This is a genomic window from Kitasatospora sp. NPDC004745 (assembly GCF_042873275.1).
Lineage (GTDB): Bacteria > Actinomycetota > Actinomycetes > Streptomycetales > Streptomycetaceae > Kitasatospora.
Genome location: NZ_JBIALK010000028.1, coordinates 57,401 through 99,951 on the forward strand (window position 1 = coordinate 57,401; position 42,551 = coordinate 99,951).

Consider the following 42,551-nt stretch of genomic DNA (forward strand, 5'->3'; position numbering starts at 1 on the left):
GAGCCGGCCGGTGAAGGGGTCGCCGCCGTTGGCCGCGGCGAGGATCGGGGTGGGGGTGCCGGTCGGGCCGGGGGCGAGCCAGCGCTGCATCGGCTCGATCAGGGCGGCACCGGCGGTCAGCGCGAGCGAGGTGCCGAGGAAGCCCCGGCGGTTGAGCATCAGGTCGCTGCGGGAGTAGTCGCTGATCAGCTGGACGGTCTGCGGCGCGCTCCACGGCAGGTCGACGCCGCCGCCCACGGTGGAGACCGGGATCGCCGCGCGCAGGCCGAGGTCCTCGATGGAGACCACCGAGCCGAAGCGCTCGGAGAAGAGCTCCGACATGATCTTGGGGATGGGCTCCCGGGGCTGCTCGCCGTCGAGCCAGCGGCGCACCCGCGAGGTGTCGGTGGACACGTGGTGGGCGCCGATCTGCCGGGCCCGGCGGTTGACCTGGCGGGCCAGCTCGCCCTTGGACCATCCGCTGCGGGCGAACCACGTGGTCAGCTTCTCGTTGGGTTGCTTCTCTGCCATGGGAACGTCCCCATCCCGCCCGGCCCCTGCCGGGGCCCCGATCGTGACGCCCGACGGTTGCGGGCTCTTGCCAGGCGTGCCGTGCCTGAGGTGGTGCCGTACCGTGCCGTCGCACTGGTGTGCCATCGTCGCGGACGAGTCGTCAGATCCCCAACTCCCGTTCCCCGAGGGCCTGGAGTCGACTCGACGACCACGTCCGTGTGCTGAACGTAATGCCCCGCCCGGCACCCGCGGGAGCGACCCTGGCGAAACGCCACCTTTCGCCACCCCCAGGAGTGAACCGAAGCAAGGACCCACACGCTTCACTGGATGGACCGACGGTCCGGCATATGCGGGCCGCCAAGTCCTCCGGCGAAACCCGGTGGTACCGGCAATCCACAGCGGCCACGGGCGAGTTCGCCGACCGCACCGGTCGGCACCCGCCCCGCGCACCCGACGATCCTGCACCGGTGCCGCCCGCCACAAGGCGGCGCCCGAGGCGCACCACCGCAACAGGCGCGCACCGCGCGCTGCGCGCCGCCACCGCACAACGCGTCACGCAACGGACAATCAACACAAAGTCACGATCCCGTAACCATCGGCAACCAGAACCTGTTGGGGGAGGCATGGACAACCTGTTCGGCGAACTTCGACTGGGACACCTGCGGTTGACGCCGCTGGGCGCGCGCCGCCGCACCAAGGTCACCGCGTCCCAGGCCGCCGCGGAGTACACCGGCCGCTGGGGCTGGACGGTCGCCACCGGCGCCCCGGCCGACTCCGCCACCGCCCCGACCCGCTGTCCCTGCGGCTCCGCACGCTGCGCCGCACCCGGTCTGCACCCCGTGCCGGGCACCGCGGGCCGGGCCCGCGCCGCCGGCGCCGAGGGCTCGGTGCTGTTCCCCACCGGCCGCGCCTTCGACGTCCTGGACGTCCCCGAGCAGGCCGGCCTGCAGGCGCTGGTCCGGCTGGAACGCATGGGCACCCAGGTCGGCCCGGTGCTCGCCGCGCCCACCGGTCGACTGCAGTTCCTGGTCGCCGCCGGCACCGCCCGTCGGCTGCCGGACCTGCTCTACCGGATGGGCTGGGACGACGCCGCCCTCGACCTCACCTGCCACGGCGAGGGCAGCTACGTGGCCGCCCCGCCCACCGTGCTCGGCACGCTCGGCCCGGTCCGCTGGCTGCGCCGCCCCACCCGCGACAACGCCGGCTGCCCGCCGGAGGCCCGGCTGCTGCTCGGCACCCTCGCCTACGCCTGCCACCGCGGCCGCGAGCGCACCGCCGAACCCGCCTGGCTGGCGTCCTAGCCCGCACGCCCCCGCCTGGGCTCCCGGCCTCCGCCGCACCTGGCCGGGCACGCGAAAGGGCCCGCCCCCCGTCGGGAGCGGACCCTTCGTGCACGGGGCGTTCAGTCCCCGATCAGCGCGTCCACGAACGCGCCCGGCTCGAACGGCGCCAGGTCGTCCGCGCCCTCGCCCAGACCCACCAGCTTGACCGGCACGCCCAGCTCGCGCTGGACCGCGACCACGATGCCGCCCTTGGCGGTGCCGTCCAGCTTGGTCAGCACGATGCCGGTGATCTCGACCACCTCGGCGAAGACCCGGGCCTGGATCAGGCCGTTCTGGCCGGTGGTGGCGTCCAGCACCAGCAGCACCTCGTCCACCGGGCCGTGCTTCTCGACGACCCGCTTGACCTTGCCCAGCTCGTCCATCAGGCCGGTCTTGGTGTGCAGCCGGCCGGCGGTGTCCACCAGCACGGTGTCGGCGCCCTCGGCGATGCCCTCCTTGACGGCGTCGAAGGCGATGGAGGCCGGGTCGCCGCCCTCCGGGCCGCGCACGGTGCGGGCACCGACCCGCTCGCCCCAGGTCTGCAGCTGGTCGGCGGCCGCGGCACGGAAGGTGTCGGCCGCGCCGAGCACCACCTTGCGGCCGTCGGCGACCAGGACGCGCGCCAGCTTGCCGGTGGTGGTGGTCTTGCCGACGCCGTTGACGCCGACCACCAGGACCACGGCCGGTCCGTCCTCGTGCTTGGTGGAGCGGACGGTGCGGTCGAGGTCCCTGCCGACCAGCTCGACGAGCTCCTCGCGCAGCAGCGCGCGCAGCTCGTCGGGCGTGCGGGTGCCGAGCACCTTCACCCGGGTGCGCAGCCGCTCGACCAGCTCCTGGGTGGGGGCGACGCCGACGTCGGCGGTGAGCAGGGTCTCCTCGATCTCCTCCCAGGTGTCCTCGTCCAGGTGCTCGCGGGAGAGCAGCGTGAGCAGGCCCTTCCCGAGCGAGTTCTGCGAGCGGGAGAGCCGGGAGCGCAGCCGGACCAGCCGGCCCGCGGTGGGCTCGGGGACCTCGACGGCCGGGGGCGCCTCGGCCTCGGCCGCCTCGACCTCGATCTCGGCGGGGGCCTCTGCCGTCCCGGCCTCGGTGGTCCCGGCCTCGGGAAGGGGGAGTTCCACCTCCTCGACGGTGCGGCGGGGCTCCTCGGTGGGCGGCGCGGACTCGTCGCCGACCTGGGGCTCCGCCGGGGTGGGCTTCGGCGCCGTGATGACCGGCGCCTGCGACTTCGGGGGGAGCTGCTGGCGTCGTCTGCCGGAAACGACGAGGCCCGCGATCGCGCCGACGGCGATCACGGCGATGACTACGGCAAGGATCACGTATTCCATATCCGCTCCAGTATCCGTGACCGGAGCGCGGATGGACCGCAGCCGGACTACGCCGATGCGGTGGGGGCGGCGGCGACGGACCCGTGCCGTTCCCCGGCCCGGCGGCGCGCGGGCACTCCCCCGCGCAGCCGCTGGCTGATCACCTGCGAGATGCCGTCGCCCTTCATGGTCACGCCGTAGAGGGCGTCCGCCGACTCCATGGTGAGCTTCTGGTGGGTGATCACGATCAGCTGGGAGGACTCCCGCAGCTCCTCCATGATCCCGACGAGCCGGCGCAGGTTGGTCTCGTCCAGCGCCGCCTCCACCTCGTCCATCACGTAGAACGGGCTGGGCCGCGCCTTGAAGATCGACACCAGCAGCGCCACGGCGGTGAGCGAGCGCTCACCGCCGGAGAGCAGTGACAGCCGCTTGACCTTCTTGCCCGGCGGGCGGGCCTCGACCTCGACGCCGGTGGTGAGCATGTCGTCGGGGTCGGTCAGCACCAGCCGCCCCTCCCCGCCGGGGAACAGTCGGGCGAAGACGCCTTCGAACTGTGCCGCGGTGTCGTGGTAGGCCGAGGTGAACAGCTGTTCGACCCGGTCGTCGACCTCCCGGACGATGTCCAGCAGGTCGCGCCGGCTGCGCTTGAGGTCGTCCAGCTGCTCGCCCAGGAAGCGGTGGCGCTCCTCCAGCGCCGTGAACTCCTCCAGCGCCAGCGGGTTGACCTTGCCGAGCTGCTGGTAGGCCTTCTCGGCGACCCTCAGTCGCTTCTCCTGCTCGGCCCGGTCGTACGGGCGCGGCGCGCCGGGCTCCCCGCCGTCCCCGCCGTCCCGGCCCTCCTCGGCGGCGTCCGCGGCGGACGGCGGCACCGGCTGGTCCGGGCCGTACGAGGCGAGCAGCTCACCGCCGTCGATGCCGAACTCCTCCAGCGCACGGGCCTCCAGCTGCTCGATCCGCAGCCGCTTCTCGGCCCGCAGCACCTCGTCGCGGTGGCCGGCGTCGACCAGCTTGTCCAGTTCCTCCTTGAGGCCGCGGCCCTGCTCGCGGTGCGCGCGCAGTTCGCTCTCGCGCTCGGCGCGCTCCTGTTCGACGGCCGCCCGCCCGGCGTCCGCGCGGGTCAGCGACACCTCCAGGCAGGCCAGCAGCTGCCGGGCGCCCGCCGCGACGGCGTTCGCCACGCCCGCGTCGTGCTCGGCGCGCCGGAGGCGCTCGGCGGCCCGGTCCCGCGCCTCGCGCTCGGCTCGGGCGGCCCGGTCCAGCTGGTCGGCCCGGCCGGCGAGCGCGCGGACCCGCTCCTCGTGGGTGCGCACCGCGAGCCTGGCCTCCAGTTCGGTCTGCCGGGCCGCGGAGGCGCCGTCGGCCAGCCGCTGCTGCTCGGCCCGGTCCGGCTCCTCCTCCCCGGCCTCCGCCGTGCCTTCCGCCGCGGCCAGGCGTTCGGCCGACTCCTCGGCGGCGGACAGCAGTTCGGCGAGGCCCCGGTCGGCCCGCGCGGCGGCGGCCGAGAGCCGCTCGGCCTCACCGGCGGCGGCCCGGGCCTGACCGCCGAGGCGGCCCAGCGCACCGGCGACCCGGGCGCGTTCCCGCTCCGCCTGACGCCGCCGTTCCGCGAGCTGCTCGACGACCGCGACCGACTCCCGGCGCAGTTCGGTGAGTTCGGCCAGGCGGGCGGCCGACTCGGCGCAGCGGGCGGCCAGTTCGTCGATCGCCCGGGCGGTCTCGTCCACCGCGGCCCGGGTCTCCAGCAGGCTCGGCGCACCACCGGATCCGCCGTGCGCGTGGCCGCTGCCGAGCCGGTCGCCGTCGGCGGTGACGGCGGTCAGCCCGGGGTGGTCGGTGACCAGTCGCAGCGCCTCGTCGAGGGTGTCGACGACCGCCACGCCGGCCAGCAGGCTCCGGGCGGCGCCCGTCAGGTCGGCCGGGCCGTCGAGGAGTTCCGCCGCCCAGCGGGCCCCGGCGGGCGGCTCGACCGGTGCGGCCCCGGGCTCGGGTGCGCCGGCGATCAGCAGGGCGGCCCGGCCGGCGTCCTCGGTGCGTAGCAGCCGCAGCGCCGCGGCGGCGGTGCCGGGCGAGTCGACGGCCACCGCGTCGGCCGCCGCCCCGAGCGCCGCCGCGACGGGCACCTCGTGGCCGGGGGCGATCCGCAGCAGCCCGGCCGCCGGGCCGAGCAGCCCGGCCAGCCGGTCCCCCGCGTCGAGCAGCGCGCCGGTGCCGTCCTTGCGGCGCAGTCCGAGCGAGAGCGCCTCGTGCCGGGCGGTGAGCGCGGCGCGTTCGCGCTCAGCGGCACCGGCCGTCTCCCGGGCGGCGGCGAGGTCGTGTTCGACGGCGGCGAGCCGGTCCCGGGCCTGCCGGTGGGCGTCCTCGACCCGGTCGTCCTCGCCCGCCGACCCGTCCACCTGCTGCTGGAGTTCGTCGAGTTCGGCCCGGGCGGCCGCGGCGCGCAGCAGCGCCTCGTCCCTGGCCTCGGCGAGCCGGCCGGTCTCGGCCTCGGCGGAGGCGGCCCGGGAGCGGGCGGCCGCGGCCTGGCCCTGCAGCCGGGCCAGGCCCTCGCGGCGGTCCGCGATGGCCCGGGCGGCGTCCCGCAGCCGGCGTTCCTCGGCGGCCAGGGCGCGTTCCAGCTCCCCCTTGTGCTCGACCGCCTCGGCGAGCGCGTACTGCGCCTCCTCCAGGGCCTCGGCGAGCGCGGCCTCCTCCTCGCGGACCCGTTCGGCCTCCCGTTCCAGCTCCTCCGGGTCGCGTCCGCGCCGTTCCTCGGTCCGCCCGCCGGCGGCGGCGTGCCGGGCCCGGGCCTCGGCCAGGCCGACGGTGCCGCGGGTGCGCTCGGCGAGCGCGGACAGCCGGTACCAGGTCTGCCGGGCGGCCTCCAGGCCCGGTCCGAGCTGTTGGACCTGCGCCTCCAGGACGGCCTCGCGCTGCACCGCCCGGGCGAGTTCCTGCTCGACGGTGGTGCGGCGCAGCCGCAGCGCCAGTTCGTCGGCGATCTCGGCCTCGACGGCCCGGCGGAGGGTGAGCAGGTCGTCGGCGAGCAGTCGCAGCCGGGCGTCCCGCAGGTCGGCCTGGATGCCGGCGGCGCGGCGGGCGATCCTGGCCTGCCGGCCGAGCGGCCCGAGCTGGCGGCGCAGTTCGGCCACCAGGTCCTGGACGCGGTTGAGGTTGGCCTGCATCGCGTCCAGCTTCCGCAGCGCCTTCTCCTTGCGCTTGCGGTGCTTGAGGACGCCGGCCGCCTCCTCGATGAAGGCGCGGCGGCCCATCGGGTCGGCGTGCAGGACGGAGTCGAGCTGGCCCTGGCCGACGATCACGTGCATCTCGCGGCCGATGCCGGAGTCGGAGAGCAGCTCCTGGATGTCCAGCAGCCGGCAGGTCTCGCCGTTGAGGGCGTACTCGCTGCCGCCGTTGCGGAACATGGTCCGGGTGATGGTCACCTCGGCGTACTCGATCGGCAGGGCGCCGTCGGTGTTGTCGATGGTGAGGCTGACCTCGGCCCGGCCGAGCGGGGCGCGCCCGCTGGTCCCGGCGAAGATGACGTCCTCCATCTTGCCGCCGCGCAGCGACTTGGCGCCCTGTTCGCCCATCACCCAGGACAGCGCGTCGACCACGTTCGACTTGCCGGAGCCGTTCGGGCCCACGACGCAGGTGATGCCGGGCTCGAAGCGCAGGGTGGTGCTGGAGGCGAAGGACTTGAACCCGCGCAGCGTCAGACTCTTCAGGTGCACGCGGCCGGTCTCCTCATCGCTCGCGGGGGCCCAGCGGCGACTGTAACCCCGGCGGGCGGTGCGCCCCGGGCCCGGACACGACGAAGGGACGCCACAACCGGGCGTCCCTTGCATGCAGCGTCCCTTTCGGGGCGGCTCAGTGCACAGCGGCGTCGATCTGCGAGGACCGTGCGGGACTCAGGTGAGAGCCGGCTCCCGCTGATCCAGATCGATGCTGTTGAGCAGCGAGTGCTCGTCAGCGACAGCGGTGAGAGCGTCGTTCTCAGCCTGCATCCGAAGGAGCTCGGACTCCAGGTCCTGGACGCGCTGCTGAAGCCGTCGCATCTCGGAGAGCATTCGCGGGTCGGGGCCGCCGACGTACCCGAGAAGCGCCTTTGCCATGATGAATGGTCCTCCACGCTGAGTGACCGAACCGGAACGGTATGGGTCTAGGGGGAAGGGGGACGCACGCGCGGCGCGCCACCGGCAGTGCTGGCTGGACACCACGGCACAACCGTCGTGAGCTGGGCTCACGAGGGCATGCGCCTACCGGATAAACGCGGTCGTGTGCGCGGGCTTCAAGCGTCTCACCAAAGACGGAAAGGGTCAACACGATCACCGCACGCTACCGCGCCCCTGTCACCTGCCTGGCGGTGTCGTCACGCCTAGGGGGGCTCGGGCCGGGTCCACCACCTGCTCGTGGATCATCGTTCGATGCGGAGTCAACCACGAGTCTGCCCGAATGGCAACCGTATGACACCGGCAGTTGCGGATCATTTCCGGGCGGCCCCCGCGGGGCCCGGCTCAGCGGATCTCGAAGCCCTCGTAACCGGTGCCGACGGCCGTCCAGATCTCGGTGACGCCGCTGACGCTCCCGGGCGTGTCGGGGCCGCGGAGCAGGGCGAGCAGCAGTTCGCAGTCGGTGGCCAGGCCCTCGGCGACCACCTGGACCCGGCCGTCGCCGAGGTTGCTCGCGTAGCCGGTCAGCCCGACCTCCAGCGCCCGCGCCCTGGTCCACCAGCGGAAGCCGACCTCCTGGACCTTCCCCCGGACCCAGGCGGTCACCCGGACCGGTTCATCACTGTGGGCGTCGCGACCGTGCATGCCCCGACCCTAACCCGGGGCGGTCGCCGTGGCCCGGGCGGTCGCCGCGGCCGGCCCGGACGCGCCGCGGCCCCGCCGGGGAGCCGGCGGGGCCGCGGGGACGGGGCGTCCGGGGCAGCGGGTCAGCGCGTCACCAGTCGCCGCCGCCGAAGTCGCCCCCGCCACCGAAGTCGCCCCCGCCGAAGCCGCCCCCGCTGTCGCTGAAGCCACCGCTGAAGTCCGAGGCGTTGAAGTCGGCGCCGGTGTAGTCACCGCCCTCGTACTGGTCCTGGTAACCGTGGTCGCCCATCGGGGCCGCGGCGTAGGCCGGGGAGCTGATCATCGAGCCGAGCGCGGTGCCGACCAGCAGGCCCGGCAGCAGGCCGCCGCCGAAGCCCCCGAAGTAGCCGCCCGCCCAGGGGCCGTACGCCGGGCCGGCGTTCCAGTACGGCTGGGGGCCGTGGTCGGTGTCGACGGTGCGGACGGCCGGGTCGAGGCCGGCGGCCAGCCGGTCGGCGTCGGCCTGGCAGACCGGGACGGTGCGGGCGGCGCCGCCGGCCGGGGCCCAGTCGACGTCCTTGACGGACGGGCCGTGGCGCGGGTCCATGAAGCACGGCGGGCGGCGCTCGGGTAGCGGGCGGGCGTCCCGCCGGGCGGCCAGGGTGGCGAGGGCGAACCGGCCGTCCTCCAGCGCCTCGGTGACCGGCCTGACGTCGTCGGGCCGCTTGGCCTCGTCCATCAGGCGCTTGGCCTTCTCGTACGAGTCCAGGGCGTGGGTGTAGTCGGCGCGCTGGGTGTCGTCGGCGTCGGCCGCGCCCGGGCTGAAGTCCAGGCGGTCCAGCTCCTCGCCGAAGGCGGTGATGTCCTCGTCGACGACCCGGCGGAGCTGCTCCAGCTCGGCGCGGGCCTGCTCCTCCTTGCGCTTCTTGGCACGGCGGAAGAGGAGGAAGACACCGGCGCCGGCGAGGGCGAGCAGCGCGACCGGGATGACGACCCAGGCGATCGAGGTGCTGCTGTTGACCCCGCTGCCCTTGGCCTGCGGGGCGGCGGTGTCGACGAAGTCGTTCAGGGTGGCGTCGATGTCGCCGCCGTGGGAGCGGAAGGCCGCGCCGGCGATCCGCTCGGCGCTGCCGTTCGCCATCGCGCCGCGGTCCGCGTGGGCGGCGAACTGGTCGCCGCGCCAGATCGCGTAGGCGCCGTCGATGCCGACCTTGGTGCGCAGGTCCTTGAAGACGGTCTGGGCACCGTAGGCCTGGCTGGCCGGGACGACCGCGACGAAGATCGGCTTGTCGGCCTTCTTGATCTTCTCGGTCAGGGCGTCCGCCTGGCTCTGGCTGAAGCGGCCGGTCATCGCCGGGTCGACGTAGACCTTGCCCTGCTTCAGGGTGGAGGCGGCGTCGTCCAGCCCGCCGGCGGCCGAGGCCGCCGGAGCCAGCAGGAGCAACAGCCCGAGCAGCGCCGCCACCAGGGCAAGCGGCCCGGCGCCCCGGGAACGTCGTGCAAGGGTTCTCATGTCCCCGACGCTACCGTGACCGGCGCCGGAGGACGGCATACCCTTCGCATACTGGTGACTGCGGGGTTCCCCGCCGACCGCCGGGGCCGCGCCCCTCCTCGGGGATGATGTTTCCCCCACTCGCCCCTGACGCCGGTGGCCTGCGGGAACCGCGGCGGGCGCCCGGTCGTACGTCCCGGCGGGCCGGGGGTTCCGGGGGCGTGCCGACCGTACCGCGCGGGCGGGCATAGTGGACCCGGACCGCTGGTCCCATTACCCGTTCTTGACCCATCTCCCGATCGGAGCACCCGGTGATCATCGGCCTCGTCACCGCCGTGGCGGCATCCGCCTGCTACGGCACCGGCTCGGTCCTGCAGGCCGTCGGATCCCGCCGTTCCGCCCGCGAGGAGGCCGCCAAGGGCGCCACCACCGGCACCACCGAGCACGGCGGGCCGAGCCTCTCCTCGACCGCGAAGGCCGCCGTCACCTGGGAGTTCATCCTCGGCACGGTACTGGACTTCATCGGCTTCGGGCTGGGCGCGCTGGCCGCCCGGCTGCTGCCGCTCTTCCTCTCCCAGACCATCATCAGCGCCAACCTGGTGATCACCGCGGTGCTGAGCATCAAGCTGCTCGGCATCCGGCTCAAGCAGCTGGAGTGGGCGTCGATCGGCGTGCTCTGCTCGGCGCTGGTGCTGCTGGCGGTCTCGGCCGGCCCGGAGGGCGGCCACCACGCGGCGATGTCCTTCCACTGGTGGCTGCTGCTGATCACCACCGTGCTGCTGGTCGGCGGCAGCCTGCTGGTGCGCCGGATGGGCGCCAAGGGCGCGATCGTCGCCGGTCTGCTCTCCGGCCTGGGCTTCGGCGCGCTCGGCGTCGGCGTGCGCATCCTGAACGGCGTCGACCCGTTCGACCTCGCCTCGCTGCTCTCCGACCCCGCGCTGTACGCGATCCTGATCGGCGGCATCGGCGGCATGTACGTGCACACGGTGGCGCTGCAGATCGGCTCGGTGAACGGTGCCACGGCCGCGCTGGTGGTCGGCGAGACGGTGCTGCCCGGCGCGGTCGGGGTGATCTGGCTCGGCGACTCCTCCAAGCCCGGTCTGGGCTGGCTCGGCGTGGTCGGCTTCCTGCTGGCGGTGGTCTCCGCGGTCGGCGTCGCCTACTTCGGCCAGGACACCCACGGCGCACCGGACGAACCGGCCGAGGACCGGCCGGCCCTCGCCGAGCACTGACGGGCACCGACGGGCGGTGGGCTCCGACGGGCGCCGACGGGCTGCGGGCACCGGCGAGCGACGGGCACCGACAGGCGCGCGGCCCGCGGATCCGGTCGGCACCGGGTCCGCGGGCCGCGCCCGGAGCCTCAGCCCCCGCTGCGGACCCGCGGCACCCGCTGGCAGCGGGGGCAGAAGTAGCTGGACCGGTTCATCCAGGCGGCCCGCCGCATCGGGGTGCCGCAGCGGCGGCACGGTTCGTCCTCGCGGCCGTAGGCGTCGAGGTCCCGGGAGAAGTAGCCGCTCTCGCCGTTCACGTTGACGTACAGGCTGTCGAAGCTGGTGCCGCCGACGGCGAGCGCCGCCGTCATCACCGCGCGGGCGTTGGCCAGCAGTTCGGCGGCCTGCGCCCGGGTGAGCGTCGCGGTCGGGCGGTCGTAGTGCAGCCGGGAGCGCCAGAGCGCCTCGTCGGCGTAGATGTTGCCGACCCCGCTGATCAGCGTCTGGTCGAGCAGCGCCCGCTTCACGGTGGTGCGCCTGGCCCGCAGCGCGGCCACGAAGACGGCGTCGTCGAAGCGCTCGTCGAGCGGGTCGCGGGCGATGTGCGCGATGGAGAGTGGGGTGCCCTCCGGGTCCCCCTCCTCGGCCTCCTCGACGGCGAGGCCGCCGAAGGTCCGCTGGTCGACGAAGCGCAGCTCGCGCCCGCCGTCGGTGAACCGCAGCCGCACCCGCAGGTGCGTCTCGTCGGGCACCGAGGGCTCCTGGACGAGGAGTTGGCCGCTCATCCCGAGGTGGCCGATCAGCGAGAACCCGGTGCCGGTGCCGCCCAGCGGCAGCCACAGGTACTTGCCGCGGCGCTGCGCGGCGCCGAGGACGGTGCCGGTCAGCCGGGCGGCGAAGTCGGCCGCGCCGGCGGGCTGTCGGCGCACCGCGCGCGGGTGCAGCACCTGGACGTCGGCGACGGTGCGCCCGGCGACCCAGTTCGCCAGACCGCGGCGGACGACTTCGACCTCGGGGAGTTCGGGCACGGGAACAGGCCTCCTGCGGCAGACGACGGCAGGAGGAAGGCTACTGCGGACTCACGCGCCGGCGGGCAGCCGGTCGGCGTACTTCTCCTTGATCGCGCGCCAGGCGCTCTCGGCGGCCTTCTGCTCGGCTTCCTTCTTCGAGCGGCCGACGCCGCTGCCGAAGTCCTCGCCGGCGACCCGGGCCGCGGCGGTGAAGGTCTTCTCGTGGTCCGGTCCGGACTCCATGACCACGTACTCGGGGACTCCGATGCCCACCGAGGCGGTGAGCTCCTGGAGGCTGGTCTTCCAGTCCAGGCCCGCGCCCAGCTGTGAGGACTCCTCGATCAGCGGGTCGAACAGGCGGTGAACGAACTCGGTGGCGGCGTCCAGCCCCTGGTCCAGGTAGACGGCGCCGATCACGGCCTCGACGGTGTCGGCGAGGATCGACGACTTGTCGCGGCCGCCGGTGCCCTCCTCGCCCTTGCCGAGCCGGATGAACGCACCGAGGTCGAGGCCCCGGCCGACGTCCGCGAGCGCGCGGGAGTTGACCACCGCGGCGCGGAGCTTGGCGAGCGTGCCCTCGGGGACGTCCGGGTGGACGCGGTAGAGGGTGTCGGTCACCACCAGGCCCAGCACCGAGTCGCCGAGGAACTCGAGGCGCTCGTTGGTGGGCAGGCCACCGTTCTCGTACGCGTACGAGCGGTGGGTCAGGGCGCGTACCAGAAGGGCGCGCTCGAGCGTGTACCCGAGGCGCCCTTCCAGGACGTCGTATTCGGTCGAAGCCGGCCCGCCGGCCCTGCCACCGCTCGAAGAGGAACCCTTCGGGGCGGTGGACGCCTTGCGGGTGGAGTTACCGTCCGACATCGATCCGTGCACCCCGCCGATCAGACCGAGAGGACCTGGCGACGGTTGTACGTGCCGCAGCTCGGGCACGCGATGTGGCCGAGCTTCGGCTCGTGGCAGCGGTCGCACGCCACGAGGGCCGGAACGACGGCCTTCCAGTTGGACCGGCGGTGGCGCGTGTTGCTGCGCGACATCTTCCGCTTCGGAACAGCCACGGCTACTTCTCCTGGTTCTCGGCGAGACCCTCACGGGTGTCGCTGTTCTTGATCCCGTCACCCTCGTCGCCGGGGGCGGCGGAGAGTCCCTGCAGAGCCGCCCACCTGGGGTCGGCGGCGTCGTGGTGGTGCGCCGGGTCGTCGCTCAGGCGCGCTCCGCACTCGGAGCACAGGCCCAGGCAGTCTTCCTGGCACACCGGCTGCAGCGGCAGTGCGAGCACCACCGCGTCACGCAGCACCGGCTGGAGGTCGAAGAAGTCGCCCTCCAGACGGTAAGTCTCTTCTTCCGAGTCCTCTTCGAGGTCCTCGGCCCCGGCGGTCCGGGCGCGGTGGCGCTCGTCGGACTCCGGGTAGTAGTACAGCTCCTGGAAGTCCACGTCGATGTCGTCGTCGACGGGCTCCAGGCACCGGACGCACTCGCCCTCGACGTGGGCCTCGGCGGTGCCGGTCACCAGCACGCCCTCGACCACCGACTCCAGGCGGAGCTCCAGCCGGATCTCGCTCTTCTCGGGGACTCCGATCACGTCGATGATGCCCAGGCCCTCGGGGGCCTCCAGGGTGCGGGACACCTTGCGCAGCGAGCCCGGGCGACGTCCCAGTTCGTGCGTGTCGAACACGAGGGGGTCGCGGTGGTCGAGGCGGTTCAAGGTGTCCTGACTTCCATGGGATTCATCGATTGCGGTGCCTACGCACCGACGGTGCGCGGGCAAGCCGAGAGTCCGACACGAGATGGCCGGAGTGGTCAGCCTACCGGAGTCTCCCGCCAGGCCCAACTTCGGTCCCGTCAGGGACGCCCGCCGGGCCCGGCCGGAACCGGCTCAGCGGCCGCCCAGCTCCCGGAGCCGGGTCATGTCGATCATGCTGGTGTCGAAGAAGCTGGTCTCGTCCAGTCCCGGCTGCTGCTGCGGCACGGCCGGCGGGGCGGCGGGCTGCTGCGGGTAGGCGTAGCCGTCGTACTGCTGGGCGCCGTAGCCCTGTTGCTGCTGGGGATAGCCGTAGTCGCCGTGCTGCTGGTTCTGGTAGTCCGGCTGCTGCTGGTAGCCGCCCGCGGCGCCCTGCTGCTGGTGCCCCCACTGGGTGCCGTACGGGTCGCCCTGGCCGGCCGGGTCGAAGCCGCCGCCGTACACCTCGGCGTACTGCCCGCCCTGCTGCTGGGCGGCGGCGTACTGGTCGGCGCCGGGGGCCTGCCAGCCGGCCGCGGCCGGGGTCTGCTCCGGCCAGGTCTGCTGCTGCGGCACGTCCTCGCGGTACCAGGCGATGTCGTCGCCCTCCGCCTCGGAGAAGCCCGCGGCGACGGCCTCGGCCCGCTCCTTGGCCTGCTGGGCCTCGTCGGCGGCGGCCAGGTAGGCGCCGAGCTCGTCGATCGGCCGCTTGCCGAGCAGCTTGTCGCGGCCCTTGCCGACGGCCTCCAGGGTGGCGCTGAGGACGTTCTCCAGGGTGGCGAGCTTCACGTCGACGTACTCGTCGACCTCGGGGCTCGGGCTGATCCGCTGCGGCTGGAACTCCTCGCCGTCGCTCTCGCCGTCGAACTCCGTCTCGAAGACGCTGGAGTCGCCGCGCAGCTTGGTGCGGCCGCGGCCGACGGCGCCGAGCGTCTTGGTCAGCACGACCTCGAAGTTGGCCAGCTTGCTGTCCACGTAGTCGTCGGCCTCGACGCGCTTGGTCTCGACCTCGTTGCGGGCCTCCGCGAGGATCCGGTCGGCCTCGGCCTGCGCCCGGCGGACCACCTCGGTGTCGGAGATCAGCGAGCCGCGCTCGGCGTGCGCGCCCTGGATGATCCGGTCGGCCTCGGCCTGCGCGCCGGCGACCACCTGCTCGTGGTCGGCCATCACCGACTGGGCCTGGGCGAGTTCGGCGGGCAGCGCCGCCTTGAGGTCGTTGAGCAGGCCGATCAGCTCGGCCCGGTTCACCACGCAGGAGGCCGACATGGGCATCGAGCGGGCGCCCTCGACGGCCGCGACGATCTCGTCGACCTTGTTCTGCACGTCCACGGGGCTTCGTCTTTCCGTGTGCCGCCGACGGTCCGGCGGAGGCAGGCCCGGCGCGGTGGACCTCACCGCAGGGCAGGACTACAGACTGTACGGCCACCGCGCTGCGAGGACACAACGCCCGGGCGGAACCGGCCGCGGGAGGCGGAGGACAAGTCGTGACGAACCGGCAGAAACGGACGGTTCCTCCGATCCCGCCGGCCACCCAGACCGCCGACGGCCCTCCCGCGGCCCGTCCGCTACTGCTGTGCGCGGCGCTCCGCGATCCGCTCGACCAGCCGCCGGTGCACCGTCTCCGGCAGCAGGTGCGAGACGTCGCCGCCGTAGGAGGCGACCTCCTTGACCAGCGTCGAGGACAGGAAGCTGTACGTCGGCGAGGTCGGCACGAACAGGGTCTCCACCCCGGTCAGGCCGTGGTTCATCTGCGCCATCTGCAGCTCGTAGTCGAAGTCGCTGACCGCGCGCAGGCCCTTGATGATCGCGGGGATCCCGCGCTCGCGGCAGAAGTCCACCAGCAGGCCGTGGTGCGACTCGACCACCACGTTCCCGAACTGCGCGGTGACCTCCTCGATCAGGCCGATCCGCTCCTCGACGGTGAACATGCCCTGCTTGTTCCGGTTGATCAGGACCGCGACATGCACCACGTCGTACAGCTTCGAGGCCCGCTCGATGATGTCGAGGTGACCGTTGGTGATCGGGTCGAACGATCCGGGACAGACGGCGCGGCGCATGGCGTGTGTGCTCCCTCGTGGGGTGACGGCTGCTCGGCGGGCCTCGGCCCGCTACTCGTGCTGGCGGGCCTCGGCGGCGGCGCGACCGTACCAGAGCGTGCCCTCGCCGTAGCGGCGGGAGCGCAACACCTCGAAGCCCTCGGGCCAGCCGAACTCTCCGCCGCGGGTGCTGCGCTCCACGGTGACGAGTGCGTCCTCCGCGAGCCAGCCCCCGGCCAGGAGTGTGATCAGCATCTCGCGCAGCTCCTCGTCCGTCACGGCGTACGGCGGATCGAGGAACACCAGGTCGTACGGGGTCTCCGGGGCCGGGCCCTCGACCACCTTCTCCGCGCGGGCGGACCTCACCTCGGCGCCCGGCAGGCCGATCGTGCGGACGTTCTCCCGGATCACCCGGACCGCCTGGCCGTCCGCCTCGACCAGCAGGACGTGGTCGGCGCCGCGCGACAGCGCCTCCAGGCCGACCGCGCCGGATCCGCCGAACAGGTCGAGCATCCGGGCCCCGTGCAGGGTGCCGCGCAGCGCCTCCAGGGTGGAGAACATCGCCTCGCGGGCCTTGTCGGAGGTCGGGCGGGTGCCCCGGCCTGGCGGTACGGCCAGTCGGCGGCCCCCGGCCGCCCCGGCGATCACGCGGGTCATGGTGGTGGGAGGTCCTTTCGTCGCTGCCCGACCACGCTATCCCGCCCCGGCCCGCGGGGCCCCACCGGTGGATCGGCGGGGCCCCGCGGGCCGGACCGGCGTCAGCTCGCCTCGGAGCCCGCCGACTGGGCCGGGACGGCCGCGCCGAGCAGCGCCGGCGAGGCGTAGCGGGACCAGGACAGGCAGCCGTCGGGCGGGCAGAACTCGGGGCGGCGCGGGTCGTGGCCGAGCTCGCGCAGCTTGGTGCGGACGGAGTCGGGCGTGCGGCCGAAGCGGGCGGCGATCCGGGCGACGGTCTCGCCGTCGTGGAAGCGCCGGACCAGCTCCTCCTCGTGCTGCGGCACCCAGGGGGCGCCGTGGCCGGGGTACAGCTCGCGCAGCACGTCGCGGTCGGGGATGGGCTCGGAGACGTCGGCGACGATCGCCAGCGCCCGCAGCGCGCGGTTGAGCGCGATCCGCAGCGAGGCGACGTCCTCGACCGGCAGGCGGAGCTTGCCCGAGGCCAGCGGCTGGGCGGCCGCCCCCTCGCGCCAGCCGGTCAGGGTGAGGGTGACCTCGCGGTCGTCGTCGCTGGCGAGTTCGATCCGGAAGACCTTGTCACCGAGCGGGAGCTCGTTGAGATGACGGAATGCCATGGCAGGACCCCCAAGTGTCGCGCCAGGTACGCACCTTGAGGGTGCGTCCTGAACACCTTCATTCTCTCCCGGGGGTCTGACAATTCCGGGGCCGGCGGCGGCCGCTCAGCCCTTCTCCATGTAGGCCGCGCGGTCCTCGTCGAGCAGGCTCTCCAGCGCGGTGCGCAGCTCCGGGTGGGCGGTGAGGTCCGGGTCCTCGGCGACCAGCCGGGTGGCCTCCGTCCGGGCGGTCAGGATGACCTCCTCGTCCTCCAGCACCGAGAGCACCTTGAGCGAGGACTTCACCCCGGACTGCGCCTGGCCCAGCACGTCGCCCTCGCGGCGCTGTTCGAGGTCGATCCGGGACAGCTCGAAGCCGTCCAGGGTGCCGGCCACCGCGTCCAGCCGGGAGCGGGCGGCGCTGCCCGCAGGCATGTCGCTGACCAGCAGGCACAGGCCGGGCGCGCTGCCGCGGCCGACCCGGCCGCGCAGCTGGTGGAGCTGCGAGACGCCGAAGCGGTCGGCGTCCATGATGACCATCGCGGTGGAGTTGGGCACGTTGACGCCGACCTCGATGACGGTGGTGGCCACCAGGACGTCCACCTCGCCGGCCGCGAACCGGCGCATCACGTCGTCCTTGGCCTCCGGGGCGAGCCGGCCGTGCAGGATCTCCACCCGCAGGCCGCCGAGCGGGCCGGTGGCCAGCTTCCCGGCCGTCTCCACCACCGAGAGCGGGGGCCGCCGTTCGTCGCTCGCGGCCCCGGCGACCTCCTCGAAGTCCTCCTCGGCCGCCCTGCGCCGCTTCTTCGGTTCGGCGGCGGGCTCCTCGTCCCCGATCCGGGGGCAGACCACGTACGCCTGGTGGCCCTTGGCGACCTCCTCGCGGACGCGCTCCCAGGCCCGGGTGAGGAAGTTGGGCTTCTCCAGGGCGGGGACGACGTGGGTGGAGATCGGTGAGCGGCCGGCTGGCAGCTGGTCGAGGACGGAGGTCTCCAAGTCCCCGAAGACCGTCATCGCGACGGTGCGCGGGATCGGCGTGGCGGTCATCACCAGCAGGTGAGGCGGCTGGTCACCCTTGGCGCGCAGCGCGTCCCGCTGCTCGACGCCGAAGCGGTGCTGCTCGTCGACCACGACCAGGCCGAGGTCCTGGAACTGGACCTTGTCCTCGATCAGCGCGTGGGTGCCGATGGCGATGCCGGCGTCGCCGCAGGCCATGTCGAGCAGCGCCTGGCGGCGGGCCGGGACGCCCATCGAGCCGGTCAGCAGCACCACCCGGGTGCCGAGGTCGGAGCCGCCGAGCATGCCGCCCTCGGCGAGGTCGCCCATCATCTCGACGATCGAGCGGTGGTGCTGCTGGGCGAGCACCTCGGTGGGGGCGAGCAGGACGGCCTGGCCGCCCGCGTCGACCACGGCGAGCATGGCGCGCAGCGCGACCAGCGTCTTGCCCGAGCCGACCTCGCCCTGGAGCAGCCGGTGCATGGGGTGCTCGGTCGCCAGGTCGGCGGCGATCTCGGCGGACACCTTCTGCTGGCCCTCGGTGAGGGTGAAGGGCAGCCGGGCGTCGAAGGCGTCCAGCAGGCCGCCCTCGCGGGCCCGGCGCGGAACGGCGGGCAGCGCGGACTCGGCGGCCCGGCGCCGGGCCAGGGCGACCTGGAGCACGAAGGCCTCGTCCCAGCGCAGCCGGCTCTGGGCGCGCTCGCGGTCGGCCTGGCCGCGCGGGCGGTGGATCAGCTCCAGCGCCTCGGGCAGCGGGATCAGCTCGTGCCGCTCGCGCAGTTCGGCGGGCAGCGGCTCGCCGACGTCGGCGAGGTGCTTGGTGAGCGCCGTCTCGATGCAGATCGACAGCTTCCAGCTGGGCATCTGCGCGCTGGCGCCGTACACCGGGATGAGCCGGCCGGCGAACTGCTTCGCCGCGTCCGACCCGGCGTCCTCGTCGAGCAGCTGGTAGTCCGGGGAGACCAGCTGCCGGCTGCGGTTGAAGACGCCGACCTTGCCCGCGAACAGGCCCTGGGCGCCGGCCCTGAGCTCCTTCTGGCGCCAGCCCTGGTTGAAGAAGACCAGCGAGAGCCGGCTGCGGCCGTCGGTGACGACGACCTCCAGCCGGTCGCCCTTGCGCCCGCGGAACGGGATCAGGGTGACCTTCTCGATCCGGGCCAGCACGGTGACGTGCTCGTCGATCTCCAGCTCGTCCAGGCTGGTGAGCTGGCCGCGCTCGACGTAGCGGCGCGGGTAGTGGTGCAGCAGGTCCCCGACCGTGCGCAGCTTCAGGCTGTCGGCCAGCACCTTCGCGGTGCGGTCGCCGACGAGCTTGGTCAGTGGTTCATCGAGAGCGCCCATCAGGCCCTTGTTTACACCACGGGGCCGACAGTCCGGGCCTTCCGGCGGCCGACCCGCGCCGACCCGGGCGGCGGGTTCACTCGACGCCGATGAGCAGCGGCGCGGACTCCTGGCCGCCGTGGAAGACCACCGCGTCCACCTCCGGCCGCCGGTGCCGGGCGTGCGCGACGAGGCGCTCGGCGAGCGCCTCGTCGGCGCCGTCGCCGAGCACCAGGGTGACGAGTTCGCCGCCCGCGCCGAGCATCCGGTCCAGCACGCTCGTCCCGACCTCGTCCAGGCCCGTGCCGATCACCGCCACGTCGCCGTCGATCAGGCCGAGCACGTCCCCGGCCTGGCAGACCCCGGCCATCGTCCAGGACTCCCCCTCGGCGACGGCGAGTTCGGCGTACCGGGTGGCGCCGGCCGCGGAGGTCATGGCGACCACGTCCTCGTCGAAGCGGCGGCCCGCCTCGTGCACCGCGAGCGCCGCCAGCCCCTGCACCGGCGAGCGGGTGGGCAGCACGGCGATCCGCACGCCCTCCTCGCGCAGCTGGTCGGCGGCGGCCCCGGCGGCGGCCCGCAGTTCGGGGTCGTTGAGCAGCAGGACGACCTCGCGGGCGGCCGAGCGGCGGACGGCCGCGGCGAGTTCGGCGCTGGCCGGCGGGCGGTCCGGGTCGGCGTGCAGCACCAGGGCGCCGGCCTGCTCGCACAGCTCGGCGAGCCCCGTGCCGGAGACCACGGAGAGCACCGCGCGGGCGCGCTCCTCGCGTTCGCCGCGCTCGGCGGCGCGGCCGGCCCGGGCGGCGGCCTCGGCGAAGTGGGTGATCCGGATCTGGTGCGGCCGCCCGGCCCGCACCCCGGCCTCGACGGCGGCGCCCGCGTCGTCCACGTGGACGTGCACGTTCCACAGGCCGTCGCCGCCGCCGATCACCAGCGAGTCGCCGAGGCCGCCGAGCCGCTCGCGCAGCGCGGGCAGGGCCTCGTCGGCCGCGTCCAGCAGGTAGATGACCTCGAAGGCGGGGTGGCCGGGGCCGGGCGGTCGCACGTGCACCTCGCAGCTGTCGACCGCCCGGACGTCGTCGCGCAGCGCGACCGGGCCCATCGGCTGCTGGCCGGCGACGGCGTCGGCGAGCGCCCCGAGGACGGCCACCAGTCCGCGCCCGCCCGCGTCCACGACGCCGTTCTCGGCCAGCACGGCGAGCTGTTCCGGGGTGTGCCGCAGGGCGTCCCGGGCGGCCCGGTGGGCGGTGTCGGCGACCTGCGCGAGCCCGTCCCCGGCCCGGACGGCCTCCCGGGCCGCGACCCGGGCGACGGTCAGCAGGGTGCCCTCGACGGGCTCCGCGACGGCCTGGTAGGCGGAGTCGGCGGCCCGCTGCAGGGCGGCCCGCAGCTGGTCGGCGCCGCCGCCCTCGGCGAGCGTCTCGGCGGTGCCGCGCAGCCACTGGGCGAGGATCACCCCGGAGTTGCCGCGGGCGCCGACCAGCGCGCCGCGGGCCATCGCCCGCACCGTGTCGGCCAGGCCCGGGGCGGGCCCGTCGGCGGGGTCGGTGAAGCGGCTCTCCACCTCGGCGGCGGCGGACTCGACGGTGAGGTAGAGGTTGGTGCCGGTGTCCCCGTCCGGGACGGGGTACACGTTGAGCGCGTCGATCTCCTCCCGGGCCTGGCCGAGCGCGCGCAGGGCGAGCTGGCACCAGGTGCGCACGGCCGGGGCGTCGAGCGTGTGCAGCACCGGGTCTCCTCCGGATCGGACGCCGCGACGGCCTGCGGGGCAGCAGCACAGCCAGGGCTGCGGCGAGGGGTGATACCGGCAGGTTATCGGGGGCCGGGGAGGGCCGGCGGGACGGCCGACCGGGGCGATCACCCGGCCGGTCATGGTAGTTTCGTTGAACGGGAGCAAGCGTTGTATGCTCTTCCGGTTGCCTGGAACAATCCGGGCGCACCCCTCGGCCCGGTCCGGTTCACGCGAGTGTTCCGCTGGTTCACAGGGGTTGTCGAACGTAAATGATCTGAAGTCTTGGAGTGACTCCTGTGGCTGCCAACTGCGACGTCTGCGGCAAGGGGCCGGGCTTCGGCAACAGCATCTCCCACTCGCACCGCCGTACCCCCCGTCGTTGGAACCCCAACATCCAGACGGTGCGCGCTGTGATTGGGCGGACGCCGAAGCGGCTCAACGTCTGCACCTCGTGCATCAAGGCCGGTAAGGTCTCGCGCTGACGCGCAGACCGGCATGCCGGTCCTCCAGTGAAGCCGGTCCATCCTCGGATGGACCGGCTTCACTGTTTTCCGCCCGGGGCCTCCCCCGCGGGGGGGGGGGGGGGGGGGGCGCCCCCCCCCCCCCCCCCCCCCCCCCCCCCCCCCGGGGCGGCGGCGCGGCCCCCCCCCCCCCCCCCCCCCCCCCCCCCCCCCCCCCCCCGCCTCGGTTGCCGGGGATTCTGTTTTGCCCGCCGGGGCCCCCCCCGGGGGGGGGGGGCCCCGCGGCCCCCCCCACCGCCGTGGTCAGCGCCAGCGCCAGGCGTGGTCGACCGGGCCGATCCCCGCGCCGAGCGCGAAGCCCCCGGCGATCGCGCCGGTGATGTACTCCTTGGCCGAGCCGACCGCCTCGGGCAGCGGCTGCCCCTTGGCCAGTCCGGCGGCGATCGCGCTGGCCAGCGTGCAGCCGGTGCCGTGGGTGTGCCGGTTGTCGTAGCGCGGCGCCCGGTACCAGTGCTCCTCGCCGGGGCCGCCGTAGAGCAGGTCGGCGGCCTCGCCCTCCAGGTGGCCGCCCTTGACCAGCACCCAGCGCGGCCCGAGGTCGAGCAGGGCCCTGGCGGCGTCCAGCATCCCGGCCTCGTCGTCGACGGTCCGGCCGGTGAGCTGCGTCACCTCGTGCAGGTTGGGGGTGGCCAGGGTGGCGACCGGCAGCAGCCGCTCGCGGACGGTGGCGACGGCCTCGGCGGCCAGCAGGGCGTCCCCGTGCTTGGAGACGCCGACCGGGTCGACCACCACCGGGGCGTCCACCCCGGCGAGCAGGTCGGAGACGGTCTCGACGAGTTCGATCGAGGCGAGCATGCCGGTCTTCACGGCCTGGACCCCGATGTCGTCGACCACGCTGCGGAACTGGGCCCGGACGGCCTCGGCGGGCAGTTCCCAGTAGCCCTGGACGCCGAGCGAGTTCTGCGCGGTGACGGCGGTGATCACGCTCATGCCGTGGACGCCGAGGGCGAGCATCGCCTTGAGGTCGGCCTGGATGCCGGCGCCGCCGCCGGAGTCGGAGCCGGCGACGGTGAGGACGCGGGGCGGGGCGCCGGAGGGGCCGTGCGGAGCGGGTCGACCGGGGGCGGGGGCGGGAGACGGGAGGGCCATGGGGCCAACCTACCTCCGGCGGTTCAGAGCACGGCCTCGGATTCCGCCCAGCGGTCCTCCGGCACCGTCTTGAGCCTGGTCACCGCGGCGGCGATCGGGACCAGCTCGATCCCGGTCCGGCGCAGCGCGGTGAAGTGCCCGAACGCGCCCTTGTGGACGGCCTCGACCGCGTGCCAGCCGAAGCGGGAGGCGAGCACCCGGTCCCGCGCGGTCGGGGTGCCGCCGCGCTGGGTGTGCCCGAGGATGACCGGCCGGGCCTCCTTGCCGAGCAGGTCCTCCAGCTCGTGGGCGAGCCGGTTGCCGATCCCGCCGAAGGTCCGGTGCCCGAACTGGTCGACGTCGCCGTGGTCGAAGCGCATGGTGCCGGGCTGCGGGGCGGCACCCTCGGCGACGGCGATGATGGCGAACTTCTTGCCGCGGGCGAACCGGTCCTCGACCATCCGGGCCACCGCCTCGATGTCGAAGGGCTTCTCCGGGATGAGGATGCCGTGCGCGCCGGCGGCCATGCCCGCGGTGAGGGTGATCCAGCCGGTGTGCCGGCCCATCAACTCGACGACCATGACGCGCTGGTGGGACTCCGCGGTGGTCTTCAGCCGGTCGATCGCCTCGGTCGCCACGTGCACCGCGGTGTCGAAGCCGAAGGTGACGTCGGTGGCGTCGATGTCGTTGTCGATGGTCTTGGGCACCCCCACGACCGGCAGCCCGGCGTCGCTGAACAGCCGGGCCGCGGTCAGCGTCCCCTCGCCGCCGATCGCGATCAGCGCGTCGATGCCGATGTCCCGGGCCAGCGTGCGGGCGTTGTCGACCGCCCAGGCGATCCGGTCCCGCTGGACCCGGGCGGAGCCCAGGATGGTGCCGCCGAGGGTGAGCAGACCGGTGACGTCGTCGTGCGAGACCGGCCGGGTGCGCCCCTCGATGAGACCGAGGAAGCCGTCCTCGATGCCGACGATCTCGTCCCCGTGCACGTCCGTCCCGCGGTGCACCACGGAGCGGATCACCGCGTTCAGGCCGGGGCAGTCGCCGCCGCTGGTCAGTACCCCGATGCGCATGGTTGACGTGCTCCCGCTCGCAGTGGCTCGGACCACCCGCGCCGGACGGCGGGCGGGCCCGGTAGTCGCAAGACTCTCGGTAGTCGGAAGACTACGCAATACCCCCCGGCGAAGCCCGTCCGCCGCACGTCCGGCGCGCGATCCAGTGCACCGGTGTCCGGACGCCATCCCCCGTGCGCCGTAGGAGAGTCGGCGCGGGCGTCCGGCGCCGTCCGTCACTCGGCGAAGTGGTCCCAGCCGCCGACCCGGTCCCAGGGCGCGCCGTCCACCGTCACCCGGCCGCTGCGGCTGCCCCGGGGGCGGCCGGTCACCTCGCCCACCACCCGCCAGCGGGCGGGGAGTTGGACCCCGCGCGGGAAGGTCGCCACGATCGCGTGGTCCTCGCCGCCGGACAGCACCCAGACCAGCGGGTCCACGCCGACGGCCTGGCCGATGTCGGCCATCTGCGCCGGGACGTCGAAGTCGGCGGCCTTGAGGTCGATGTCCACCTCGCTGGCGCGGGCCACGTGGCCGAGGTCGGCGACCAGTCCGTCGCTCACGTCGATCATCGAGGTCGCGCCCAACTCGGCGGCGGCCGGGCCCGCGTGGTACGGCGGCTCGGGCCGGCGGTGCGCCTCGACGAAGGCCCGCGGGGAGCGGAAGCCGCGCTGCAGCACGGTCAGCCCGGCGGCCGACCAGCCGAGCCAGCCGGTCACCGCGACCACGTCGCCGACCTGAGCACCGGAGCGCGTCACCGCCGCGCGCCCCTGCAGGTCGCCGAGCGCCGTGATCGCCAGGGTGACGGTGTCGCCGCGCACCACGTCGCCGCCGACCACCGTCGCCCCGGCGACCTGGCACTCGTCGCGCAGCCCGTCCATCAGCTCGGTGGCCCAGGTGGTCGGCAGGTCCGCGGGGGCCACCAGGCCGAGCAGTATCGCGGTCGGCACCGCGCCCATCGCGGCCACGTCGGCGAGGTTCTGGGCGGCGGCCTTGCGGCCCACGTCGTAGGCGGTGGACCAGTCCCGGCGGAAGTGCCGGTTCTCGATCAGGACGTCCGTGGTGGCCACCACCCGGCCGTCCGGCGCCTTCACCACCGCGGCGTCGTCACCCGGGCCGAGGTCGACCGCGTCGGTGAGCGGCACCCGGGCGGTGAGCTCCCTGATGAGACCGAACTCGCCGAGCTCGCCCACGGTCCCCTGCATCTGCCGTCCTCTCGCGTTTCCCTCAGAACTGGTCCCCGTCGCGCTCCCCCGCGCGCAGCGTACGCCCTTCGGGGGTGTCGGGGTCTCCCCTCCCCGGCCCACCGCGCGGTAGCGTGGTGATCAGACTGCCGGTGAGCCCGGTCCCACCCGACGCCTGACCGGGCGATCACGGCGGCGATCCCCGTAACCGGCCGCCGGGAGGCCCCCGTGGTACAGGCATACATCCTGATCCAGACCGAGGTCGGCAAGGCCACCGCAGTGGCCGAGTCGATCTCCAAGATTCCCGGCGTGCTCCAGGCCGAGGACGTCACCGGACCGTACGACGTGATCGTCCGGGCCGAGGCCGACACCGTGGACGACCTGGGCCGCCTGGTGGTGGCCAAGGTCCAGCAGGTCGAGGGCATCACCCGCACCCTGACCTGTCCGGTGGTCCACCTGTAAGCCCCGGCTACCATCGGCGGGTGGCCACAGAACTCCGCATCACCCGGGCGCTGGCGGCGCTGCCCGCGCCGCTCCGCTGGCTGGCCCTGCCGCTCGCGCTGACCTGCACGCTCGTGGTGCTGCTGGGGAGTTGGAGCTCCCCCGACGAGAGCGTGGCGGTGCCCAGCCCGGGCGGCCGGGCGGCCGGGTACTGCCGTGCGCTCGCCGCGGCGCTGCCGCAGGAGCTGCTCGGCCACCCCCGGAAGGACCCGTCCCCCGCGTCCCCGTACGTGGCGGCGTGGGGCGGCTCGCCGCGCACCGTGCTGCGCTGCGGCGTCGACCGCCCCGAACAGCTGGACGGCGAGCACGCCAAGGACTGGTCACCGACCGTGGACGACGTCACCTGGTGGTCGCAGCGGCTCTCCGACGGCGGCTACCGCTTCGTGACGACGATGCGCGCCGCCTACGTCGAGGTGACCGTCCCGGCCGGTGCCGCGCAGAACCCCTTCGACCCGGCCGCCGCCGTCACCCCCGCGGTGAAGGCCACCGTCCCGGGCTGACCGGTACGCCGCGGAGGGTGGGCCTGGACTCCTCCCGGCCCACCCTCCGTCGTCGCGGTCGGGCCGCTACCGCAGACCGGTGGAACGGTCCAGCGCGGCGCGGAGCAGCCGGTCGATCAGCTCGGGGTAGGACACCCCGGTGGCCTCCCACATCTTCGGGAAGGCCGAGATCGGGGTGAAGCCGGGCATCGTGTTGACCTCGTTGATCATCCAGGTGCCGTCCTCCAGCAGGAAGAAGTCCACCCGGGCCAGGCCCTCGCAGCCCAGCGCCTCGAACGCGGCCAGCGCCTGGCGGCGGATCTCGGCGGTCTCCTCGGCGCCGAGCTCCGCCGGGATGCGCACCTCGGAGGAGTCGATGTACTTGGCCTCGAAGTCGTAGAACTCGTAGCCGCCGCCGACCATGATCTCGCCGGGCACGCTGGCCCGCGGGCCGTCCTCGAACTCCAGGACGCCGCACTCGATCTCGCGGCCGGTCACACCGGCCTCGATGATCAGCTTGGGGTCGTGGCGGCGGGCCTCCTCGATCGCGGCGTCGAGGTCGGCCAGGTCCTTGACCTTGGTGATGCCCATGCTGGAACCGGCCCGGCACGGCTTCACGAACAGCGGCAGGCCCAGCTCGGCGGCCCGCTCGCGCACCGCGGCGCGGCCCTGCTCGCTCTCCCACTCGCGCGGCCGGACGACGGTGTACCGGCCGACGCCCAGGCCGTGCGAGGCCAGGACCCGCTTGGTGAACTCCTTGTCCATGCCGACCGCGCTGGCGAGCACGCCGTTGCCGACGTACGGCACGCCGGAGAGCTCCAGCAGGCCCTGCAGGGTGCCGTCCTCGCCCCAGGGGCCGTGCAGCAGCGGGAAGACGACGTCGACCTCGCCGAGGGCCTTGGGGGCGCTCCCCGGCTCGCTCAGGACGACCTCGCGGTCGCCCGGGGCGATCGGCAGCGCGACCTGGCCGGCCACGGACTCGGCGACGTGCGCCACGTCCGGCAGCACGCCGTCGGTGATGGCCATCCGGGCGGGCTCGTCGCTGGCCAGCGCCCAGCGGCCCTCGTGCGTGATGCCGATCGGCAGCACGTCGTACGTGTCGCGGTCGATCGCCCTGAGCACGCTGCCCGCGGTGGAGACCGAGATGGCGTGCTCGGAGCTGCGGCCGCCGAAGACCAGCGCGACGCGCGGCTTCGCAGCGGACGGGTTCGGGGAGGTCTGTTCGATGCTCATATCGCGATTGAGACTACCGTGCGACGTGTTTCCGGGACGTCAGCCGCCCCGGGAACGGTGCCGCCCGCCCTCCCCGGCACCGCCTCAGCGCCGTTCGGCCTTCGCCGAGCGGGACATCAGGGCCTGCAGCGCCTCCTGGGTGGGCCGGCCGTTGTGCACCACGTCCACCACCGCCTCGACGATCGGCATGTCGACCCCGTTGCGCCGGGCCAGGTCGAGCACCGACTCGCAGGACTTGACGCCCTCCGCGGTCTGCCGGGTGGCCGCGATGGTCTCCGCGAGCGACATGCCCCGGCCCAGGTTCATGCCGAAGGTGTTGTTGCGCGACAGCGGGGACGAGCAGGTCGCGACCAGGTCGCCCATCCCGGCGAGCCCGGCGAAGGTGTGCGGGTCGGCGCCGAGCACCTCGCCGAGCCGGGTGGTCTCGGCCAGCCCCCGGGTGATCAGCGTCGCCTTGGTGTTGTCGCCGAGGCCCATGCCGGCGGCCATGCCGACCGCCAGGCCGATGACGTTCTTGACCGCCCCGCCGAGCTCGCAGCCCACCACGTCGGTGTTGGTGTACGGGCGGAAGTACGGCGTGTGGCAGGCCGCCTGGAGCCGCTTGGCGACCGCCTCGTCGACGCAGGCCACCACACTGGCGGCCGGCTGCCGGTTGGCGATCTCCTTCGCCAGGTTGGGCCCGCTGACCACCGCTACCCGCTCCGGTCCGACCTTGGCGACCTCGGCGATGACCTCGCTCATCCGCTTGGCGGTGCCGAGTTCGATGCCCTTCATGAGGCTGACCAGGACGGTCTGCGGCTCGATCAGGGACGCCCAGCCGGCCAGGTTGTCGCGCACCGTCTGCGAGGGCACCGCGAGCACCGCGAAGTCGGCCCCGGCCAGCGCCGCGGCGGCGTCGACGGTGGCCGTGATGGACGACGGCAGCCGGACGCCGGGCAGGTAGTCCGGGTTCTCGTGGGTGGTGTGGATCGCGTCCACCAGCTCCCAGCGGCGGCCCCAGAGCGTCACCTCGCAGCCCGCGTCCGCCAGCACCATCGCGAAGGCGGTCCCCCAGGACCCCGTCCCGAACACTGCGACCCGGGTCACCGGCCGGCCTCCTCGACGCCGTCGCCGCCCTTGGCGCGCCGGCGCTCGGCCACGGCCGCGGCGGCCCGCTGCCGGGCGGCCTTGCGCATGTCGAAGCGCTCGGCGGGCGGCTCCTCGCCGCGGATGCCGGCCAGCACCTCGGTGATCGCCGCCATGATGTCCTCGGTGGCGTCGTTGAGCACCTGGGCGGTCAGCTCCTGGCCCTGGTAGCGGCTCAGGTCCACCGGGGGCCCGGCGGCCACCGTGACCCGGTGCCGCGGGAAGAGGTTGAACCTGCCCTTCCCGTAGCCGGCCCGGCCGTACGGCGGGATGATCTCGTGCGCGCCCCAGTGCGCGACCGGGATGACCGGCGCCCCGGTCATCAGCGCGACCCGGGCGACGCCGCTCTTGCCGGTCATCGGCCACAGGTCCGGGTCCCGGGTGAGCGTTCCCTCCGGGTAGAACTGCACGCACTGGCCGTTGTCGACGGCGTCGATGGCGGCCCGGAACGCCTGCGCGGCGTCGGTGGACTCGCGGAACACCGGAATCTGGCCGGTCTTGCGCAGCATGAATCCGATGAAGGGAATCGAGAACAGCGAGGACTTGCCGAGAATGCGCGGCGGACGCCCGCTGTTGTACTGCCAGTGCGCGTAGATCACCGGGTCGATGATCGAATTGTGGTTCACCGCGGCGATGAAGCCGCCTTCCTTCGGAAGGTGCTCCCAGCCCCGCCAGTCGGGCTTCACCAGGGCGGTCGTCACCGGCTTCACCAGCACGGCCGCGAAGCGGTACCAGATGCCGTAGTCGGCGTTGCCGAACTTGGCGTACGAGCGGCGGGCCACCCCGGCTCCTCCTCTTTCCGTGCGGCACGTGGGGTGCCGCGGTCATGGCCTCCCGGTGCCGCGCACCGGTGTGGACCGGCGCCCGGGCCGCGGGCGCGGACCAGTGTCGCCCGGCTGCTCACCGGCTGTCGAGCGACCGCGCCAACGCGCCCGGCAGGCGTGATCAAACGCACGTCCGCACAGCTCGGACGGCCTGGCGAGGGCTCCGGGACCGGCGTCACAATGACGCCGATGACCCAGGACACCGTACGCCCCAGCGGGCCCGTCGCGCCCGCCGCACCCGCCGCACCCGCCGCCGGCTGGTCGCTCGTACTGCCGCTCAAGCCGCTCGCGCTGGCGAAGAGCCGACTGGCCCCGTACGCCGGAGTGCACCGGGCGGTCCTCGCACTGTCCTTCGCGCTCGACACCGTCACCGCCGCGCTGGCCACCCCGGGCGTCGCCCACGTCCTGGTGGTCACCCGGGACGCCTCGGCCGGCGCCCGGCTGGCGGCGCTCGGCGCACGGGTGGTCGCCGACGAACCCGGCGGCGGCCTCAACGCGGCGCTGGCGCACGGCGCCTCCGCCGCCCGGTCGCTCGCCCCGCGCTCGCCGCTGGCCGTCCTCTCGGCGGACCTGCCGGCCCTGCGCCCGGCCGAACTGGCCCGGGTCCTGGGGGCGGTGCCGCCCGACGGCCGGGCCTTCCTGCCGGATTCCCCCGGCTTCGGCACCACCCTGCTGGCCTGCACCCCCGGCCGTCCGCTCGCCCCCGCCTTCGGGGACGGCTCCCGGGCCCGGCACGCGGCCGGCGGGGCGCTCGAACTGCGCCTGGCGGGCGTGGAGTCGGTGCGCCGCGACGTGGACACCGGCACGGACCTGGGCGAGGCCGCGGCACTCGGCCTCGGCCCGCACACCGGCCCGCTCTTCGCCCGCCTGGGGCACGCCCCGGGGCCGGGCCTGCCGGCGGCTCCCGCCTGACGGCGACCGGCGGGCGCGCCGATCGACGGACAAGCCCCGGGACTGTCGGTGCCGCTCGATATGCTGCTGGCATGCAGGCCACCGCGTTCACCTTCGACCCCGCCACCCGGGCCGGCTCCGTGCTGCTCGACGACGGGACCCCGGTGCCGTTCGACGCGGCCGCCTTCGACGCCGGCGGCCTGCGGCTGCTGCGCCCCGGCCAGCGGGTGCGGATCCGCACCGAGGGCGACGGCGGCACCCGCCGGGTGGTCTTCCTGACGCTCCAGACCTTCCCGGACCCAACCGACGGCTGAGCGGCCCCGCCGACCCGCGGCCCGGCCGACGGCCGCCCCGGATTGCCGACTGAGCGCCCGGAAACCGAGAGAGCCGCGGCGACCCGTTCCCCGTGCGTCACGGAGGGGGGTGCCGCGGCTCAGGGCCGAAGGCCGGAGGCCGTCCGGGGACCGCCGGGCGGGACTACTTGGCAGTGGTCTTGCGCGCGGTGGTCTTGCGGGTGGCGGTCTTCTTCGCCGGAGCCGTCTTCTTGGCCGTGGCGGTGGCCTTCTTGGCGGCGGCGGTGGTGGTGGTCTTCTTGGCGGCGGCCGTGGTGGTCGCCTTCTTGGCGGCGGTGGCGGCCGACTTCTTGGTCGCGGCCGCGGAGGTCTTCTTCGCGGCGGCGGTGGTCGCCTTCTTGGTGGCGGTCGCCTTCTTCGCCGCGGCGGCCGTCGTCTTGGCGGCGGTGGCCGTGGTCTTCTTGGCGGCGGCCGTGGTGGTCGCCTTCTTCGCGGCGGCCTTCTTGGTCGCGGCCGGAGCGGCGGCGGTCTTCGCGGCGGTGGTCTTCGCGGCCGTGGCGGCACGCTTGGTGGCCGCGCGCTTGGCGGCCGGGGTGGCTGCGACGCCGCTCTTGCCCGGGGTGAGGGAGCCCTTGGGGGCCTTCTTCACCGAGGGGCCTTCCTTCGGCAGCTTCTTGCTGCCGCTGACCAGGTCCTTGAAGCCCTGGCCGGGACGGAAGCGGGGCACCGAGGTCTTCTTGACCTTGACCTTCTCGCCGGTCTGCGGGTTGCGGGCGAAGCGCGCGGAGCGCTCCACCTTCTCGAAGGTGCCGAACCCGGTGACCGAGACACGGTCACCAGCCACAACGGCGCGGACCATGGTGTCGAGCACTGCGTCGACGGCCTCTGCGGCAGCCTTGCGACCGCCCAGCTGCTCGGCCACCGCTTCGACAAGCTGAGCCTTGTTCACGTCTTCCCCTTCGGAAACGGGCGCCGGATGATTCCATCCGTTCTTTTCGCACGTTAGGTATGTATCTGCGGACTTTCAATTACCAAACGCGCGAATCACCCTAGTGTCGCAATGGATTTGCGCGTCGGCGACCTCAGGCGACGGGCGGGCGCCCCTCGTCGAGGTCATGTACAAAGCGACTCAACCGCCTTGCCGCCTCCGGAAGATCGTGCTTGGCGGTCTCGGTGACGATGAGGAGTTGACGGGTGAGAGCGGTCTTTGCATCGGCAGACACGTTCAGCGCATGCACGCGGGCGTGAGCTTGCTTCAACCGCTCGGCCACAAGCGCGTAGAGCGCTGCGACTTCCTGGTCGTCCGGCCCCTCAGCTGGTGCGGAGGTGACGTCCGGCCGATCGTCAATTCGGCGTTCGGATCCCCGGCCCACGGACTCCGGGGCCGCGGGTTCGCCGCCCGCGTACGGAGGTTCATGGTGCCGGTGCATGTACTGATTGTGCCATCTACCCGCAGTTGTACTTGCGCGGGGCCCTCTCCGGCAAAGCCAAATGGGCAATCCGGGGCGGGCCCCGGCGGTAACTCGTGCTCCGGAACGGCGGATGGCCCGCCCCCCCGAAGGGGAGACGGGCCATCCGGCGGATCGTCAGAATGCTTGTTCTGAGGGGATCTCAGGCCACCGGCAGAGTACGGGGCTTGAAGGCGGGACGGGTGGTCTCGAAGGCCGCGATGTCGGCCTCGTTCTGCAGCGTGATGCTGATGTCGTCCAGCCCGTTGAGCAGCCGCCACCGGACGTTGTCGTCCAGTTCGAAGGAGGCCGTGACGCCTTCGGCGCGCACTTCGCGGGCCTCCAGGTCGACGGTGATCTCGGCCGAATGGTCACTCTCCGTGAGCGCCCAGAGCTGTTCCACGGTCTCCTGCGGGAGGACCACCGTCAGCAGGCCGTTCTTCAGGGAGTTGCCCCGGAAGATGTCGGCGAAGCGGGACGAGATGACCGCGTGGAAGCCGTAGTTCTGCAGCGCCCAGACGGCGTGCTCGCGGGAGGAGCCGGTGCCGAACTCGGGGCCGGCCACCAGCACGGTGGCCCCCTGGCGCTCGGGCCGGTTGAGGATGAACGACTCGTCCTTGCGCCAGGCCTCGAACAGGCCGTCCTCGAAGCCGGAGCGGGTGACCTTCTTCAGCCAGTGCGCCGGGATGATCTGGTCGGTGTCCACGTTGGAGCGGCGCAGCGGGACGGCCCGGCCGGTGTGGGTGGTGAACTTCTCCATGGTTCTCAGGCCTCCACAGCCACGGTGCTGGTCAGGTCGGAAGGGGCGGCCAGGCGGCCCAGGACGGCGGTCGCCGCGGCGACCTGCGGGGAGACCAGGTGGGTGCGGCCGCCCTTGCCCTGCCGGCCCTCGAAGTTGCGGTTCGAGGTGGAGGCGCAGCGCTCGCCGGGGGCGAGCTGGTCGGGGTTCATGCCCAGGCACATCGAGCAGCCCGCGTGCCGCCACTCGGCGCCGGCCGCGGTGAACACCTTGTCCAGGCCCTCCTCGACGGCCTGCAGGGCGACCCGGACGGAGCCGGGGACGACCAGCATCCGCACCCCGTCCGCGATCCGGCGGCCCTCCAGCACGGCGGCGGCGGCGCGCAGGTCCTCGATCCGCCCGTTGGTGCAGGAGCCCACGAAGACCGCGTCGACCTTGACCTCGCGCAGCGGGGTGCCGGCCTCCAGGCCCATGTAGGCCAGGGCGTTCTCGGCGGCCGTCCGCTCCTGCGGGTCGGCGAAGGAGGCCGGGTCCGGTACCCGGGAGCCCAGTGGGGCGCCCTGGCCGGGGTTGGTGCCCCAGGTGACGAACGGGGTCAGCTCGGCGGCGTCGATGAAGATCTCGTGGTCGAAGACCGCGTCCTCGTCGGTGCCCAGGGTCTCCCAGTACGCGACGGCCGCGTCCCAGTCCTCGCCCTGCGGGGCGTGCGGACGGTCCTTGAGGTAGGCGAAGGTGGTCTCGTCCGGGGCGATCATGCCGGCCCGGGCGCCCGCCTCGATCGACATGTTGCAGATGGTCATCCGGGCTTCCATGGACAGGCCCCGGATCGCCGAACCGCGGTACTCCAGGACGTACCCCTGGCCGCCGCCGGTGCCGATCCTGGCGATGACGGCCAGGATCAGGTCCTTGGCGGTGACGCCCTCGGGCAGCTCGCCCTCGACGGTGATCGCCATCGTCCGGAACGGTGCCAGCGGCAGGGTCTGGGTCGCCAGCACGTGCTCGACCTGGCTGGTGCCGATGCCGAACGCCAGCGCGCCGAAGGCGCCGTGGGTGGAGGTGTGGGAGTCGCCGCAGACCACGGTCATGCCGGGCTGGGTCAGGCCCAGCTGGGGGCCGACCACGTGCACGACGCCCTGCTCGACGTCGCCGAGCGAGTGGATCCGGACGCCGAACTCGGCGGCGTTGCGGCGCAGGGTCTCCAGCTGGACCTTCGAGACCGGGTCGGCGATGGGCTTGTCGATGTCGAGGGTGGGGGTGTTGTGGTCCTCGGTCGCGATCGTCAGATCGGTGCGGCGGACCTTCCGCCCGGCCAGCCGCAGCCCGTCGAAGGCCTGCGGGCTGGTCACTTCGTGGAGCAGGTGCAGGTCGATGAAGAGCAGGTCGGGCTCCCCCTCCGCGCGCCGCACGACGTGGTCGTCCCAGACCTTCTCTGCGAGTGTCCGTCCCATCGGATTCCCTCCAGCCGGCCGCGTTGCCGGCCTTCTCGTGTCGTCGAGGTCGAAGTTGCCGCCACCCTGTAGGGGGCACGGTCCGCGCGACCTGCACGCCGGATCGCTGTCCACGATGCGGACACCTTGGTGAGGCCGCATCCTGGATGTCTCCCGGGCTGCTGCATCCAGAGTGGCGCTTTTCCCGGAAGATTGAACTTGCGTCTCGCGGACTGAGACTGCAGTCTTAGGGCATGGACAACTCTAGCGGCGTCGGCGTTCTCGACAAGGCCGCTCTGGTGCTCAGCGCACTGGAGTCGGGCCCCGCCACGTTGGCGGGGCTGGTCGCCGCCACCGGTCTGGCGCGCCCCACGGCCCACAGACTCGCCGTCGCACTCGAACACCACCGTCTGGTCACCAGGGACATGCAGGGGCGCTTCATCCTCGGCCCCCGTCTCTCCGAACTCTCCGCCGCGGCGGGCGAGGACCGGCTGCTCGCCACCGCGGGCCCGGTCCTGACCCACCTGCGCGACGTCACGGGCGAGAGCGCACAGCTCTACCGCCGCCAGGGCGAGATGCGGATCTGCGTAGCCGCCGCCGAGCGGCTCTCCGGCCTGCGGGACACCGTCCCGGTCGGCAGCACCCTGCCGATGAAGGCCGGCTCGGCCGCCCAGGTCCTGCTGGCCTGGGAGGAGCCCGAGCGGCTGCACCGCGGCCTCCAGGGCGCTCGCTTCACCGCCACCGCCCTCAGCGGCGTCCGGCGGCGCGGCTGGGCCCAGTCGATCGGCGAGCGGGAGCCGGGCGTCGCGTCCGTCTCCGCTCCCGTGCGCGGCCCCTCCAACCGGGTGGTGGCCGCCGTCTCGGTCTCCGGCCCGATCGAGCGGCTGACCCGCCACCCGGGCCGGCTGCACGCCCAGGCCATCATCGAGGCCGCGAACCGGCTGACCGAGGCCCTCCGCCGCAGCTGATCACCCCGGAACACCGGGAAGGGCCCCGCTCGTGGAGCGGGGCCCTTCGGCCGTTCCGGGCCCCGCGGGGAATTGCGGAACCCCGTCCGGAGCGGAGCCCCGTCCGGAAATGCAAAAAGACCCCGGGAACCGGGGCCTTCCTTTTCTGGCTGGGGTACCAGGACTCGAACCTAGACTAAATGAACCAGAATCACTCGTGCTGCCAATTACACCATACCCCAACACAAAGCAAGGGCCGATGGGGTGACCCACCGGCTTCCTGCTCTGAAGTACCCCCGACCGGATTCGAACCGGCGCTACTGCCGTGAGAGGGCAGCGTGCTAGGCCGCTACACAACGGGGGCTTCCTGGCGATCCCTTGCGGGATCCGTACCCCCGACCGGATTCGAACCGGCGCTACTGCCGTGAGAGGGCAGCGTGCTAGGCCGCTACACAACGGGGGCTTTCCAGGTGATCCCTTGCGGGATCCGTACCCCCGACCGGATTCGAACCGGCGCTACTGCCGTGAGAGGGCAGCGTGCTAGGCCGCTACACAACGGGGGCTTGATCTTCATTTGTACTGCGGTACTTGCGTACTGCGCTGGGGTACCAGGACTCGAACCTAGACTAAATGAACCAGAATCACTCGTGCTGCCAATTACACCATACCCCACCAGAGTTGAACCCTCGTCGGGATCTTCTCAGGCGTTGCGCCTCTCGTTCGGTCCCGGCCGGGGGGCTTTCGCTCCCTCGTCCGTTCCCTCCCGGGCGGCGCAGAAAGAACATTACCCGACGTCTGCCCTGGCTCCAAAATCGATAACCCCAGGCAGCCGCCGGGCGGCCGTCCGGTGACGTCCGGGTACGCCGCGGGCCCGGCACGAAGCCGGGCCCGCGACCTGCTCCACGACCCGCTCAGGCGGCCGGGAGCGCCTCCAGGGCGGCGTTCAGCCGGCGCAGCGTCTCGGGGCGCCCGAGCAGCTCCATCGACTCGAACAGCGGCGGGGAGACGCGGCGGCCGGTGACGGCCACCCGCAGCGGGGTGAACGCGAACTTGGGCTTGATGCCCAGCCCGTCCACCAGCGCCTCGCGCAGCGCGGCCTGGATCGGCTCCGGGCTGAAGTCGCCGAGCGCCTCCAGCGCCTTGACGCTGGCCTCCAGCACCGGGCGGGAGTCGGCGGTCAGCGCCTTGGCGGCGTCGTCCGGGTCGACGGTGAAGTCGGCCGGGTCGACGAACAGGAAGCCGGCCATGTTCACGATCTCGCTCAGCACGACCATCCGCTCCTGGGTGAGCGGCGCGATCTTCGCGAGCAGGTCCAGCTGCTCGGCCGTCGGCTCGGCCGGCAGCAGGCCGGGGGCCTGCAGGTACGGCACCAGGCGGCGGACGAAGTCCTCCGGGGCCAGCCGGCGGACGTGCTCGGCGTTGATCGCCTCGCACTTCTTCAGGTCGAAGCGGGCCGGGTTGGCGTTCACCTTGGCGATGTCGAAGGCGGCGACCAGCTCGTCCACGCCGAAGAGGTCCCGGTCCTCGGCCAGCGACCAGCCCAGCAGGGACAGGTAGTTGAGCAGGCCCTCGGGGATGAAGCCGCGCTCGCGGTACAGGTTGAGCGAGGCCTGCGGGTCGCGCTTGGAGAGCTTCTTGTTGCCCTCGCCCATGACGTACGGCAGGTGGCCGAAGCGCGGGGTGCCGCCGTCGCCGACGCCGATCTCGGCGAGCGCGGCGTACAGCGCGATCTGCCGCGGGGTGGAGGACAGCAGGTCCTCGCCGCGCAGCACGTGGGTGATGCCCATCAGGGCGTCGTCCACCGGGTTGACCAGGGTGTACAGCGGCGCGCCGTTGGCCCGGACGATGCCGTAGTCCGGCACGTTCTCCGGCTCGAAGGTGAGCGTGCCGCGCACCAGGTCGTCGAAGCTGATGGTGCGGTCGGGCATCCGGAAGCGCAGGATCGGCTCGCGCTTCTCCAGCTTGTAGACCGCGACCTGCTCGTCGGTCAGGTCGCGGCAGTGGCCGTCGTAGCCGGAGGGCTTGCCGGCCGCACGGGCGGCCTCGCGGCGGGCGTCCAGCTCCTCGGTGCTGCAGTAGCAGTGGTACGCGTGGCCGGCCTCGTGCAGGCGGCGGGCGACGTCGGCGTAGATGTCCATCCGCTGGGACTGGCGGTACGGCTCGTGCGGGCCGCCGATCTCCGGGCCCTCGTCCCAGTCGAAGCCCAGCCAGCGCATGGCGTCCAGCAGCTGCTCGTACGACTCCTCGGAGTCGCGGGCCGAGTCGGTGTCCTCGATCCGGAAGACCAGCGTGCCGCCGTTGTGGCGGGCGAAGGCCCAGTTGAAGAGGGCGGTGCGGACCAGGCCCACGTGCGGGTTCCCGGTCGGGGACGGACAGAAGCGAACCCGGACGGCCGGGTTTGAGTTAGCCACGCTTGATCACCTTGTTGGTGAGAGTGCCGATGCCTTCGATGGAGACGGCGACCTCGTCGCCGACGTTGAGCGGGCCCACCCCTGCGGGCGTGCCGGTGAGGATGACGTCGCCGGGCAGCAGCGTCATGGCCTCGGAGACGTGGACGATCAGCTCGGCGACCGAGCGGACCATCTGGGAGGTGCGGCCGGCCTGCCGGAGCTCGCCGTTGACCGTGCAGGTGACGGCCAGGTCGGCCGGGTCCACGTCGGTCTCGATCCACGGGCCCAGCGGGCAGGAGGTGTCGAAGCCCTTGGCCCGGGCCCACTGGCCCTCGCGCTGCTGGACGTCCCGCGCGGTGACGTCGTTGGCGCAGGTGTAGCCGAGGATCACCTCGGGCACCCGGTCCAGCGGCACCTCGCGGCACATCCGGCCGATCACCACGGCGAGTTCGGCCTCGTGGTGGACGTCCGAGGAGAACGGCGGGTACGCGATGTTCTCGGTCGGGCCGATCACCGAGGTCGACGGCTTGAAGAAGGTGAGCGGGAGGTCCGGGACGTCGTGGCCCAGCTCGGCCGCGTGCGCCGCGTAGTTGCGGCCGACGGCCACGATCTTGTTGGGGAGCATCGGGCTGAGCAGCCGGACGTCCTGGAAGCGGTAGCTCTCGCCGGTGGGCTGGGGCTGGCCGAACGGGTGGCCGGCCAGCGCGTGGACGACCAGCGAGTCGGGCTGGGAGGGATCGCCCTCCACGACGCCGAAGGAGACGCTGCCGGCGGCAGGGCTCCCTTCCCGGACGGAAAACCTGGCAATGCGCACGGCTGGGCTACCCCTCGCTTCGTCGGCCGCCCGGGGCGCGCCCGGGCGCTGGTGGGCGCCCCGCCCGTGGTGGGCGCGGTCCCGTCAATCGTCGTCCAGGCTATCGCGCGCGGCCCCGGCGGACCGCTTTGCCCCTGTTCAGCCCGGTCGGGGCGGAAGCCGCGGGTGCGGCCCCGGGAAGCGCGAACGGGCGCCGCGGCCGCCCCCGGAGGGTGGCCGCGGCGCCCGGTCCCGGCGCGGTCCGGTCAGTCCTGCGGGACGGCGACGACCGGGGCGACCATCAGCTGGGTGCGGCGCGGGTTGGCCGTGCTGGTCGGCAGCTCGGTGGCGTACGTGACGACGTCCTCGGGCTTGCGGGCGCCCGGGATCGCGGCGAAGTCCGCGACCGAGGCCAGCGTCGTGCGGCGCGGGTTCGCCGTGGAGCCGCAGGACAGCGTGGACTGGGTGGCCTTCTTCTTCGCCAGGGACATCGAGAGCACCTCGTGGTAGCGGCCGGGGATCGCGGCGGATCGGCACCGGCCTGAGTGATTCCGATTGATTCGGAGGGGTTCTGGGCAGGCTGATCGGGGCCGTGCTCCGGAGACAGCCCAGGTTACGAGATCTCATTCCACAGGCACCGTGACCAAAGCTATACATACGGCTGTGATTTTGCTCACAAATTCATGAGCAAAATGCAGATATCCGACATATCGCCGCATCGGAATTTCCCGACATACGGCAGATTCCGGGCATTCCGGAAGGTCTGTGACTCTTTTCGATCTAGGGCTCGCTTGGCATGTATCCGGCGAGTGTCCGAAAAAGGCGGTATTCCGGTCCGGTTACCGCACAGTCAGTGAGACCGCGCACGCGGTCGGTAGCGCCGGGAGGTGTGCCCTGGCGGCCCTTGTTGGGATTCCCCGGCTGTGCTGGAATGCCACGGACCGTGGGTAGGGAGAAGTCCACCCCGGTGACCCGCTCACCCGGACCGGCCGGGGAGCGGATGGAAACTCGACACCGTCCAGGCCGCGGCGACGCGGTGGGACGCCCGGTCCAGAGGTTGCGACGCCAGTGCAGGGACGTTTCAAAAGGGGTAGCGGCGCCGCGGGAAACCCGGAGTCGCGTGAGCCTGTGGCAGCCCCCCAGCAGGCGGCGGCCCCCGGCGGCCCGGCCGAGCCGGTGGCGCCCGAGGCCCCCGGCCGCCCGGACGGCGACGGCCAGGAGCGCAAGTCCACCCGGGACAAACTCCGGACGACCCTGACCAGGCGCCGCGCCACCGGTCTGAGCCGGCTCGCGATGCGCAACTGGCGCATCCGGACCCGACTGATCGCGCTGCTCGCCCTCCCCGTCCTGGTCTCCCTCGTCCTCGGTGGCCTGCGGATCCAGACCTCGATGGAGGCCTCGCAGCAACTCGCCCAGATGGCCAACCTCTCCGACCTGGCCAAGAAGGCGACCAACCTCGCGGACGCGCTGCAGAAGGAACGCGACATCAGCGCGGGCCCGATCACCGCGCGCCCCAACGACCCGCTCGACGACGACATCGTCACCGCCCGCAAGGAGACGGACGACCTCAGCCGCACCTTCACCGCGTCCTCGGACAAGTTCGAGAACCTCGAGCTCTCCGGCGGCAAGGCGCTGCTCTTCCAGATCCGCAAGGACCTGAACTCGATCTCCGACGCGCGCAACACGCCGTACCAGAACAACCAGAACATCCAGTCGACGATCACCGCCTACGACGTGATCATCCGCGACCTGCTCTCCATCACCCAGGACATCGCGCTCGCGTCGAACAACAAGGACCTGGTCGTCGCGACCCGTGCGCTCCAGCAGTTCTCGCTCGCCAAGAACGCCACCTCGCAGCAGCGCGCCCTGATCAGCGCCGCGCTCGCCAACCCCAAGGGCCCCGACCTCAGCCTGAGCGACGAGTCCTTCGGCATCCGCCTGCGCGCCTCCTACGACAACGCGCTCACCAGCTTCAACAACATCTACACCGCGCACGACCTGGACAACCTGCGCGGCCAGCTCAGCTACAACTCGGTGGTCGCCGACGCCGACCGCTACGCGCGCTCGATCCTCCAGCAGAGCGGTATCCACCAGACCGACCCGGTGACCTACAAGGACTGGTACGAGAAGGCCAGCGCCAAGATCACCGCCGAGCGCCGGATCGAGTCCAAGCTCATCGAGGACCTCGACGGAAAGGCCCAGGACCTGCAGTCCCAGGCCGACACCGAGGCCATCATCATCGGTGCCGCCGTCGCCCTCGTGCTGCTCGTCGCCCTCGGTGGCGCCGGTCTGATCGCCCGCTCGATGGTGCGCTCGCTGACCCGCCTGCAGGCCGCGGCCGAGGACGTCGCCGAGCGCCGCCTGCCCGAGCTGGTCAAGACCCTCTCCGAGAGCGACCCGCACGACGTCGACACCACGGTCGAGCCGGTCGCCGTCGACTCGACCGACGAGATCGGCCACGTGGCGCACGCGTTCGACATGGTGCACAGCGAGGCCGTCCGCCTCGCCGCCGAGCAGGCCCTCCTGCGAGGCAACATCAACGCGATGTTCACCAACCTCTCCCGCCGCAGCCAGGGCCTCATCCAGCGCCAGCTGTCGCTCATCTCCGAGCTGGAGAGCCGCGAGGCGGACCCGGACCAGCTGGCCAACCTCTTCAAGCTGGACCACCTCGCGACCCGTATGCGCCGCAACGGCGAAAACCTCCTCGTCCTCGCCGGTGAGGACCCGGGCCGCCGCTGGACCAGGCCCGTCCCGCTGGTCGACGTGCTCCGCGCCGCCGCCTCCGAGGTGGAGCAGTACGAGCGCATCGAGCTCGCCACCGTGCCGTCGGCCGAGGTCGCCGGCCGCGTCGTCAACGACCTCGTCCACCTCCTCGCCGAGCTGCTCGAGAACGCCACCTCGTTCTCCAGCCCGCAGACCCGCGTCCGGGTCACCGGCCACGCGCTGCCCGACGGCCGCGTGCTGGTCGAGATCCACGACACCGGCATCGGCCTGAGCCCCGACGACCTCGCGGACATCAACGAGCGCCTCGCCAACCCGCCGACGGTGGACGTCTCCGTCTCCCGCCGCATGGGCCTCTTCGTGGTCGGCCGCCTGTCCCTGCGACACGGCATCCGCATCCAGCTGCGCCCCAGCGACTCCGGTGGCACCACCGCGCTCGTCATGCTCCCGGTGGACGTCACCACCTCCGCCGACCGCCGCGGCGCCGCCCGCCCCGGCTCCGCGCAGGCCAAGCAGCAGCGCGGGGTCGCCCCGACGCCGCGCCAGCAGCGCCAGGTGCCGCCCGGCCAGGGCGGCCCGGCCGCGCTCGGCCAGGGCCAGGCCGGCGCCCCGCAGGGCGGCCGTCCGCAGCTCGGTCAGGGCGGTCCGGCCGCGCCGGGTGGCCCCGGTGCGCCGGCCGGCCCGGGTGCGCCCGGCGGCCGCGCGGGCGGTCTGCCGACCCGCCAGGCCGGTCAGTCGCTGCGCGAGAACCCGATCCCGCAGGGCAAGGGGCAGCAGCCCCAGCAGGCCCCGCAGGGCGGCCTGCCGCAGCGCGGCGCCAACCGCCAGGGCCCGGGCCAGCAGGCCCCGCAGTCCCAGCAGGCCCCGCAGGGCGGCCTGCCGCAGCGCGGCGGCAACGGCCAGGGCCCGGCCCAGGGCGGCCCCGGCGGCCTGCCCCGCCGCGGCCAGCAGCCGCCCGCCCAGGGCCGCCCCGGCCAGGAGCGTCCGCGCCCGAACGGCGAATTCGAGGGCGCTCCGGGCCCCCGCACCGGCGAGCAGCCGCAGCACGGCCGGCCGGGTCGGCCGGGTGCGCCGCAGCAGGGCGCCCGCCCGGGCAACCGTCCGCAGGACGGGCTGCCGCAGCGCCGGCCGGTCCCGCAGGGCCAGGGCGGTCCGCAGGGTCAGCCCGGTCCGCAGGGTCAGGGCCAGCCCGGCCAGGGCCAGCCCGGTCCGCAGGGCCCGGGTGCGCCGCAGGGCCGCCCCGGGCCGCAGGGCCAGCGCCGCCCGCAGCGCCCCGGACCGGACATGCCGCAGCGCGACCGCCAGCCGCAGCTGCCCCCGCAGCAGCAGCCCCAGCCGCTGCCCGCGGCCGAGCCGGCCCCGCTGGAGAGCACCCAGCAGCTCGCCCGGCCCCGTTTCGAGGCCAGCCAGATCGACCCGCGCGACCCGCTGGGCCTCGGTCTGGTGGAGCCGGTGCTGCCGAACGTGCCGAACCCGGCGCGTCCGGAGCAGGTGCGCCCCGAGCAGGTCCGTCAGGAGCCGGTCCGTCCGGAGCCGATGGCGCTGCCGACCGGTCCGTCCCAGGGCGCGGCCGACCAGCCGTGGCAGCCGCAGGACGCCGGCCAGCAGGGCCAGCAGCAGGCGCGGCAGCGGACGTACCAGCCGCGCCGGCCCGGCACCTCCGCCCCGGACCTCCAGCAGCAGGGCCAGGCCCCGCAGGCCCGCCAGCCCCAGCAGGGACAGCAGGCACCGCAGGGACAGCAGGCCCCGCAGGGCCAGCAGCAGCCCCCGCAGCAGCCGCAGCCCGGCCCCGGCGACGCCCCGTGGCGCCCGTCCGCGAACGACGAGCGCTGGCGCCGGGCCGAGCAGGTCCGCGAGCCCTCGACCAACGGTGTCACCATGTCCGGTCTCCCCCGGCGGACCCCGCAGGCCAACCTGGTCTCCGGTACCGCCGAGGCCTCGCCGATGACCGGTCCGCAGGTCTCCCGGGCACCCGAGGAGGTCCGCGGCCGGCTCACCAACCTGCGCCGCGGCATCCAGCAGGGTCGCCGCGCCGGGGCCGAGCAGACCAACCCGTCGGGCTTCCAGCATGGTGCCCAGCAGGGCGGATTCGATAGTTTCGGTGGCCGGACCGACGGCAACGGCGCAGAGCATCAGGAGCGTTGAGTTGAATCAGATGAGCCAGGCCGCACAGAACCTGAACTGGCTGATCACCAATTTCGTGGACAACACCCCCGGGGTGTCCCACACCGTGGTGGTCTCCGCCG

Annotated in this window: 38 protein-coding genes, 5 tRNA genes and 1 pseudogene (1 of these 44 cut by a window edge); 10 read left to right on the forward strand and 34 right to left on the reverse strand. The window is 73.5% G+C overall.

Annotated elements, in window-relative coordinates:
* Nucleotides 1-510: the 5' end (the start) of a hypothetical protein gene (locus tag ACFYUY_RS33135; RefSeq protein WP_360220928.1), read on the reverse strand. 945 nt of this gene lie to the left of the window's left edge; 510 of the gene's 1,455 nt are visible here — the first part of the coding sequence; its start codon is at nt 508-510; its stop codon lies off the left edge, out of view.
* A gap of 605 nt (nt 511-1,115) precedes the next feature.
* On the opposite strand from ACFYUY_RS33135, the gene ACFYUY_RS33140 reads away from it, so the two are divergent.
* Nucleotides 1,116-1,793: a bifunctional DNA primase/polymerase gene (locus ACFYUY_RS33140; protein WP_360220925.1), complete on the forward strand. Its 678-nt coding sequence runs from the start codon at nt 1,116-1,118 to the stop codon at nt 1,791-1,793.
* Between the two features lie 101 nt (nt 1,794-1,894).
* On the opposite strand, the gene ftsY is transcribed toward ACFYUY_RS33140, so the two are convergent.
* From ftsY to ACFYUY_RS33165, 5 genes are all read right to left on the reverse strand, one after another.
* Entirely contained in the window at nt 1,895-3,139 is a 1,245-nt protein-coding gene (ftsY, locus tag ACFYUY_RS33145; protein ID WP_360220922.1) for a signal recognition particle-docking protein FtsY, read from the reverse strand.
* A gap of 47 nt (nt 3,140-3,186) precedes the next feature.
* On the reverse strand, nt 3,187-6,828 hold the full coding sequence (gene smc, locus ACFYUY_RS33150) for a chromosome segregation protein SMC (RefSeq protein WP_387906126.1): 3,642 nt from the start codon (nt 6,826-6,828) through the stop codon (nt 3,187-3,189).
* A 177-nt stretch (nt 6,829-7,005) separates the two neighbouring features.
* Entirely contained in the window at nt 7,006-7,209 is a 204-nt protein-coding gene (locus tag ACFYUY_RS33155) for a hypothetical protein (protein ID WP_030243474.1), read from the reverse strand.
* Between the two features lie 402 nt (nt 7,210-7,611).
* Entirely contained in the window at nt 7,612-7,911 is a 300-nt protein-coding gene (locus ACFYUY_RS33160; protein WP_360220916.1) for an acylphosphatase, read from the reverse strand.
* Nucleotides 7,912-8,041: 130 nt separating this feature from the next.
* Nucleotides 8,042-9,403, reverse strand: a complete 1,362-nt coding sequence (locus ACFYUY_RS33165; protein ID WP_387906130.1) for a hypothetical protein — start codon at nt 9,401-9,403, stop codon at nt 8,042-8,044.
* A gap of 290 nt (nt 9,404-9,693) precedes the next feature.
* Here ACFYUY_RS33165 and ACFYUY_RS33170 point away from each other — a divergent pair, with 290 nt between their 5' ends.
* Nucleotides 9,694-10,614 (forward strand): hypothetical protein, encoded by a 921-nt coding sequence (locus tag ACFYUY_RS33170; protein WP_360220910.1) that lies wholly within the window; start codon nt 9,694-9,696, stop codon nt 10,612-10,614.
* A 128-nt stretch (nt 10,615-10,742) separates the two neighbouring features.
* On the opposite strand, the gene mutM is transcribed toward ACFYUY_RS33170, so the two are convergent.
* The 10 genes from mutM to ACFYUY_RS33220 form a co-directional block, all read right to left on the reverse strand.
* Nucleotides 10,743-11,621 carry a bifunctional DNA-formamidopyrimidine glycosylase/DNA-(apurinic or apyrimidinic site) lyase gene (gene mutM / locus ACFYUY_RS33175; RefSeq protein ID WP_360220907.1) on the reverse strand — a complete coding sequence of 293 codons (879 nt, stop codon included), beginning with the start codon at nt 11,619-11,621 and terminating at the stop codon, nt 10,743-10,745.
* Nucleotides 11,622-11,672: 51 nt separating this feature from the next.
* A complete protein-coding gene (rnc, locus tag ACFYUY_RS33180) occupies nt 11,673-12,464 on the reverse strand; it encodes a ribonuclease III (protein ID WP_387906133.1) in 792 nt (263 codons plus the stop codon).
* Between the two features lie 20 nt (nt 12,465-12,484).
* The gene (rpmF, locus tag ACFYUY_RS33185; RefSeq protein ID WP_030056747.1) at nt 12,485-12,658 is read right to left on the reverse strand and encodes a 50S ribosomal protein L32; all 174 of its coding nucleotides are present in this window, start codon (nt 12,656-12,658) and stop codon (nt 12,485-12,487) included.
* A gap of 2 nt (nt 12,659-12,660) precedes the next feature.
* Nucleotides 12,661-13,305: a DUF177 domain-containing protein gene (locus ACFYUY_RS33190; RefSeq protein WP_360220901.1), complete on the reverse strand. Its 645-nt coding sequence runs from the start codon at nt 13,303-13,305 to the stop codon at nt 12,661-12,663.
* Nucleotides 13,306-13,476: 171 nt separating this feature from the next.
* Complete coding sequence (locus tag ACFYUY_RS33195; RefSeq protein WP_387906136.1) at nt 13,477-14,649, reverse strand: ATP synthase F0 subunit B; 1,173 nt, start codon at nt 14,647-14,649, stop codon at nt 13,477-13,479.
* A gap of 236 nt (nt 14,650-14,885) precedes the next feature.
* Nucleotides 14,886-15,377, reverse strand: coding sequence for a pantetheine-phosphate adenylyltransferase (gene coaD, locus ACFYUY_RS33200; RefSeq protein ID WP_360220895.1), 492 nt, complete (start codon nt 15,375-15,377; stop codon nt 14,886-14,888).
* A gap of 51 nt (nt 15,378-15,428) precedes the next feature.
* Nucleotides 15,429-16,013: a 16S rRNA (guanine(966)-N(2))-methyltransferase RsmD gene (gene rsmD, locus ACFYUY_RS33205; RefSeq protein ID WP_360220892.1), complete on the reverse strand. Its 585-nt coding sequence runs from the start codon at nt 16,011-16,013 to the stop codon at nt 15,429-15,431.
* A gap of 101 nt (nt 16,014-16,114) precedes the next feature.
* Nucleotides 16,115-16,648 carry a hypothetical protein gene (locus ACFYUY_RS33210; RefSeq protein ID WP_280686268.1) on the reverse strand — a complete coding sequence of 178 codons (534 nt, stop codon included), beginning with the start codon at nt 16,646-16,648 and terminating at the stop codon, nt 16,115-16,117.
* A gap of 105 nt (nt 16,649-16,753) precedes the next feature.
* Nucleotides 16,754-18,964: an ATP-dependent DNA helicase RecG gene (recG, locus tag ACFYUY_RS33215; RefSeq protein WP_387906138.1), complete on the reverse strand. Its 2,211-nt coding sequence runs from the start codon at nt 18,962-18,964 to the stop codon at nt 16,754-16,756.
* A 76-nt stretch (nt 18,965-19,040) separates the two neighbouring features.
* Nucleotides 19,041-20,804 (reverse strand): DAK2 domain-containing protein, encoded by a 1,764-nt coding sequence (locus ACFYUY_RS33220; protein ID WP_387906164.1) that lies wholly within the window; start codon nt 20,802-20,804, stop codon nt 19,041-19,043.
* 167 nt (nt 20,805-20,971) lie between these two features.
* Here ACFYUY_RS33220 and rpmB point away from each other — a divergent pair, with 167 nt between their 5' ends.
* Nucleotides 20,972-21,157 carry a 50S ribosomal protein L28 gene (gene rpmB / locus ACFYUY_RS33225; protein WP_014138233.1) on the forward strand — a complete coding sequence of 62 codons (186 nt, stop codon included), beginning with the start codon at nt 20,972-20,974 and terminating at the stop codon, nt 21,155-21,157.
* 282 nt (nt 21,158-21,439) lie between these two features.
* Here rpmB and thiD read toward each other — a convergent pair whose 3' ends face one another.
* The 3 genes from thiD to ACFYUY_RS33240 all read right to left on the reverse strand — a co-directional run bounded on the left by thiD (nt 21,440) and on the right by ACFYUY_RS33240 (nt 24,515).
* Nucleotides 21,440-22,285 (reverse strand): bifunctional hydroxymethylpyrimidine kinase/phosphomethylpyrimidine kinase, encoded by an 846-nt coding sequence (gene thiD, locus ACFYUY_RS33230; protein WP_360222076.1) that lies wholly within the window; start codon nt 22,283-22,285, stop codon nt 21,440-21,442.
* 23 nt (nt 22,286-22,308) lie between these two features.
* A complete protein-coding gene (locus ACFYUY_RS33235; protein WP_360222079.1) occupies nt 22,309-23,334 on the reverse strand; it encodes an ATP-dependent 6-phosphofructokinase in 1,026 nt (341 codons plus the stop codon).
* Between the two features lie 215 nt (nt 23,335-23,549).
* Nucleotides 23,550-24,515: a thiamine-phosphate kinase gene (locus ACFYUY_RS33240; protein WP_360222082.1), complete on the reverse strand. Its 966-nt coding sequence runs from the start codon at nt 24,513-24,515 to the stop codon at nt 23,550-23,552.
* A 207-nt stretch (nt 24,516-24,722) separates the two neighbouring features.
* On the opposite strand from ACFYUY_RS33240, the gene ACFYUY_RS33245 reads away from it, so the two are divergent.
* Nucleotides 24,723-24,956 (forward strand): Lrp/AsnC ligand binding domain-containing protein, encoded by a 234-nt coding sequence (locus tag ACFYUY_RS33245; protein ID WP_360222085.1) that lies wholly within the window; start codon nt 24,723-24,725, stop codon nt 24,954-24,956.
* Nucleotides 24,957-24,976: 20 nt separating this feature from the next.
* Nucleotides 24,977-25,495: a DUF3515 domain-containing protein gene (locus ACFYUY_RS33250; protein ID WP_360222088.1), complete on the forward strand. Its 519-nt coding sequence runs from the start codon at nt 24,977-24,979 to the stop codon at nt 25,493-25,495.
* A 66-nt stretch (nt 25,496-25,561) separates the two neighbouring features.
* On the opposite strand, the gene ACFYUY_RS33255 is transcribed toward ACFYUY_RS33250, so the two are convergent.
* The 3 genes from ACFYUY_RS33255 to ACFYUY_RS33265 form a co-directional block, all read right to left on the reverse strand.
* Nucleotides 25,562-26,707, reverse strand: coding sequence for a D-alanine--D-alanine ligase family protein (locus tag ACFYUY_RS33255; RefSeq protein WP_360222091.1), 1,146 nt, complete (start codon nt 26,705-26,707; stop codon nt 25,562-25,564).
* An 84-nt stretch (nt 26,708-26,791) separates the two neighbouring features.
* Nucleotides 26,792-27,793 (reverse strand): NAD(P)H-dependent glycerol-3-phosphate dehydrogenase, encoded by a 1,002-nt coding sequence (locus ACFYUY_RS33260; RefSeq protein WP_360222094.1) that lies wholly within the window; start codon nt 27,791-27,793, stop codon nt 26,792-26,794.
* A complete protein-coding gene (locus ACFYUY_RS33265) occupies nt 27,790-28,614 on the reverse strand; it encodes a lysophospholipid acyltransferase family protein (protein ID WP_360222097.1) in 825 nt (274 codons plus the stop codon). Before ACFYUY_RS33265 ends, ACFYUY_RS33260 begins: the two co-directional genes overlap by 4 nt.
* A gap of 231 nt (nt 28,615-28,845) precedes the next feature.
* Between ACFYUY_RS33265 and cofC the strand changes: the two genes are divergently transcribed.
* Nucleotides 28,846-29,568: a 2-phospho-L-lactate guanylyltransferase gene (gene cofC / locus ACFYUY_RS33270; RefSeq protein WP_387906145.1), complete on the forward strand. Its 723-nt coding sequence runs from the start codon at nt 28,846-28,848 to the stop codon at nt 29,566-29,568.
* Nucleotides 29,569-29,639: 71 nt separating this feature from the next.
* On the forward strand, nt 29,640-29,861 hold the full coding sequence (locus ACFYUY_RS33275; RefSeq protein ID WP_360222103.1) for a hypothetical protein: 222 nt from the start codon (nt 29,640-29,642) through the stop codon (nt 29,859-29,861).
* Nucleotides 29,862-30,024: 163 nt separating this feature from the next.
* Here the strand turns inward: ACFYUY_RS33275 and ACFYUY_RS33280 are convergent, their stop codons facing one another.
* The 4 genes from ACFYUY_RS33280 to leuC all read right to left on the reverse strand — a co-directional run bounded on the left by ACFYUY_RS33280 (nt 30,025) and on the right by leuC (nt 33,475).
* Nucleotides 30,025-30,789 (reverse strand): HU family DNA-binding protein, encoded by a 765-nt coding sequence (locus ACFYUY_RS33280; protein WP_387906147.1) that lies wholly within the window; start codon nt 30,787-30,789, stop codon nt 30,025-30,027.
* 133 nt (nt 30,790-30,922) lie between these two features.
* On the reverse strand, nt 30,923-31,111 hold the full coding sequence (locus tag ACFYUY_RS33285) for a hypothetical protein (protein ID WP_387906167.1): 189 nt from the start codon (nt 31,109-31,111) through the stop codon (nt 30,923-30,925).
* 340 nt (nt 31,112-31,451) lie between these two features.
* The gene (gene leuD, locus ACFYUY_RS33290) at nt 31,452-32,048 is read right to left on the reverse strand and encodes a 3-isopropylmalate dehydratase small subunit (RefSeq protein WP_360222109.1); all 597 of its coding nucleotides are present in this window, start codon (nt 32,046-32,048) and stop codon (nt 31,452-31,454) included.
* A 5-nt stretch (nt 32,049-32,053) separates the two neighbouring features.
* Nucleotides 32,054-33,475 (reverse strand): 3-isopropylmalate dehydratase large subunit, encoded by a 1,422-nt coding sequence (gene leuC, locus ACFYUY_RS33295; RefSeq protein ID WP_360222112.1) that lies wholly within the window; start codon nt 33,473-33,475, stop codon nt 32,054-32,056.
* 233 nt (nt 33,476-33,708) lie between these two features.
* On the opposite strand from leuC, the gene ACFYUY_RS33300 reads away from it, so the two are divergent.
* Nucleotides 33,709-34,422 carry an IclR family transcriptional regulator gene (locus ACFYUY_RS33300; protein ID WP_030306825.1) on the forward strand — a complete coding sequence of 238 codons (714 nt, stop codon included), beginning with the start codon at nt 33,709-33,711 and terminating at the stop codon, nt 34,420-34,422.
* A 146-nt stretch (nt 34,423-34,568) separates the two neighbouring features.
* Here ACFYUY_RS33300 and ACFYUY_RS33305 read toward each other — a convergent pair.
* The 8 genes from ACFYUY_RS33305 to ACFYUY_RS33340 all read right to left on the reverse strand — a co-directional run bounded on the left by ACFYUY_RS33305 (nt 34,569) and on the right by ACFYUY_RS33340 (nt 38,075).
* Nucleotides 34,569-34,643: transfer RNA gene (locus ACFYUY_RS33305), tRNA-Gln, on the reverse strand.
* 49 nt (nt 34,644-34,692) lie between these two features.
* Nucleotides 34,693-34,765, reverse strand: a tRNA-Glu gene (locus ACFYUY_RS33310).
* Nucleotides 34,766-34,791: 26 nt separating this feature from the next.
* A tRNA-Glu gene (locus tag ACFYUY_RS33315) sits at nt 34,792-34,864 on the reverse strand.
* 27 nt (nt 34,865-34,891) lie between these two features.
* Nucleotides 34,892-34,964: transfer RNA gene (locus ACFYUY_RS33320), tRNA-Glu, on the reverse strand.
* A gap of 37 nt (nt 34,965-35,001) precedes the next feature.
* A tRNA-Gln gene (locus ACFYUY_RS33325) sits at nt 35,002-35,073 on the reverse strand.
* A gap of 239 nt (nt 35,074-35,312) precedes the next feature.
* A complete protein-coding gene (gene gltX, locus ACFYUY_RS33330) occupies nt 35,313-36,812 on the reverse strand; it encodes a glutamate--tRNA ligase (RefSeq protein WP_360222115.1) in 1,500 nt (499 codons plus the stop codon).
* Nucleotides 36,805-37,605: a fumarylacetoacetate hydrolase family protein gene (locus ACFYUY_RS33335; protein WP_360222118.1), complete on the reverse strand. Its 801-nt coding sequence runs from the start codon at nt 37,603-37,605 to the stop codon at nt 36,805-36,807. The genes gltX and ACFYUY_RS33335 overlap by 8 nt, the downstream gene beginning before the upstream one ends.
* A gap of 245 nt (nt 37,606-37,850) precedes the next feature.
* Nucleotides 37,851-38,075 carry a hypothetical protein gene (locus tag ACFYUY_RS33340; protein WP_360222121.1) on the reverse strand — a complete coding sequence of 75 codons (225 nt, stop codon included), beginning with the start codon at nt 38,073-38,075 and terminating at the stop codon, nt 37,851-37,853.
* 637 nt (nt 38,076-38,712) lie between these two features.
* On the opposite strand from ACFYUY_RS33340, the gene ACFYUY_RS33345 reads away from it, so the two are divergent.
* Nucleotides 38,713-42,450 (forward strand): nitrate- and nitrite sensing domain-containing protein, encoded by a 3,738-nt coding sequence (locus ACFYUY_RS33345; RefSeq protein ID WP_387906152.1) that lies wholly within the window; start codon nt 38,713-38,715, stop codon nt 42,448-42,450.
* A gap of 10 nt (nt 42,451-42,460) precedes the next feature.
* Nucleotides 42,461-42,551: pseudogene (locus ACFYUY_RS33350) on the forward strand (roadblock/LC7 domain-containing protein); the annotation flags it as partial.

Coding starts and splice junctions, on each gene's coding strand:
- ACFYUY_RS33160 (WP_360220916.1), bottom strand. CDS start 7,911: ATGCACGGTCGCGACGCCCACAGTGATGAACCGGTCCGGGTGACCGCC.
- leuC (WP_360222112.1), bottom strand. CDS start 33,475: ATGGGACGGACACTCGCAGAGAAGGTCTGGGACGACCACGTCGTGCGG.
- ACFYUY_RS33235 (WP_360222079.1), bottom strand. CDS start 23,334: ATGCGCATCGGGGTACTGACCAGCGGCGGCGACTGCCCCGGCCTGAAC.
- rsmD (WP_360220892.1), bottom strand. CDS start 16,013: ATGACCCGCGTGATCGCCGGGGCGGCCGGGGGCCGCCGACTGGCCGTA.
- coaD (WP_360220895.1), bottom strand. CDS start 15,377: ATGCGCCGCGCCGTCTGTCCCGGATCGTTCGACCCGATCACCAACGGT.
- ACFYUY_RS33210 (WP_280686268.1), bottom strand. CDS start 16,648: ATGGCATTCCGTCATCTCAACGAGCTCCCGCTCGGTGACAAGGTCTTC.
- recG (WP_387906138.1), bottom strand. CDS start 18,964: ATGGGCGCTCTCGATGAACCACTGACCAAGCTCGTCGGCGACCGCACC.
- leuD (WP_360222109.1), bottom strand. CDS start 32,048: ATGGAGAAGTTCACCACCCACACCGGCCGGGCCGTCCCGCTGCGCCGC.
- rnc (WP_387906133.1), bottom strand. CDS start 12,464: ATGTCGGACGGTAACTCCACCCGCAAGGCGTCCACCGCCCCGAAGGGT.
- ACFYUY_RS33140 (WP_360220925.1), top strand. CDS start 1,116: ATGGACAACCTGTTCGGCGAACTTCGACTGGGACACCTGCGGTTGACG.
- thiD (WP_360222076.1), bottom strand. CDS start 22,285: ATGGCCCTCCCGTCTCCCGCCCCCGCCCCCGGTCGACCCGCTCCGCAC.
- ACFYUY_RS33340 (WP_360222121.1), bottom strand. CDS start 38,075: ATGTCCCTGGCGAAGAAGAAGGCCACCCAGTCCACGCTGTCCTGCGGC.
- ACFYUY_RS33155 (WP_030243474.1), bottom strand. CDS start 7,209: ATGGCAAAGGCGCTTCTCGGGTACGTCGGCGGCCCCGACCCGCGAATG.
- ACFYUY_RS33255 (WP_360222091.1), bottom strand. CDS start 26,707: ATGAGCATCGAACAGACCTCCCCGAACCCGTCCGCTGCGAAGCCGCGC.
- ACFYUY_RS33275 (WP_360222103.1), top strand. CDS start 29,640: ATGCAGGCCACCGCGTTCACCTTCGACCCCGCCACCCGGGCCGGCTCC.
- ACFYUY_RS33240 (WP_360222082.1), bottom strand. CDS start 24,515: ATGCAGGGGACCGTGGGCGAGCTCGGCGAGTTCGGTCTCATCAGGGAG.
- ftsY (WP_360220922.1), bottom strand. CDS start 3,139: ATGGAATACGTGATCCTTGCCGTAGTCATCGCCGTGATCGCCGTCGGC.
- cofC (WP_387906145.1), top strand. CDS start 28,846: ATGACCCAGGACACCGTACGCCCCAGCGGGCCCGTCGCGCCCGCCGCA.
- ACFYUY_RS33300 (WP_030306825.1), top strand. CDS start 33,709: ATGGACAACTCTAGCGGCGTCGGCGTTCTCGACAAGGCCGCTCTGGTG.
- ACFYUY_RS33165 (WP_387906130.1), bottom strand. CDS start 9,403: ATGAGAACCCTTGCACGACGTTCCCGGGGCGCCGGGCCGCTTGCCCTG.